Origin of the sequence: Rosenbergiella australiborealis (assembly GCF_018494035.1) — a bacterium.
GTDB lineage: Bacteria > Pseudomonadota > Gammaproteobacteria > Enterobacterales > Enterobacteriaceae > Rosenbergiella > Rosenbergiella australiborealis.
On sequence record NZ_JABBFO010000016.1, the window covers coordinates 1 to 49,005 of the forward strand.

The 49,005-nt window shown below is 47.5% G+C and carries 40 protein-coding genes, 1 tRNA gene and 1 pseudogene; 32 read left to right on the plus strand and 10 right to left on the minus strand.

Annotated features, from left to right (window positions below; translation table 11 throughout):
* From HGT73_RS13275 to HGT73_RS13320, 9 genes and pseudogenes are all read left to right on the plus strand, one after another.
* Positions 1 to 951: VENN motif pre-toxin domain-containing protein (locus HGT73_RS13275; protein ID WP_214215747.1), on the plus strand; the 951-nt coding region annotated here is incomplete at its 5' end.
* Positions 948 to 1,421, plus strand: coding sequence for a hypothetical protein (locus HGT73_RS13280; RefSeq protein WP_338111621.1), 474 nt, complete (start codon positions 948 to 950; stop codon positions 1,419 to 1,421). The genes HGT73_RS13275 and HGT73_RS13280, both read left to right, overlap by 4 nt.
* Before the next feature lie 122 nt (positions 1,422 to 1,543).
* Positions 1,544 to 1,792: a hypothetical protein gene (locus tag HGT73_RS13285; protein ID WP_244968575.1), complete on the plus strand. Its 249-nt coding sequence runs from the start codon at positions 1,544 to 1,546 to the stop codon at positions 1,790 to 1,792.
* 477 nt (positions 1,793 to 2,269) lie between these two features.
* Positions 2,270 to 2,725 (plus strand): adhesin, encoded by a 456-nt coding sequence (locus HGT73_RS13290; RefSeq protein WP_214215748.1) that lies wholly within the window; start codon positions 2,270 to 2,272, stop codon positions 2,723 to 2,725.
* Positions 2,709 to 2,969, plus strand: coding sequence for a hypothetical protein (locus HGT73_RS13295; RefSeq protein ID WP_214215749.1), 261 nt, complete (start codon positions 2,709 to 2,711; stop codon positions 2,967 to 2,969). The genes HGT73_RS13290 and HGT73_RS13295 overlap by 17 nt, the downstream gene beginning before the upstream one ends.
* 248 nt (positions 2,970 to 3,217) lie before the next feature.
* A pseudogene (locus tag HGT73_RS14970) lies at positions 3,218 to 3,724 on the plus strand (hypothetical protein); the annotation flags it as partial.
* Entirely contained in the window at positions 3,721 to 3,909 is a 189-nt protein-coding gene (locus HGT73_RS13310) for a CPCC family cysteine-rich protein (RefSeq protein ID WP_214215750.1), read from the plus strand. The pseudogene HGT73_RS14970 and the gene HGT73_RS13310, both read left to right, overlap by 4 nt.
* Before the next feature lie 72 nt (positions 3,910 to 3,981).
* Complete coding sequence (locus HGT73_RS13315) at positions 3,982 to 4,797, plus strand: hypothetical protein (protein ID WP_214215751.1); 816 nt, start codon at positions 3,982 to 3,984, stop codon at positions 4,795 to 4,797.
* Positions 4,794 to 5,258, plus strand: coding sequence for a hypothetical protein (locus tag HGT73_RS13320; protein ID WP_214215752.1), 465 nt, complete (start codon positions 4,794 to 4,796; stop codon positions 5,256 to 5,258). The genes HGT73_RS13315 and HGT73_RS13320 overlap by 4 nt, the downstream gene beginning before the upstream one ends.
* Positions 5,259 to 5,501: 243 nt before the next feature.
* Here the strand turns inward: HGT73_RS13320 and HGT73_RS15020 are convergent, their stop codons facing one another.
* Positions 5,502 to 5,723, minus strand: a complete 222-nt coding sequence (locus HGT73_RS15020) for a SymE family type I addiction module toxin (RefSeq protein WP_338111623.1) — start codon at positions 5,721 to 5,723, stop codon at positions 5,502 to 5,504.
* 92 nt (positions 5,724 to 5,815) lie between these two features.
* On the opposite strand from HGT73_RS15020, the gene HGT73_RS14890 reads away from it, so the two are divergent.
* Entirely contained in the window at positions 5,816 to 6,256 is a 441-nt protein-coding gene (locus HGT73_RS14890) for a hypothetical protein (protein ID WP_338111622.1), read from the plus strand.
* Positions 6,257 to 6,698: 442 nt separating this feature from the next.
* Here the strand turns inward: HGT73_RS14890 and ykgO are convergent, their stop codons facing one another.
* The 3 genes from ykgO to HGT73_RS13345 all read right to left on the minus strand — a co-directional run bounded on the left by ykgO (position 6,699) and on the right by HGT73_RS13345 (position 8,108).
* Complete coding sequence (gene ykgO / locus HGT73_RS13335) at positions 6,699 to 6,839, minus strand: type B 50S ribosomal protein L36 (protein ID WP_048913566.1); 141 nt, start codon at positions 6,837 to 6,839, stop codon at positions 6,699 to 6,701.
* On the minus strand, positions 6,836 to 7,102 hold the full coding sequence (locus tag HGT73_RS13340) for a type B 50S ribosomal protein L31 (RefSeq protein ID WP_214215753.1): 267 nt from the start codon (positions 7,100 to 7,102) through the stop codon (positions 6,836 to 6,838). Before HGT73_RS13340 ends, ykgO begins: the two co-directional genes overlap by 4 nt.
* A gap of 85 nt (positions 7,103 to 7,187) precedes the next feature.
* The gene (locus HGT73_RS13345; protein ID WP_214215754.1) at positions 7,188 to 8,108 is read right to left on the minus strand and encodes a LysR family transcriptional regulator; all 921 of its coding nucleotides are present in this window, start codon (positions 8,106 to 8,108) and stop codon (positions 7,188 to 7,190) included.
* A gap of 109 nt (positions 8,109 to 8,217) precedes the next feature.
* Between HGT73_RS13345 and lysA the strand changes: the two genes are divergently transcribed.
* Positions 8,218 to 9,489, plus strand: a complete 1,272-nt coding sequence (gene lysA, locus HGT73_RS13350; protein ID WP_214215755.1) for a diaminopimelate decarboxylase — start codon at positions 8,218 to 8,220, stop codon at positions 9,487 to 9,489.
* 15 nt (positions 9,490 to 9,504) lie between these two features.
* Here the strand turns inward: lysA and galR are convergent, their stop codons facing one another.
* Positions 9,505 to 10,512 (minus strand): HTH-type transcriptional regulator GalR, encoded by a 1,008-nt coding sequence (gene galR / locus HGT73_RS13355; protein WP_214215756.1) that lies wholly within the window; start codon positions 10,510 to 10,512, stop codon positions 9,505 to 9,507.
* Positions 10,513 to 10,951: 439 nt separating this feature from the next.
* On the opposite strand from galR, the gene HGT73_RS13360 reads away from it, so the two are divergent.
* From HGT73_RS13360 to lplT, 7 genes are all read left to right on the plus strand, one after another.
* Positions 10,952 to 12,703, plus strand: coding sequence for a penicillin-binding transpeptidase domain-containing protein (locus HGT73_RS13360; protein ID WP_214215757.1), 1,752 nt, complete (start codon positions 10,952 to 10,954; stop codon positions 12,701 to 12,703).
* A 215-nt stretch (positions 12,704 to 12,918) separates the two neighbouring features.
* A complete protein-coding gene (locus HGT73_RS13365) occupies positions 12,919 to 14,148 on the plus strand; it encodes an efflux RND transporter periplasmic adaptor subunit (protein WP_214215758.1) in 1,230 nt (409 codons plus the stop codon).
* Positions 14,148 to 17,333: a multidrug efflux RND transporter permease subunit gene (locus HGT73_RS13370; RefSeq protein ID WP_214215759.1), complete on the plus strand. Its 3,186-nt coding sequence runs from the start codon at positions 14,148 to 14,150 to the stop codon at positions 17,331 to 17,333. The genes HGT73_RS13365 and HGT73_RS13370 overlap by 1 nt, the downstream gene beginning before the upstream one ends.
* On the plus strand, positions 17,324 to 20,425 hold the full coding sequence (locus HGT73_RS13375; RefSeq protein ID WP_338111624.1) for an efflux RND transporter permease subunit: 3,102 nt from the start codon (positions 17,324 to 17,326) through the stop codon (positions 20,423 to 20,425). Before HGT73_RS13370 ends, HGT73_RS13375 begins: the two co-directional genes overlap by 10 nt.
* The gene (locus HGT73_RS13380) at positions 20,425 to 21,822 is read left to right on the plus strand and encodes an efflux transporter outer membrane subunit (protein ID WP_214215761.1); all 1,398 of its coding nucleotides are present in this window, start codon (positions 20,425 to 20,427) and stop codon (positions 21,820 to 21,822) included. Before HGT73_RS13375 ends, HGT73_RS13380 begins: the two co-directional genes overlap by 1 nt.
* 122 nt (positions 21,823 to 21,944) lie before the next feature.
* Positions 21,945 to 24,107 (plus strand): bifunctional acyl-ACP--phospholipid O-acyltransferase/long-chain-fatty-acid--ACP ligase, encoded by a 2,163-nt coding sequence (gene aas, locus HGT73_RS13385; protein ID WP_214215762.1) that lies wholly within the window; start codon positions 21,945 to 21,947, stop codon positions 24,105 to 24,107.
* Between the two features lie 2 nt (positions 24,108 to 24,109).
* Complete coding sequence (gene lplT / locus HGT73_RS13390; protein ID WP_214215763.1) at positions 24,110 to 25,303, plus strand: lysophospholipid transporter LplT; 1,194 nt, start codon at positions 24,110 to 24,112, stop codon at positions 25,301 to 25,303.
* 11 nt (positions 25,304 to 25,314) lie between these two features.
* On the opposite strand, the gene HGT73_RS13395 is transcribed toward lplT, so the two are convergent.
* The 3 genes from HGT73_RS13395 to mutH form a co-directional block, all read right to left on the minus strand.
* Positions 25,315 to 26,355, minus strand: a complete 1,041-nt coding sequence (locus tag HGT73_RS13395; RefSeq protein ID WP_214215764.1) for an NADP(H)-dependent aldo-keto reductase — start codon at positions 26,353 to 26,355, stop codon at positions 25,315 to 25,317.
* Between the two features lie 13 nt (positions 26,356 to 26,368).
* Positions 26,369 to 26,587 carry a YgdI/YgdR family lipoprotein gene (locus tag HGT73_RS13400; protein ID WP_407073169.1) on the minus strand — a complete coding sequence of 73 codons (219 nt, stop codon included), beginning with the start codon at positions 26,585 to 26,587 and terminating at the stop codon, positions 26,369 to 26,371.
* 300 nt (positions 26,588 to 26,887) lie between these two features.
* Positions 26,888 to 27,577 carry a DNA mismatch repair endonuclease MutH gene (gene mutH, locus HGT73_RS13405; protein ID WP_214215766.1) on the minus strand — a complete coding sequence of 230 codons (690 nt, stop codon included), beginning with the start codon at positions 27,575 to 27,577 and terminating at the stop codon, positions 26,888 to 26,890.
* Positions 27,578 to 28,255: 678 nt separating this feature from the next.
* Here mutH and rppH point away from each other — a divergent pair.
* From rppH to recD, 12 genes are all read left to right on the plus strand, one after another.
* Positions 28,256 to 28,783, plus strand: a complete 528-nt coding sequence (gene rppH, locus HGT73_RS13410) for an RNA pyrophosphohydrolase (RefSeq protein ID WP_214215767.1) — start codon at positions 28,256 to 28,258, stop codon at positions 28,781 to 28,783.
* A 3-nt stretch (positions 28,784 to 28,786) separates the two neighbouring features.
* Positions 28,787 to 31,042, plus strand: a complete 2,256-nt coding sequence (gene ptsP, locus HGT73_RS13415; RefSeq protein WP_214215768.1) for a phosphoenolpyruvate--protein phosphotransferase — start codon at positions 28,787 to 28,789, stop codon at positions 31,040 to 31,042.
* A gap of 121 nt (positions 31,043 to 31,163) precedes the next feature.
* Positions 31,164 to 32,039 carry a prolipoprotein diacylglyceryl transferase gene (gene lgt / locus HGT73_RS13420; protein WP_214215769.1) on the plus strand — a complete coding sequence of 292 codons (876 nt, stop codon included), beginning with the start codon at positions 31,164 to 31,166 and terminating at the stop codon, positions 32,037 to 32,039.
* A 1-nt stretch (position 32,040) separates the two neighbouring features.
* On the plus strand, positions 32,041 to 32,835 hold the full coding sequence (thyA, locus tag HGT73_RS13425) for a thymidylate synthase (protein ID WP_214215770.1): 795 nt from the start codon (positions 32,041 to 32,043) through the stop codon (positions 32,833 to 32,835).
* A 293-nt stretch (positions 32,836 to 33,128) separates the two neighbouring features.
* On the plus strand, positions 33,129 to 33,299 hold the full coding sequence (locus HGT73_RS13430) for a hypothetical protein (protein ID WP_214215771.1): 171 nt from the start codon (positions 33,129 to 33,131) through the stop codon (positions 33,297 to 33,299).
* Between the two features lie 18 nt (positions 33,300 to 33,317).
* The gene (locus tag HGT73_RS13435) at positions 33,318 to 33,794 is read left to right on the plus strand and encodes a prepilin-type N-terminal cleavage/methylation domain-containing protein (RefSeq protein WP_214215772.1); all 477 of its coding nucleotides are present in this window, start codon (positions 33,318 to 33,320) and stop codon (positions 33,792 to 33,794) included.
* Positions 33,791 to 34,342 carry a prepilin peptidase-dependent protein gene (locus HGT73_RS13440; RefSeq protein ID WP_214215773.1) on the plus strand — a complete coding sequence of 184 codons (552 nt, stop codon included), beginning with the start codon at positions 33,791 to 33,793 and terminating at the stop codon, positions 34,340 to 34,342. The genes HGT73_RS13435 and HGT73_RS13440 overlap by 4 nt, the downstream gene beginning before the upstream one ends.
* Positions 34,342 to 34,788: a DUF2509 family protein gene (locus HGT73_RS13445; protein ID WP_214215774.1), complete on the plus strand. Its 447-nt coding sequence runs from the start codon at positions 34,342 to 34,344 to the stop codon at positions 34,786 to 34,788. The genes HGT73_RS13440 and HGT73_RS13445 overlap by 1 nt, the downstream gene beginning before the upstream one ends.
* Entirely contained in the window at positions 34,766 to 35,074 is a 309-nt protein-coding gene (locus HGT73_RS13450) for a prepilin-type N-terminal cleavage/methylation domain-containing protein (protein ID WP_214215775.1), read from the plus strand. Before HGT73_RS13445 ends, HGT73_RS13450 begins: the two co-directional genes overlap by 23 nt.
* Before the next feature lie 77 nt (positions 35,075 to 35,151).
* Positions 35,152 to 38,580, plus strand: a complete 3,429-nt coding sequence (recC, locus tag HGT73_RS13455; RefSeq protein ID WP_214215776.1) for an exodeoxyribonuclease V subunit gamma — start codon at positions 35,152 to 35,154, stop codon at positions 38,578 to 38,580.
* Positions 38,577 to 42,125, plus strand: a complete 3,549-nt coding sequence (recB, locus tag HGT73_RS13460; RefSeq protein ID WP_214215777.1) for an exodeoxyribonuclease V subunit beta — start codon at positions 38,577 to 38,579, stop codon at positions 42,123 to 42,125. The genes recC and recB overlap by 4 nt, the downstream gene beginning before the upstream one ends.
* Complete coding sequence (recD, locus tag HGT73_RS13465; protein ID WP_214215778.1) at positions 42,112 to 43,950, plus strand: exodeoxyribonuclease V subunit alpha; 1,839 nt, start codon at positions 42,112 to 42,114, stop codon at positions 43,948 to 43,950. The genes recB and recD overlap by 14 nt, the downstream gene beginning before the upstream one ends.
* Before the next feature lie 12 nt (positions 43,951 to 43,962).
* Here recD and argA read toward each other — a convergent pair whose 3' ends face one another.
* A complete protein-coding gene (argA, locus tag HGT73_RS13470; protein ID WP_214215783.1) occupies positions 43,963 to 45,294 on the minus strand; it encodes an amino-acid N-acetyltransferase in 1,332 nt (443 codons plus the stop codon).
* Positions 45,295 to 45,402: 108 nt separating this feature from the next.
* Between argA and HGT73_RS13475 the strand changes: the two genes are divergently transcribed.
* Positions 45,403 to 46,623: an N-acetylmuramoyl-L-alanine amidase gene (locus HGT73_RS13475; RefSeq protein WP_214215779.1), complete on the plus strand. Its 1,221-nt coding sequence runs from the start codon at positions 45,403 to 45,405 to the stop codon at positions 46,621 to 46,623.
* Positions 46,624 to 47,142: 519 nt separating this feature from the next.
* Positions 47,143 to 48,885, plus strand: a complete 1,743-nt coding sequence (argS, locus tag HGT73_RS13480) for an arginine--tRNA ligase (protein WP_214215780.1) — start codon at positions 47,143 to 47,145, stop codon at positions 48,883 to 48,885.
* Positions 48,886 to 48,928: 43 nt separating this feature from the next.
* Here argS and HGT73_RS13485 read toward each other — a convergent pair.
* Positions 48,929 to 49,005 (minus strand) — tRNA-Met (locus HGT73_RS13485).

Below are 49,005 nucleotides of genomic sequence, written 5' to 3' on the forward strand. Positions count from 1 at the left end.
ATGATAGCGGTTGACGCCTATGGCAAAGGGGTTGCGGAGCTAACGGAAAACGAGAAACAGACGGTGAGTGCGCTAGCAACTCTTGCGGCGGGTCTGGCGGGAGGATTGGTGGGGGGCGATACGGCGAGCGCGGTATCAGGGGCGCAAGCAGGGAAGGTGACGGTTGAGAATAACTCGTTAGGTGATATTGCCGAGAATAAAGCCTCGGGAATGTCACAGGAAGAGAAGTACCAGAAAGCACAGGATGCACTGGTAAAAACCACTGACGAGTTTAAAGCACAAAACTGTGCCGGACTCAGTGCCGAAGCCTGTGGTACGAAAATGGAAGCGCATCGTGATGAACTGCTAAAAGGTTTTGCGGATGCGGGTCTGGATTTTGTACCGGTCGTGGGTACGATAAAGACTCTGGCTGAAGCGCAGTCTGCGCTTGATTACCTGACCGCTGCGGCAACTCTGATACCGGGAGAACGTGTCGCATCAGCCATCCTGAGGAATGTGGAAAAGGCGCTGAAGAAAGGTGATGTAGCTGAGGCGTCGAAGCTGATTAACAAAGCCAGTGATGAAATTGCAGGGCATTTACCTGCGCCAGGTAATATTTCTCGACCCAGCTCAGGTATTGGTTCAAATGCAGTATTTTCAGTTAGTAATGCGCAAATCGGTAAAAAATTAGGAAAACATGTAGAGGATTTTGGTGGGAATCCTTCAAATGCAGCTGACAGGCAACGTGTATTAGATATTATCAATAATATAGGTTCAAACCCGGATAAAGTTATTGCCGGGAAATTTGCAGGTCAAGGTGCAGTAGGTGGAGCAAGTCGTGGAGATGTTTTCTTCAGAATTAAAGGTAATGATGTTGTTGTCACTAAACCTGATGGAACTTTTGTGACTGTTCTAAAAGATGGAATTAATAACACATCTGTAAAAAATGCACTAAAAGGAGATCTAAAGTGATTGATTTTTCGAGTGTTTACAAAGAATGGGCGCATGTGGTTACAGGAATGAAATTATTAACTGTAAAGGGGGTAGTCTATGTCTATGAAAGACCAGAACTTGAGCACCCCCAACAATTACAGTTAATTTTTTCCGGGATTTATGATGATTTTACTTTTAAATGTGGGCGCGATGGTTCAAGTCTTGAGATGACAAATAATCCTCTGCAAGCATATGATCTTGGAGAGTATGGGAAGGAGGTTATTATAGATCTGTCATCCCAGCCATTTTTTAAAGTTTATCTTGATAAGAATTTATTAAAATTATTTTCAATATTTTCCTTATTTGAAAATGCTCAAGTGGGAATAAAGTTGGTGTTTGATGGAGGTATTGATTTAATTATTGCTAATATTGGCGATGAAATAAGTTTCTTTACTGAATTGCCATTAGATTATGAGCAAGAAATAGGTATTGAATACCGATTATTGTAAAATATATCCCGGCCATTGCGCCGGGGTTTTTACTTTCCGGCCTCCGCTGAACGGCTTCATGCCCGCCCGGCTCGCATGCGGCGACAACCGGAAAAGGCATTAGTGCATCAGCCGGTATCAATATGGGTGGTGCGGCGATTGGAAGTGCAATTAAGGGAGAAAATCCGATTAATTCTATAGCTGGAGCTGGAGTAGGTACTGTTGCCGGTGGTATCGGTGGTGAAATAATCAAAGGAGCTGCTTCAAAATTTGGGAAAGATACCGTCACTGATTCAACAGGTGCGATTCTTGGTGGATACATCAGCGAAAAAACAGGAAATGCAGTAAAACACACTCTTGATGAAAAGGATAAAGCTAATGCTAAAAAATAACCTTCTTATCTTGATAAAGCTGGTATTTGCTTGCCTAGTTTTATTTCTAACTGCAAATTTAATATCTGAACTTTTGGCATCCTTAATTATTTATTTAAAAAGGGGTTTTTTTCCATTCAGTTGGGAAAGGGTTTTTACATCTTTCTTTACGTCTGGATATGTGGGCGGTCTTATTTTAGGTATTGGCCTCTGGATAAAAATCTGGTTACAAGAAAGGAAAAATAAAGAGTCATCATCTGAGTAAACTTTTGCTCCCAGCTGTTAGCGGCTGGGATTGTTGCTGAGAATAATTGGCTGAGTCTGCCATCGGGAATGGCGGACTATGGTCAGTCAGCCTATTCATTAGCAATGTCTATGGCTCAGTAAGGCGCAACCCCAGATGAAATCAATACGGCGCTAAGTCAGCATGTGAAGGGGAATTTGCCCGAGGGAACGAATATCACGAAAGCCATTGTGGAAGGTTATACAGATGGCTGAATGATAGGAGGCGCAATCTACTTAGGCCCGGCGGCCTCGATAGGGAAAGTTGTGGGGGGAGCAGTCATCGCGGAAATCGCTAATGGTTCTTATCAGTGGTTTGATATAAACAGTGAAAAAAATCAAAGCCAGCCGGAAAACCAGCAAAAGACCTGGGATTACTGGGGAAGTACTTCTGCTGCTGTAACCGGGGCGTTGGCTCCGGGTCGTAGTATCTGGCAGAACGCAGGAATCGCGGTAGGTGGAACGCTATTTACTGATGGCCCTGATAGAGGTGCTCTAATTGGTACAAGAGCTGGCTGGGCATTTGGTACTGCGGCTGGTCTTGTTGTCCCGCCTTTATTTAACCCTGTTTTAGGCTCAAGCTCAGCTCCTATTGGCGATATTATCGGCTCGGTTGGAGGAGAGTTCATTAATAACGCTTTAAAGGATGATATCAATGAAAAGAAAAAATAGTCCTACTATCGGGTTACTGTTTTTGAGCATTGCATATATGGTTTTTTGCTGTTTAATATTTTTTTTTCTGGCTTTGATAACTGTAAAATACCTCATTAACCATAGTGTGTATCTCGAAAAATCAGATATTAAACATATTTTGATTACCAGCACTATAGCAGGAACAGCAACGGCCTTAAGAGCATGGGTCTTTGCCAAGATAGATCAACATAAAGCCCGTAAATCTCGCCCATCCGACCCATAATTAATAACAATCCCAGCGTTATGGCTGGGATTGTTGCTGAGAATAACTCGTTAGGCGATATTACGCAGGCGCAGTCTGAAAGCAAGACGGTGGAGCAGAAGGCGGGTGAGTACATTGAGGCCGAAAACGAGCGATATAAAAAGGCAAACTGTGGTGGAATGAGCGCTGAAGCCTGTTCGGTGAAGACGTACACGGAACGATGTGAAGCACTTAAAGAAATGGCCTCAACAAGTGTGGACTTTGGCAGTACATTCATTCCTATTTACGGTGATATTAAGAGTATTTCGGAAGCACAATCAGCGATTGATTATCTTGCCGCTGTGATCGGTATAATCCCTGGCGCAGGCGATGTGGCAGGGAAAGCGATTAAAGCTGCTGAAACAGCGCTGAAGAAAGGGGATGTGGCTGAAGCGTCTAAGCTGATAAATGAAGGTAGCCAGCAAATATCGGCGAAAGCTAAAGATGTTCAGATTTGGACAGAGACCAAGAAAAAAGAACCTGTTTCAAATGCTTATGGTCACTGGGACAAACATAAAAATGAATTCCCCCAATATCAAAACTCTAAGCAGTATGTAGAAGCAGCGCATTCTTTTGTAACTAAACCGCCTGCTGGTACGTTGATAAAAACTCGCTCTAACGGGGACACTTTGTATTACAATCCTGGCACAAATACGTTTGCATCTAAAGATGCCAGCGGTGTTCCAAGAACAATGTTCAAGCCGGAAAAAGGTATGGAGTACTGGAATAAACAATGACGGAAAATGAACTTTATCCATGCCCCTGTTGTGGTAATACTACAATCGGAGAATTAGGTAATTACGAGATCTGCTCGATTTGTGAATGGGAGGATGATCCTGTTCAGTCCGAAGATCCTGATTTTGCAGGCGGGGCTAATAGACTTAGTTTAAATGAAGCTATGTTACTTTTTTTTAAAAAGTAGAACTAACTATCCCGCCCTAATCCGGCGGGATTTTTTTACTCATTAATTATCCTTCAGCTACCCGAGTGAACGTTGGAGCGAATTGTTGTTGAGAATAATTCATTAGGTCTGGTTATTCAGGGCGGAAAACTGGCTGCTCAGGGCTGCGTCGAGGTAGCCACCTGCCGGAATGCATTGGTTGAGAAAGGTCTGGGTGCTCTGCTAGGTATTGGTGCTGCAAATACTGTGCTAGATAATCTCTCGTCATCTGAACGAGATTATATCTTTAGCGTAGCCATGTCCGGCAAGGCTGATCTGATAGAACAATTAACACCGGAACAACGGGCTGCCTATAATTATATGATAGGGCAGGATCAAAAAGGCTTAATCACTGTCTTCCCGAAACCGGATAGAGAACTAACAGACGGTAAGTTGATTAATCCGGGTCATAGCGACCAGCAAGGGATAGTTAATACGGGTAATAAACAGCCATTAGAGTTAGGTCCAACACATACAGGTAATAGTGACGGTTTAGTAAATACGGGTGGAACGAGTACAGTAACGCCGCTTCCGGATGGGCCAAGTAAAGATGATTTTATTTATATGTCCGATGGGCATATGTTAGGATCAAATGGTGTTAAAGTTCCAAGTAAAACTATATGGAAAGGTGTAGGAAAAGAACGAATCGACGTGGAAAACCCAAATCCTGGACAAAGACCAGGGCAAGTACATTACCAAGATAATAAAAATAACAAATATTATTATGATCCGAGGAATAATAATTTTTATATTTTTGACTCAACAAAGAATAAAGTTCCTGCACCTTCTTCGATCAACAAACTGTTGGATGATCCTAAGTTCAAGCAAGCTATAGACAAAGGTATGAAACAATATTTGGGAGAGAAATGATTTTTTTTAACAAAGAGTTTGAAAGAAATATACTAAGCAAGGTAATTAAATTGCCATCAATTCCTAATGGAATTTCAAAATTGATTGATGATGGTTTTATTATCCACTCAGATGGCTGTATTTTCTTTAAAGGAAAACAACCTATTGATACTGGTAATGATAATGAAATTTTTTTTGATAAAACTGAGCAGGAGTGCTTTTATAATGAGTTAAGAGTTAGTGATTATATTGAGGGCGATATTGTATCTGTAGCCGTTAATGTCTCAGAAATGATAGCTGAAAAGTTACACAAAACTTTACCCTCCAAATCTTTTGAAATAGTCACATCTTTCGACAATTTTGAGGGTGAAATAGATGCAGTAATCAAACTTCATACTCTAAGGGAAGAGGAGGTACCATATATTGACCTACAATCTATTGATGAGTATCAACAGCCAATTTTTATATGTAGGACTGGATAATAAAAATGATTAAAACCCAGCGCCGGTAGCTCGGGATAAACTTTATAATATTGGAGCTTGAAAACCGTGTAGAGGAAAAAATTAGTTACTTCGGTAAATGTAGTAGAAAAACTGATTCTAACGGACGGTGAGCATATGAGAAAATGGTGTAATCTGGTTGAGTGAATGTCGGAGCGAGCTGTTGTTGAGAATATTAGCTTTTAACGATCCCGGCCATCAAGCCGGGATCGTTTTACTGACTAATCACTCCTCAGCCAGCCGTATAATCAGTTCTCCCTGCTGATCACTGACTTCAACCTTCCTGTCCGTCTCAAATTCCAGCGCCTGCATCCAGTGGCCTTTAAGGATAATCGATGGTAAAGACTGATGCTTAATGTGATCACGAACATATTGTTGAGAATAATTGGCTGAGTGGCATCGAAGGATTCGGTATCGGCTTCCTGAATAGTGTTCAAGCTCAGGGATCGCTGATAAATAATACTAATCTTACTGATGAAAATGGCAAAGTACTTAATCCGGTAACACCAGAGCAAATTAAATATGCTTCTGACAAACTTGTGACCGGGGAATTAGCACCCGGACAGAATGCGGCTACAGGGTTAATTACGGCTTGGGGCGCAGGAATGTCAACAGTTGTTGCACCAGTTCTGTTGCCGGCGACAGCGACAGCAGGAAGTGTGATTGGAGCCAGTGTAATCGGCGGCTCGGCAAATATTTTTAATCAGTTGAACAGTGGCGCACCGTTCAATGCCACGGATGTACTTATCGCGATAGGTATCAGCGGACTCACGCAGGGTAAAGGGTTCTGGTTCACTGAAGCAGCAAGTATTGGCGGATCCTATGCGGGGGCTAAGTTGCAGGGGCAGGATACACTTCCGATTGTTGCAGGTGCGGTGATTGTACTGGGATTGGTGCTGGTGGAGGTAAAGCTGTTGAAACTGGGAATAAATATTTCCCGATTGTCTCAGATAAAACCGCTGGTATTGCTGGGGCTATAGGCGGTGCTGTAATTAGCGAAGCTACAGGAAGTCAAGTTGAAGACAAACTAAAAGGTGAGTGAGATAGCAAATGGCACCTAATACTTATAGCTTAAAATCTCTTTTTATTTGACTGATCGTTTTTATCGTTACCATGACTCTTGCTTTTTTGTCAGGTTGCCTATGTGCTGCAATTTTGGTTTATTTTAAAAATGGCTCTTTCATTATTGGCTGGCATGAGGATGTTCTTTTTTCAATTAAAAGAGGTATCGTGGTGGGTATTCCTACAGGTGCAGGTATTTGGCTTCTATCCAAGATGAAACAAAAAGAAGATCCATCCTCAAAGTCATAAAGATCAGACCGCGGCGCAGGCCGAGAGTATTTTACCCGCTGTACAGGTGAACGGATAGATAAGGATAAAAATAAAGCCAGAATTCTGGCTTTAGTCTTTACGATAAAAACGTTAACGTTTTTTCTTCGTTCCCTGTACGGCTTTAAAGCGCGGATTACTTTTACAAATCACAAAAACCCGTCCGTGGCGGCGCACTATTTTACAATCAGGATGCCGTTGCTTGGCAGACTTTAACGAGCTCAATACTTTCATGACTTATCCTTACTCTGATCGAAAAAACGGCCAAAACGTTGCTTAAAGCGCGCAGCACTGCCTTCCTTAGCGAACTCTTTCTGTTTACCGGTGTAAAACGGATGAGAATGAGAGGAGATATCCAAGGTTACATAGGGGTAAATCTGGCCTTGATAGTCGACAGTACGATCGGTACGAATCGTCGAGCCAATCACAAAATAGTGATCGGCGCCGAGATCGTGGAAGACCACTTGACGATAATCGGGATGGATAGCGGGTTTCATTATCGCTCCTAATTGTTATGTTATATTATAACAATAAAGGATTGGCGATTTTTCTGCAAGTCACTTTGTATCGTCTCCCTCATTATTAATCTAATGCTTGCTCAATCTGCTGCAACACTCTCTTGCTGGCGAGGGTCAAGTAATGGCTGAAGGTTGAACGTGCGGCGGAGTCTGGCCGGTGACGTGGCGTGACAAGATTGACGGTAAAAGGCACGGAATAACTTAAGCGGCGCATCACGACATTATGTGGCAGGTAATCGATAGCCGTGAGTGGATTGATAATAGACACCCCGCAGCCCAGACCGACCATCGCACAGACCGATGCCGCACTGTGCGTCTCTAAGGCGAGCCGCCGAGGAATACCTTGCGTGAGAAAAAGCTGGTCGAGTAACTGCCGATAACTATCGGTACGTGAGAGGCTAATAAACGGAAGATCGCGAAAATCTTCGGGGGTGAGAAGGGAGCGTGCAGTCAGTGGATGATGCTTGGGTAAAATACAGACTTCATCGACCGTTAATAGATTCTCTACATCGCAACCCTCGGGAATAGATTGTGTTTCGGTAATGCCTAAATCAAAACGCTGCGCGGTCAGCCACTCTTCCAGTAGCGGCGACTCTTGAGGGGTAATTGTCATATTCGCCGCGGGATAATCACGTAAGTAGGCCGCACAAGCATTGGGCAGTAACGATTGTGAAAATACCGGCAGGCAGGTAATCGCGATCTCTGCATGTTCTAATTGCGCTAAGCCGGCGGCGGTCTCTTGAATACGTTGTCGCCCGTACCAGCTGCGTTGCACCTCTTCAAATAATCGAAACCCTTGTTGCGTCGGGTGTAGACGACCTTGACTGCGACGAAATAAGGGCACCGCCAGTTGCTGTTCCAAGCGAGCCAGCTCTCGACTCAGGGTCGGTTGTGAGGTACGCAAGAGTGTGGCGGCACTGGTTAAGGTGCCTTGGGTCATTACCGCATGGAAAATTTCAATTTGCCGCCAGCTTAATGGGGTCATTAATCGACTCGTATTAGGTATATCAGAAATGAATAGGGTATCGTACAAATGATATTTTTCAATATATAAAATTTATGGCTTACTGGAGCTCTTGCACAAGGAGAATAGAATGCCTACCCTGATTACTGACCCGACCACCGCACTTCATCAAACGCAATTATTAGCACTTGCTAAGCATTATCAAGGCCCGTTTTGGGCATATGATGCACAGATTATTCGTCAACAAGTTGCTAAGTTACGCCAATTTGATGTGATCCGTTTCGCACAAAAATCCTGCTCGAATACCCATATCCTGCGGCTAATGCGTGAAGAAGGGGTGAAGGTGGACTCTGTCTCAGTGGGGGAACTTGAACGTGCCTTACAGGCCGGTTTTAGTCCTGAAAGTGATGATATTGTGTTTACTGCTGACCTGCTAGATACGGAAGGCCTGGCGCGTGTCAGAGAACTTAACGTTGCAGTGAATACCGGTTCCATCGATATGCTTAAGCAACTTGCTGAGGTTTCTCCCGGACATCGCGTTTGGTTACGGATTAATCCCGGTTTCGGTCATGGTCATAGCCAAAAAACAAATACTGGAGGGGAAAATAGTAAGCACGGTATTTGGTATGAACAGTTACCGGATGCACTAGCAGTGATCCACTCTGCTGGCTTGCAGTTGGAAGGGCTGCATATGCACATTGGTTCAGGAGTCGACTATCAACACTTACAACAGGTGTGTGATGCAATGGTTGAACAAGTACTGAGTAGCGGCTGTGACTTGCGGGCGATATCTGCTGGCGGTGGACTATCAACCCCTTATACCTTTGACGACCAAGAAATTGATCCGGCTCACTACTTTTCATTATGGGACCATGCTCGACACCGCATTGCCGAGCACCTTGGCCATGCTATCACCCTAGAAATTGAACCAGGGCGCTTTTTAGTTGCGCAATCAGGGGTATTAGTCAGCCAAGTACGCGGAACTAAGTGGATGGGAAGCCGCCACTTCACCTTGGTTGATGCCGGTTTTAGTGACTTAATGCGTCCTGCGATGTACGGCAGTTATCATCATATCTCTGTGATGGCAGCCGATAGTAGCGACACGACATCTCGTCCTGTCCAAGCAACGTTGGTAGCCGGTCCACTGTGTGAATCGGGAGATGTCTTTACTCAATTAGCCGGTGGAGAGGTTGAGCCCCGTACACTTCCCCTGGCTTATGTTGGAGACTATCTGGTCTTTCATGATACGGGGGCTTATGGGGCGTCGATGTCATCTAATTACAACAGCCGCCCCTTAATTCCAGAGGTGCTGATTGATAACGGTCACCTCACAGAGATTCGCCGTCGACAAACCGTCGCTGAACTTTTAGCGTTGGAAAGCGCTCGCACCTTAACGCTTTAATCTGATAGTGCTCGGCTAGAGCTCTTCTAGCCGAGCGACTGAATGTCGAATGACCAACGTGGGCTGAAATAGGTGGGTTACCGGCGGGAGTGGGAGTCCATGCCCCAATGCGAGAGCCAGACGTGCAGCCTGTTGCGCCATTGCTACGACTGGATAGCGAACGGTCGTAAGACGAGGGCGGACATAACGCGAAACATGCACATCATCAAAACCAATCACCGAAACCTGTTCTGGCACTTTTAAGTTATTATCCGTCAAGGCTGCCAAGACACCGGCCGCCATTGAGTCGTTATAACAGGCGATGGCAGTAAAATGTTTACCTTGGGCCAACAGAGAGATTGTTGCTTGCTCGCCGCCATTTTCATCGGGTTCCCCATAAGCAATACATTCGTCATGAGGCATTAGACCGTGGTCGCGTAGGGCATCCTGATAACCACCCAGACGCTCTTTCGCATCGGAAATGGAGTGGCTTGAACAGACGTAAGCGATATGCTGATGGCCCTGAGCGATAAGATGACGGGTAGCAAGCCAGCTACCATAACGATTATCGAGGGCGATACACCGAGACTCAAATCCGCTCAAAAGACGATTATTAAGTACCATTCCTGGGACTTGTTCCATCATGGTTCTCAGATCGTCATCACTGATCATTTTTGCGTGGATCACCAGACTTTGGCATTGATGGCGAATAAGCTGCTCAATAGCTAATTTTTCCTGCGCTGCGCGATGGTAACCATTGCCAATTAACAGAAAATTACCCGTTTGAATGGCCACTTGGTCGACAGCTTTGACCATCGCGCCGAAAAAGGGATCGGATACATCGTTAACGAGCAGCCCTAAGGTTGCAGTGGATTGTTGAGCGAGCGCACGGGCATTAGCATTGGGAATATAGTTAAGTTGAGCCATTGCCGCATTCACTACGGTGATGGAGTGGGCACTAGCTTTTGGTGAGTGATTGAGAACCCGTGAGACGGTCGCCACAGAAACTCCCGCTAATCGGGCGACGTCCTTGATAGTAGCCATAATAATACCTTCCAGGGTAAACGTTTACACTGCGATTATGTTACGTCAATCGCCGGTCAGCGCAAGCCCGATAAATGCCGCCTAGATCTCAGTTTTTACCTAAAGTGACAGCTAGAAGTACAAAAACATTACGTTAATTATTGTTCGTTACATTTTGCGTGATTCTGTTGCGTTTTAGTAGTGGCTGTTTTTCTCTATCTTTCAGTAAAGTAACACTCCCAGAGGTATTAATCGGTGAACATCTTTCCATGGATTACACCAGCCTGCGCCAATGCGCAGGTTTTTTTTTGCCATTTTTAGCCATTATCCTATTTATAAATACATTAACGCCTTTTTCCTCAGCGAATTACGAACTGAAACACAGTTTTCGGCACCTTCAGTGGCTTTTTCATGTAAACTACCGCTAAATTCATCATTATTTTTAACTTATCGGATCGCTATGCCCCGGATAAAAAAAATCTTAGGAAAAGACCAAATCAAATCGCCGTTTAACTCATTTCGATTTCGTCTTATTTGCCTCGGGGTTATGGGCTGCTTGACGTTGTTATTGGTACGAGTGGGTGATTTACAACTGGTTGATCAACCGATGCTTGAGCACGAGGCCGATCAGCGCTCTTTGCGTACCGTGACATTACCCACTAATCGCGGAACATTGCTTGATCGTAACGGCGAAACCGTTGCTTTAAGTGTGCCGTCACGCGATATCATCGCCGATCCGATGAAAATCCTAGAATCTAACCCAGATTTTTACAGTCCAAAGTGGGCGTATTTGGCCAATGCCTTAGGGATGCGGCCAGAACAGTTGGCGAATCTGCTAACAGCTAACGCAAAAAAGCGTTTCTTATACTTAGATCGCAAAGTTGAACTGGGTATTGCTAAAGATATTAATAGCCTACACTTACCCGGCTTAACCTCGGTCTATGACGATAGTCGTTTTTATCCTATGGCTGAAGCGGCGGCGCCTTTAATTGGGATTGTCGGTGCCGATAATAAAGGGCTAAATGGATTGGAGCATAGCTTCGACACCTTACTGCAAGGGGTGCCGGGAAAAGAGCGCTACCGTCAAGACCGCCACGGCAATATTATTTCGATGCTGAGCTACCAGCCGCCGACACAGCCACCTACGGTACAGTTAAGTATCGATAAGTTTATTCAATATACGATGTACACCAAACTGCGCGACGGTGTCTTATTGAATAAAGCCGATTCAGGTGCTGCGGTTATGGTTCGCGTCGATACCGGTGAAGTGCTAGGAATGGCGTCTTATCCGTCCTACAACCCAAATAACTATGAAGACGCGAACGCGACACAAATGCGTAACGTGGCGATTAACGACAGTTTTGAACCGGGATCAACCGTGAAACCCTTGGTCGTGATGGAGGGATTGCAACGTCACCTCGTGCGTCCTGACTCGGTTATTGATACGACCCCTTATATGGTCAACGGCCATTTAATTCGTGATGTTGGACATTGGCCCCGTTTGACCATGACCGGTATTTTACAAAAATCGAGTGATATTGGCGTCTCGCATATCGCACTGGCGATGCCGGCTGACGTGCTGGTCAACACTTACCGCTCCTTTGGTTTAGGCCGTTCTACCGGATTAGGGCTGACCGGGGAGAGTGTCGGCTATTTTCCGCTACACCGTCAGCGTTGGGCCGATATTGAACGTGCCACGTTCTCCTTTGGTTACGGTCTACGGGTTACCCCGTTACAAATTGCCCGAGAATATGCCACCTTAGGCTCTTTTGGTCTCTATCGTCCGCTCTCTATCACAAAAGTAACCCCCCCGGTTATCGGTACACGGGTGGCCGATGAAGATGTGGTACGTAGTGTGGTTCATATGATGGAAAGTGATGCACTCCCCGGTGGTTCAGGGGTTCGGGCTGCGGTACCCGGTTATCGTTTAGCGATTAAAACCGGTACGGCTGAGAAAATGGGCAGTAATGGTAAATATGATGGTGGTTATATTAACTACACCGCCGGGGTTGCTCCCGCGAGTCATCCGGTGGTGGCATTGGTGATTATGATCAACCACCCTACCGCAGGTGACCACTTCGGGGGCAGTGTGGCCGCACCGGTATTTGGTAATATCATCGGCCCGGTACTTAAGCATATGAACATTGCACCGGATGCGATTTATACACCACAAGATCCCCAAGCCACTCCGACATCACCCACTCAGCCCTAAGTCTGTGAAACCATTTATAGGACGGCAATAAAGTCGTCCTATCCTGCTAATACAGCAATATTTACGCTGCCAGAAATAATTTAACGTCTTCCTTACCAATTTATACTGGCAACTCCCTGCCAGCTTGCTAATAATGAAGGCAATTTATTGTGACCTCACTGTTAGCACCTGCGCGGCAGAAGGTTGTTTGTGTCTCCTGATAACGAAGAAGAACCATGACCAATACTTCTCAGCGACCGGTGCGTCGTACTTGGCTTAAAAAACTGGCTATTTTACTTAGCCTTGTTGTCCTTGCGGTAATTATCTGGCGTCTGTACGCCACGCATTCCTCCTCCTCATCCGGGGGCCCTCCTATGGGGCGGCATGGTATGCGTCCGGGAATGGGGGGGGCGAACATTGTGCATGCAGTCCGTGCTCAACAAGCAGATGTTCCCGTCTATGTTTCGGCACCGGGTACCGTTATTCCAAATGCCAGTGTTACGGTGACTAGCCGTATCACCGGTCAATTAGATAAGGTGTTTTTTACGGAAGGGCAAAAAGTGACAGCAGGGCAATTGCTGGCACAAATTGATGATCGTGATTACCAAGCGACCCTCGCACAGTATCAAGGGGCATTAGCTGAAAACCAGGCATTGCTTAACAATGCTGAGCTGACCTTGGCGCGCTATCGTAAACTTTACGCACAAGACTCCCTTTCAAAACAAGATTTAGAGAGCCAAATTGCCACAGTGGGGCAGTATCGGGGGTCGGTTCAACAAGATCTCGCACAGATTAATAATGCCAAAGTGAGTATCAGTTATGCGCGTATCACGGCACCAGTTTCAGGGCGTGTCGGTCTACGTCTGGTCGATGCCGGAAACTTGGTGCAGAGTGGGGATAGCACGGGCATTGTGACGATTACGCAGATGCAACCGGCCGCCGTGACATTCAGTGTTCCCCAACGTTATGTGGGCGAATTGTCGACCAAATTACACCAAGGGCAAGCATTACCTGCGACAGCCTTTGACCAAGACGGCACCACGGTACTGGCAGAAGGTGAGGTCCGTTTTATCAGTAACACCATTGATACCACCACCGGCAGTATTGCGTTAAAAGCGATGTTTGCGAATGAAAAGGAATCGCTATTTGCTAATCAGTTTGTCAATTTACGGCTACAAATTGATCGTTTGAAACAGGCGACAGTGGTGTCCACGCAAGCGATTCAGTTGAGCAGTGATGGGAGCTTTGTTTTTATTATCCAACCCGATAATACCGTTATACGCCAAGCTGTGAAAACCGGACCGTTATTTGGTGAGGACCAGCAAGTCGTTTTCTCCGGGGTGAAACCGGGCGACAGAGTCGTTTCCGATGGTATCGACCGGCTGGTCACCGGCAGTAAAGTGACAGTCGCGGATGAGACGCCCTCGACAACATCCTCTGAGTCAGCACAGAGCAAGGCTGAGTAATGAATCCTTCTCGTCTCTTTATACAACGACCGGTGGCAACGGTTTTATTAATGGTTGCCGTCTTACTATCCGGTATCTTTGCGTACCGATTTCTCGCGGTCTCCGCGTTACCCCAGGTTGACTACCCAACCATTCAGGTTACCACCCTCTATCCCGGCGCAAGCCCGGATGTGATGTCCACGGCGGTGACCGCACCCTTAGAGCGTAATCTCGGTGAGATGAGTGGCTTAAGTGCGATGACGTCCAGTTCCTCGTCCGGATCGTCGTTGATCACTTTGCGATTTGGGCTGACAACCTCCTTGGATGTCGCGGAGCAAGAGGTGCAAGCCGCGATCAACTCCGCCAATAGTCTATTGCCAAGCGGTTTACCTAATCCGCCTACCTATAAAAAGGTCAATCCCGCTGATACACCGGTGGTGACGCTCGCTGCAACGGCCGACAATCTGCCGTTGACGCGGGTGCAAGATCTCCTTAATACCCGTGTCGCACTGAAGTTGTCGCAGATTTCTGGGGTGGGATTGGTCAGCTTGGAGGGCGGGCATAAACCGGCGATTCGTATTCAGCTTAATCCGACTGCGCTGGCTGCACATAATCTGACCTTAGAAGAGATTAATACGGTAGTCGGTAATAGCAATGTCAATGGCTCAAAGGGGGGCTTTGACGGTAAATACCACTCAGTCACGATTGATGCGAATGACCAACTGCGAACGCCTGATGAGTATGGCAACCTGATTATCACATGGCAAAATGGTGCCGCCCTGCGCCTAAAAGATATAGCCACCATTACTCAAGGCTCTGAAAATACCTTTCAATCCGCGTGGGCCGATAATCAGCCGGCAATCATTATGAATGTACAGCGTCAGCCGGGGGCTAACGTTATTCAAGTGGTTGATGATATTAAGGCACAATTACCACAACTCCAGCAAACACTGCCCGATGGGGTAAAACTCAGTATTGTGGCTGACCGAACGCAAACGATTCGTGCTTCAATCAGTGATGTGCAGTTTGAAATGGTGCTCTCAATTGCGCTGGTGGTGATGGTCACCTTCCTCTTTTTACGCAATATTGCCGCGACCTTAATTCCCAGTGTGGCCGTGCCTTTGTCATTAATTGGTACCTTTGGTGTCATGTACCTGCTGGGATTTAGCTTAAACAACCTTTCATTAATGGCATTAACTATCGCCACTGGCTTTGTGATTGATGATGCGATTGTTGTGGTGGAAAATATTTCGCGGCGTCTCGAAGAGGGAGAGTCACCGATGGAGGCGGCTTTAAGAGGCTCGCAACAGATCGGTTTTACTATTATTTCTCTTACGTTTTCATTAATTGCGGTACTGATCCCACTTCTATTTATGGGCGATGTAGTGGGGCGCTTATTCCGTGAGTTTGCCATTACATTGGCGGTCTCTATTTTGGTATCGATGATCGTCTCCCTGACTTTAACACCGATGCTCTGCGCCTATTTGCTCAAACATACCCCGCCTGATCAGCAATCGCGCTTCGCCCAGCAGGGCGAAATTTGGTTTGAGAAAATAGTACAAGGCTATGACAGGTTACTCAGTAAGGTGCTAAACCATCAGAAACTCACGTTGCTGGTGGCACTTGGTACGTTTGTGATTACAGCCTTACTCTATCTGGTTGTTCCCAAAGGTTTTTTTCCACAGCAAGATACCGGTATGATCCAAGGCATCACTATTGCTTCACAAGATGTCTCGTTCCAAGAGATGGCTAACCGGCAAAAACAGCTGGCGACAATAATCTTGCAGAACAAAAATGTTGAGGCCCTCACTTCAACTATCGGTATTGATGGCACAAATACCAGCCTCAATAGTGGGCATCTGCAAATTACCTTGAAGCCGTTTACAGACCGCCATGAGCGGGCCGATACGGTGATCAATGAACTGAAGCAGGCCGCTCAACAAGTCCCGGGGATTCAGCTCTATTTGCAATCAGCGCAAGATTTAACGGTTAATGATCAAGTTACGCCGAATCAATACCAGTTTACCTTGGCCGATTTAAGCAGTGAAAATTTAGTAAAGTGGACACCGCGACTGGTCGCAGCTCTGGCTAAACGACCAGAATTTAGTGATGTTGTCAGTAACTTACAGGACCAAGGGCGGATTGCGTATCTTGATCTTGATAGAGATAAGGCTTCACGTCTTGGCATCACGGCTTCGGATGTGGATACGGCACTGTATAACGCATTTGGTCAGCGCTTAATTTCCACCATTTTTACGCAATCAAACCAATATCGCGTCGTGTTGGAAGTGGCTCCTCAGTATCAACAGACTCCGGCCTCGTTGGAGGATATTTGGCTCAAATCTTCTGTGACCAGTAACAGTTCCACCTCAAGTAGTACAACATCAACGCTTACCAGTTCGACAACCAGCGATACGACGAAAAGCGGTATGGTCAAACTGACCGCCATCGCTACGGTCCATCAACGCTTAGGTTCTTTGATGAATATGCGTTTGAACCAATATCCGGCGGTGATGGTGTCGTTCAATTTGGCAGAGGGCTACTCGATTGAACAAGGACAGGAAGCGATAAGCGAAGTCAGCCAGCAGCTCGCCTTACCCGAAAGTATTACTTTGCAATACCAAGGCGAAGCATCGTCCTTCCAGAGCGCGACCAGCAATACGCTATGGTTGATTTTGGCAGCGCTACTGACCATGTATTTAGTGTTAGGCATATTGTATGAGAGTTTTATCCATCCGGTGACGATTCTCTCGACGCTACCCTCAGCGGCGATTGGTGCCCTGTTAGCTCTGTTACTCAGTGGGAGCGAATTTAGTTTAATTGCTTTGATAGGGGTGATCTTACTTATCGGTATCGTTAAGAAAAATGCAATTATGATGATCGATTTTGCATTGCAAGCGGAGCATGAGCAAGGTTTGTCGCCGAGAGAGGCCATTCACCAAGCCTGTCTTTTGCGTTTCCGCCCTATCTTAATGACAACCATGGCGGCACTGTTAGGTGCGCTACCACTAATGTTAGCCAGTGGATCGGGAGCCGAGCTCCGTCAACCTTTGGGGTTAGTGATCGTTGGTGGCTTGATTGTGAGCCAAATCCTAACGCTGTTCTCAACGCCGGTTATCTATCTTTGGTTTGATCACTGGTCAGAGCGTGGACGTCGTTTTGTTGCCCGCAAACAACAAGCGCGTAGGGATAGACAATCACTATGACGCGCCTTTTTATTTTCCGCCCGGTTGCGACCTTATTATTAACGGCAGCCTTAGTGCTGCTTGGGCTTTTGGGGTATCGGCTACTGCCGGTCGCCCCTTTGCCGCAAATTGATTTTCCGACGATTATGGTCTCGGCAAGTTTACCCGGTGCCAGTCCTGAAACGATGGCCGCGACAGTCGCTACACCGCTTGAGCGTGCGCTGGGACAAATTGCCGGAGTCACGGAAATGACCTCAAGCAGTTCGCAAAGCTCAACGCGCATCGTGCTGCAATTTGATTTGGATCGTGATATTAACGGTGCCGCGCGGGATGTACAAGCGGCGATCAATGCCTCACGCAGCTTGCTGCCGAGTAGCATGCCGTCACTGCCAACTTACCGTAAAGCTAACCCTTCGGATGCGCCAATCGTATTACTGGCATTGACCTCAAAAACACGCACGGCGGGGCAGCTTTACGATATCGCCGAAAGTAAAATCGAGCAGGTGATTGCACAGGTCAGTGGCGTTGGGGAAGTCTCGCTAATGGGCAGTGCCTTGCCAGCGGTGCGTATCGACCTTCAACCCAATAAACTGACCCAATATGGTGTGTCACTGGATGAAGTACGAGAAGCGGTGGTTAATAGCACCTCTAATTTACCTAAGGGCATTTTACAGGGCGATCATCTGTCTTGGGCGGTTAACAGTAATGGCCAATTGGATAAGGCGGCGCTTTATCAAGACCTGATTATACGCTACCAAGACGGTAAGGCCTTACGCTTAAAAGATGTGGCTACCGTGTACGATGGGGTGCAGGACAAGTATGTCTCTGGGGCCTTGAATGGTTACCCGGCGGTAATGATCGGGGTAACGCGTCAAGCGGGTGCCAACATGTTGGATACCATTGATGAGATCAAAGCGAAACTCCCGCAACTGAGTGAAGAGCTCCCGGCTGACACCGCTTTACAACTGGTATTAGACCGCTCCCCCAATGTTCGGTCCTCGTTATACGAAACGGAAGAGACACTGCTGGTGGCGATGATGCTGGTCGTCGCGGTCGTCTTTATCTTCCTACGTGACTGGCGGTCAGTACTTATACCGGCCTTAGCCTTACCCGTATCCTTGATCGGTACTTGTATCTTCATGTATTTGCTGGGCTATAGCCTTGATAATCTTTCTCTGATGGCGCTTATTGTTGCCACCGGCTTTGTGGTCGATGATGCGATAGTGGTCTTAGAGAATATTATTCGCCATATCGAAGAGGGACTCAGCCCATTGCGCGCTGCGATACGCGGGGCGAAAGAGGTCAGTTTTACCGTCCTATCGATGACAGCATCACTGATCGCCGTGTTTATTCCTATCCTTTTGATGGGGAGCATTGTCGGGCGTTTGTTTAGAGAGTTCGCGGTAACATTATCGATCTCTTTAGTGATTTCAATGTTGGTCTCACTCAGCCTTACCCCGATGCTTTGCGCCCGTTTACTTAAGCGTCGTCCGCCTGTTACAGAACGGCCGCATCCTTTATTTCAATGGATTGAACGTCAACTGGCCGCATTACTCGCCCTTTATCATCGTGGGCTAAAATGGGTATTGGCCCACCAAAAAATCACGATGGCTACGCTGCTCGCGACCATACTGCTCAATTTTTACCTGTTTAGCGTGGTACAAAAAGGCTTTTTCCCCGATCAAGATACCGGCATGCTAATGGGCATGGTACGGGCTGATCAAAGCACCTCTTTCCAAGCAATGAAGCCGAAAGTTGCGCAGTTCACGCAATTAATTCTCGCCGATCCTGATGTTGATTCTGTGATGTCCTCAAGCGGCGGCGGTATGTTTGGATCTCGCAGCACCGCTTCCTTTTTCGTTAAATTAAAGCCGTTAGACCAGCGTAAAGCTACGGCCACGGAAATCGCGAACCGTTTAAGTATGAAGGGAAATAAGGTCGCCGGTGCTGAAATGTTCTTAATGGCGGCACAAGACTTGCGAGTCGGTGGACGTAGCGCAAATGCCTCTTATCAATACAGTCTGCAAGCCGACGATCTTAAGTTGTTACGAGAATGGACGCCAAAAGTACAACAGGCATTGAGCGCACTCCCTGAATTAACCAGTGTCGATTCAGATTCACAAACCGGTGGACAAGAAGTGATGGTCACCATCGATCGTGATGCTGCGATGCGTTTGGGGGTTAATGTCAAAATGCTCGACACAATGCTTAATAACGCGTTTAGTCAGCGGCAAATTGCGACGATTTATAAAACATTAAACCAATATAAAGTGGTGATGATGTTACAAAGCAACGATACGGCACAGCCCGATGAACTCAACAAGATCTATGTGCTTAATAGCGCTGGTGATCGTATCCCGCTCTCAGCGATTGCCCACTTTAGCGGCGCTAATGCTCCGCTCTCTGTGGCTCACCAAGGCCAGTCGGCCACCACGACTATTGCTTTTAACCTCGCCGATGGCGTGTCACTGGAACAGGCTCAAGCCATTATTAAACAGACGATGGCACAAATCGGGGTTCCAGACACTATTGCGGCCAGTTTCCAAGGCACGGCTAAAGCCTTTAGCCAACTCACCGACACCCTGCCGTGGCTTATTTTGGCCGCTTTAGCGGCGGTATATATCGTATTGGGGATGTTGTATGAGAGCTATATTCATCCATTAACTATTCTCTCAACGTTACCTTCTGCGGGAGTGGGGGCACTGTTACTGTTGATATTGACCAATACCCAGTTAACGGTAATCGCCTTCATCGGCATTATTCTGTTAATCGGTATTGTGAAAAAAAATGCCATTATGCTGATCGATTTTGCCTTGGAAGCGGAACGGCGGGGGATGACCTCTCAGCAAGCGATTACTGAAGCCTGCCTAAAACGTTTTCGACCAATAATGATGACGACATTAGCCGCCTTTTTTGGCGCGTTACCGATGGCTTTAGGCAGTGGTGGTGATGCAGATTTACGAAGCCCACTAGGTATTGCTATTGCCGGTGGCCTTGCACTGAGCCAGCTGTTAACTTTATTTACCACGCCGGTCGTCTATTTGTGGTTAGACCGATTAAGCCAAGCAACTCGACAACGTTGGCACCGTTTTCGTTATTCAGGAAATCAGTGATGAAATTATCGTTAAAAATCTCCACCCTTAGCCTGATGATGGTATTGACCGGTTGTATGGTAGGCCCAGATTATCATCGTCCCAAAGAGACACTGCCTTTGGCGTTTAAAGAAGCGAAAGGTTGGCAACAAGCACAGCCACAGGATGCCGAGCAGAAGGGGGCGTGGTGGCAAGTTTATCAAGATCCGGTGTTAAATCAGTTACTGTCACAGGTCGCGATCTCTAACCAAAATATTGCGATGTATGCCGCCCAGTATCGCCAAGCTTTGGCACTGACGGATCAGGCAACGGCAAATTTTTATCCGACTGTCGACGCGGATATTCAGTCGGCGCGTAATGGTACCCATAGCAATGGCCAACGCAGTACCAGTAATAGTCACTCTGCAAAACTGACGGCCAGTTGGGAGCTAGATTTATGGGGGAAACTACGCCGCCAAGCTGCTGAAGAACGTGCCTCGGCGGAGTCAAGCCAAGCGGATTTAGCAAATGCCACACTAAGTGCCCAATCGCAACTAGCACAAAACTATTTCCAACTGCGAATCATGGACCAGCGTATCGCGCTATATCAAAAGAGTATCGCGGCTTATCAAGGCTATTTGCGCGTGGTTAATAATAAATATCAAGCTGGCAACGAAAATCGCGCCGCTGTCGCGCAGGCACAAATGCAGCTTCAGGGGACTCGCTCAACACTTTTAGGTCTTACTTGGCAACGGGCACAACTTGAGCATGCGATTGCCTTATTAATTGGAAAAACACCGGCTGAATTTTCGTTACCTGCTGCACCGTTAACCGCGAAATTACCGACTATTCCAGTGATGGTCCCGTCACTGTTATTACAACGTCGTCCAGATATTGCTGTGGCAGAACGCTCAATGGCGGCGGCAAACGAAGCGGTGGGGGTTGCGATTGCAGGCTACTTCCCCGATCTGACACTCAGTGCATCAGGGGGAACCAGTGCGAGTGCCTTACATAACCTCTTTTCTCTACCGTCGCGTGTCTGGTCGTTAGGCCCAGAATTAAGTGGAACGGTATTAGATTTTGGTGCGACTCGTGCCTCGGTCGCTCAAGCGCGCGCCGCCTATGACGCTAAAGTCGCCAATTACCGACAAACGGTGTTAACCGCGATGCAAGATGTTGAAGACAGCTTAGTGGAGTTAAACACGTTAGGCGATGAGATTGCCGCACAACAAGCCTCAGCTCAAGCGGCAATGGTTTCAGCGCAAGTCACCCGTAACCAATATGATGCTGGAATGATCGATTATCTCGATGTGGCGACCACCGAGAACAGTAGCCTAAGTGAACAGCAGTCGTTGTTACAATTACAGAGCCAACAATGGGTCAACAGTGTAGCGTTAATTGCGGCACTCGGCGGGGGATGGCATGCCCCCAATCAATAGTAATACGCATCACTCTGTGTGCGATTTAACCTAATTTTAATGACAGTATTTGTCAGAAGGCGTCTAAACGTGTTTAATCAAGGGTATCGAGCTTTGATACCTTTGATTTTAACAGGGAAAACATGTTACTGAAATTTCTGCGCTGGGTGTGCCAAGTTCTATGGCGAGTTGACGTGCAAGGAGAGACTTCCAGCTTTTCCTCCCAAAAAGTGATTATTACGCCAAACCACGTTTCGTTTATCGATGGTATCCTTCTCGCGCTATTTTTACCGGTCAAACCTGTATTTGCCGTTACCGCCACTTATGCCCATCATTGGTCGTTACGTTTGGTCAAGCGTTGGGCGGAGGTGGTGGCGTTAGATCCTGCCAAGCCGATGACCATGAAGCGGCTAATTAAAGAAGTTAATGCTGGTCGCCCCGTCGTTATTTTTCCAGAAGGGCGCATTACGGTAACTGGCTCTTTAATGAAGATCTACAGCGGGGCTGGGTTTATCGCGGCGAAAACAGCGGCAACGATCATCCCGGTGCGTATTGAAGGGGCTGAATATACCCTATTTAGTCGTTTACCGGCTAAACGACGTCTTTTCCCTAAAATTCGCCTTTTTATCTTACCGGCAACCCATATTCCGATGCCGCATGCGGCCAAAGCGCGTCAGCGACGTTTGCTCGCGGGAGAACATCTAAGCCATATTATGCAAGAGGCACGAATGGCCGTTCGTCCGCGCGAGACCTTGTATGAAGCCTTTATTCATGCCGCTCAGCGTTACGGGTGGTCACATGGGTGTGTTGACGATATTAATTTTTCAGTGAATAGCTATCGTCAACTGTTAAAAAAAGTATTAGGTGTTGCCACCATTCTCGAAAAACATACCCAACCGGGGCAAAATATTGGGTTGCTGTTACCGAATAGTGTTGTCAGTGTCGCCACCTTACTGGCCGCGACAGCGCGAGGCCGTGTTCCCGCTATGCTTAATTACTCTGCGGGAAGAAAGGGGTTAGATGCAGCCATTACCGCGGCGCAAATTACGACCATCATCACGTCTCATCAGTTCTTAGCAAAAGGTAAACTTTACGATCTGGTTGAAAGCGCCCCGCAGATTCGCTGGTTGTATCTTGAAGAGTTAAAAGAGACGATCACGCGCCAGGACAAATGGTGGGTAGCAAAACATCTCTTTTTCCCGAAAACCGCGCAGCTGGCACAACAGCCGGAAGATGCCGCGGTCATTCTTTTTACGTCGGGATCTGAAGGTTTGCCAAAAGGTGTGGTGCATAGCCATAAAAGTTTACTGGCTAATGTTGAACAAATTCGCACGGTGGCTGACTTTTTGCCGCGTGACTGTTTTCTTTCGGCGATGCCATTATTTCATGCTTTTGGCCTGACAGTCGGGTTACTGCTACCGCTGTCGACCGGTGCGAAAGCCTTTCTCTACCCAAGTCCCCTGCATTATCGCATTATCCCAGAGCTGGTTTACGACCAAGATTGTACGGTACTGTTCGGCACCTCTACCTTCTTAAACTACTATGCGCGTTTTGCGGACGGCTATGATTTTGCCCGGTTACGTTATGTCGTGGCAGGAGCCGAAAAGTTACAAGAGAAAGTCAGACTACTCTATGCCGAAAAGTTTGGTATTCGTATTTTAGAAGGTTATGGCGCAACAGAATGCGCCCCAGTCTTATCGATTAATCTCCCCTTGGCCGCTAAGATTAATACCGTCGGTCGTCTATTACCGGCAATGGATTTCCGGTTAATCGCCGTGCCGGGTATCGAACAGGGCGGGCGTTTGCAAGTGAGTGGCCCCAATATTATGAAGGGCTACTTACGGGTTGAAAAACCCGGTGAGTTAGAACCGCCCGCGGCGGACAATGGCGAAGGCCAGCCTGATGCTGGCTGGTACGACACTGGGGATATTGTCGATTTTGATGAAGACGGTTTCTGTCGTATCCAAGGACGGGTCAAACGTTTTGCAAAACTTGCTGGAGAAATGGTGTCGCTAGAGTCTGTTGAATCATTAGCCATCACACTTTCACCGGAAAAAAGTCATGCAGCCTCCGTTAAGCAGGATTCGCAAAAAGGTGAAGCTCTGGTGTTGTTTACGACGGACCCACAGTTGACGCGCGAGCAATTGCTTAATGAGGCGAGAAAGCGCGGAAGTGGCGAACTGCTCGTGCCGAGAGATATTCGCTACCTTGCGATTTTGCCAGTATTGGGCAGTGGTAAACCCGATTATGTGACGTTAAAAGCAATGGCAGCAGAGCCTCTACGTAAAGATTCTTACAGTGGGTAATCATGAAATTAGCGATAGATTCACCGCTTCACGTACCAGGGTTACGCCCGGTATTGTTAGCGCAGTTTTTCTCTGCATTTGCGGATAATGCATTATTATTTGCCACCTTGGCACTATTAAAAAATGCGGCTTATCCGGAGTGGAGCCAACCCATTTTGCAGATGGTGTTCGTACTTGCCTATATTCTCTTAGCACCTTTTGTCGGGCATATCGCCGATCGTTTCTCAAAAGGGCGGGTGATGATGGTTGCCAACGGTATTAAGCTGATTGGTGTAATTGCCATAGGGGTCAATATTAGCCCTTTCCTTGGTTATAGCTTGGTCGGTATCGGTGCGGCGGCGTATTCCCCCGCTAAATACGGTATTTTAGGTGAGTTATTGCCGCTTGAGCAGCTGGTCAAGGGGAATGGCTTGATGGAAGGTTCTACCATCGCGGCCATTCTCCTAGGATCAGTCAGTGGAGGGGTTCTCGCCGATTGGCATGTCTCCACCGCATTGCTAGTGTGTGCGATTATCTATGCGTTGGCGGTAATGGCGAACGTGATGATCCCTAAATTGGCGGCGGCACGTCCACATGCCAATAATCATCCTAAGCAACTTTTACAGCACTTTATCCATGCCTCACAGACCCTTTGGCAAGATAAACAGTGTCGTTTTTCACTGATCGGTACCAGTATGTTCTGGGGCGCGGGCGTGACGCTACGCTTTTTATTAGTGATTTGGGTGCCGATCGCTCTCGGTATTCAAGATAACACGACGCCGACGACCCTCAATGCAATGGTCGCGCTGGGGATTGTTGTCGGGGCGTTTATTGCCGCGAAATGGGTTTCTATACAGCATGCAGGAAGAGCCTTACCGGCGGGGATCGCCGTCGGCCTATTGGTCACCGTCTTTGCGTTAGAAACCCATCTTCTACCTGCTTATGGGCTACTGGTTTTGGTTGGCGTATGCGGGGGGTTCTTTGTTGTGCCGCTTAATGCTTTATTACAAGAACGCGGGCAGAAAACGGTCGGGACAGGTAGCGCAATTGCCGTACAGAACTTAGCAGAAAATGGGATGATGCTGTCCATGCTGGTGCTCTATAGTGCTGCGATTTGGTTAGGTGCATCGGCAGTTATAACAGGCGTAGCCTTCGGCATTTTATTTGCCTTAGCTATCACCTGTTTATGGATATGGCAATTACAACGTAAAGTGTAAGCCGCTAAGTATTAGGGCGCAGGATTCGGAAAACGGCGATGGATCGCCTCAATCCCCGCTAACACCTCTTCACTCAATGTCAGCTCAAAACTATCAATATTCTGTTGTAACTGTTCCAGCGTCGTCGCACCCAATAACGTACTAGCAACAAAGGGTTGCTGGCGGACATAGGCCAGTGCCATCTGTGCGGGATCCAGTTGATGGGCTTGTGCTAATTCCACATACTGCGCGATGGCTTGTTCGGTGTATTCACCGTTATAACGCGTAAAACGACTAAATAGCGTGTTACGTGCTTTTTCTGGGCGCTTGCCTTGAAGGTATTTGCCACTTAGCGTACCAAACGCTAACGAAGAGTAGGCGAGTAACTCCACTCCTTCAAACTGACTCACTTCCGCTAAACCAATTTCAAAACTACGATTGACCAAACTGTAGGGGTTTTGAATCGAGACAATACGCGGCAGATCGTGCTTTTCCGCAAGGTGGAGATAACGCATTACACCCCAAGGGGTTTCATTGGAGACACCAATATAGCGAATCTTTCCTGCCCTAACATGTTCGGACAAGGCTTCTAGAGTATCGAGAAGTGTCACCGGGACATTTTCTTCACTGTATTGATAGCCTAATCGACCAAAACAGTTAGTGGGGCGTTGGGGCCAGTGAAGTTGATACAGGTCGAGATAATCGGTATTGAGACGTTTTAGGCTGGCTTCGAGGGCGATGCGAATATTCTTACGGTCTAAGGCTTGTTGAGGGCGTATTGAGGCATCATTTCCTCTAACTGGGCCGGCAATTTTGCTCGCCAGCACAATTTTGTCACGCTGCCCGCTTTTTTTTAACCAGCTACCGATATAGCTTTCAGTCAACCCTTGGGTTTCTGGGCGCGGGGGGACCGGATACATTTCTGCGGTATCAATCAGCGTAATTCCCCGCTCGCGTGCATAATCGAGTTGTTGGTGGGCGTCCGCCTCGCTATTTTGCTCACCGAAAGTCATGGTACCTAAGCCTAATTGGCTAATTTCTAGATTACTATGGGGAATACGGTGATAGTTCATGCTGTAATCCTTATTATTTTTTAATAATACTCGAGATGTCATCACTATTAATTTGCGCGGTATGGCCTTGCTGATCCGTATATTTAATTAATCCGGTATCTTTATCGATCACCGGTTTTCCTTCAGTGACCAGCATTTTGCCTTCTTTGGTCGCCATAACATAATCGCTAGAACAACTGCAGAGTAACAGGCTACAGGTTACGCCGACTATTAATGGAAAAACTCTACTCATCTCTCTCATATCCTCTTTTTCGTTAGCGCAACAGTAAAACGATGATAATGATTAACATAAACGGGAATCATCTGGATTCTTTTTCACTACGGAATAACCGTTTATGACCAGTTTCGATACGGAAGCTGGTTAATCGATTGAAAAATAATATTAAAAATTCAACTTTACGGAAGATAAGTCAGTCAATAAAAACGTAAAAAAGTATGTACTATTTGGTTTCATTTCGCCAGACAGGAACTTTTTCTCTTGCTTCGTTGTTAAGCTAAAACGGAATATTCTTTTTATCAAGCGCTCACGGAATTATTCATTTTTTAATGCAAAGTGTTGAGCCAGTAACGGTGCAGTAAAGCGCTTCTTTAAATAGAAACCGCGAGGCAGCGTTAAAATTTTATTTCCCGATTTACCGATAGCTTCCGTTAATGCTCGATTATTCGCAGCTTTTGGACGAATCTGTAAATATTCGCCATGACGGGCGGTTATTTCTTCAACATGACCCAGCGCAATCATCTCCATTAATTCCTCCCAATCAGCATGAAGTTGTTGCTCTTCTTGTGCAGAGGGTTCCCAGAGTAGCGGGTTGCCAACTCGACGCTCGCCGAGCGGAATTTGCCGTTCTCCCTCGATGGGTATCCATAACACCTTGGCCAGTTTTTGGCGTACATGACTTTCTTGCCATGTTACGCCGATATTGCCGGTGAGCGGCACGACGCAGACAAAGGTGGTTTCCAGCGGGACGCCTTGGGCATTGATAGGGATAGTTTTAAGTTCAATGCCAAGATGGGCGAAGTCTTGCTCGGCTTTGCTGCCGGCTTGCGCACCCAAGGACAATTCAATTAAATTTCCTACCCAGCCTTTATTACGTTGCAACGAGGCAGGTAGCGCAATGTGTCGCTCACTCGCCAATTCTGCGAAGGTTTTCCCGGCCAGATGCTGGGCTCGCGTGAAGAGCTCAGTTTCTGATTGAGGTGGAGTCAGTAGTGGGAGCGGCATTATTAACCCCTGTATAAAAAATAACCAGTGAAACTTATCCCTGAATGATCCGAGGCGATGCGCCAAGGGGAAGAAAATAATAGCATGAAAAATCATGCTTTTTTACTCTAAAACGGAGGATAACGCGCTTGGCCGCTGAAGGTTATCCCACTTTTAAAGTAGTCATAAACAGGTTTGTTACCCTAGTTATCCACAGAAAAATTGGATAACTTAATAAGTTCCCCTGTGCTATTTCTAATTATTGTCTTGACAGGGGTTTTTGATTAGTTTTTTTACGACTTATGCGTAACATTCAAACGTGTTCTGTGGATAATTATAAAATAGAGTGTTTTTTAACCACCTTGTTAAGTGTTGACTGATTAGCCGTTGAGAAATCGGAGAAAAGGGTGTTTATAAAACCCATAACTTTATGTAATTTAAAGGTTTTATATTTTACTGTTGCGAGGGGTACCGCGGGTTTTCGACACGATTATTCATGCGAATCCCATCTTTTTCACAAAGCTATCCACAGAAAAGGTGAATAAGATCGGCTAACTCAGGGGTTATTTGTTTATAACTTTACTTTTACCCCGGACTTATCCCATTTAAGCCGATACAATTCCCCTGCAGGCAATGGTTTACCGCCCGTGTGGAGTATGAAACAATTGGGTTATCTAAAAAGAATATCGAGGTAGTCTAGTGATCGACGATGATGGCTACCGCCCTAACGTGGGTATCGTAATTTGTAATCGTCAAGGGCAGGTGCTTTGGGCTCGACGATTTGGTCAGCACTCTTGGCAATTTCCACAAGGTGGAATCAATGCTGGTGAGACCGCAGAGCAGGCGATGTACCGTGAATTATTTGAAGAAGTCGGTTTGCATCGAAAAGATGTGCGTATTTTGGCTTCGACGCGTAATTGGTTACGCTACAAATTACCGAAACGTTTGGTGCGATGGGATACACGGCCAGTCTGTATTGGCCAAAAGCAGAAGTGGTTTCTTTTACAACTTCAATGCCAAGATGCAGCCGTCAATGTCCAACGGAGTAGCACCCCTGAATTTGATGGTTGGCGTTGGGTCAGTTTTTGGTATCCGGTTCGTCAAGTCGTCTCTTTTAAACGAGATGTCTACCGACGGGTAATGAAGGAATTTGCAACATCGTTGATGGCTCAACCCGACGGGGGTGGGCAGCGTTCAAATTATACGGGACGGCGAAAAAGAGGATGATCAATGGCACTGAAGCTCAAACAGTTACGAGATATTGTTGAAAAAGTGGCGAGTGCGCCGCGACTTAACGACGCACTCGATATCCTCGTTAACGAGATCTGCGATACGATGGAAACAGAGGTTTGTTCCCTCTATTTGGCAGATCATGAGCGCGGTTGCTATTACCTGATGGCAACGCGTGGTCTTAAAAAACCACGCGGTGAAAAGGTGACGCTGGCCTTAGATGAAGGGATTGTGGGGTTGGTTGGCCGCTTGGCCGAACCCATCAACTTGGCTGATGCCCCCTCGCACCCGAGTTTCAAATTTATTCCTTCGGTTAATGAAGAACATTATCGTGCATTTTTGGGTGCCCCGATTGTCTCGCGTCGCACCGTACTGGGTGTGTTAGTGGTACAGCAGCGTGACACACGACAGTATGATGAGAGTGAAGAGTCATTTTTGGTGACGCTGGCGACACAAGTCGCGACGTTGCTCTCTCCCTCACAACTCCGCCAACTATTTGGTCTTTATCGCCAAAGCCGTATACAAGGGATTGCCGCTTCTCCAGGGGTGGCGATTGCCCCCGGCTGGGTCGATCAGGTGCAACCGTTACTGGAGCAGGTGACTCGCGCTTCAGTACTGGATATTGAACAGGAACAAGAGCGTCTGTTAGTGGCAATGTCTGAAGCGGGAGAAGAGTTTCGACGTTACAGCAAACGTTTTTCAGGCAGCGCACAAAAAGAGAGCGCAGAGATTTTTAATCTCTATTCCCACCTGTTAAGCGAGCCACGGCTGAAAAAAAGTCTGATTGCGGAGATAGAGCAGGGCATTGTCGCGGAATGGGCCGTTAAGGTCGTTATTGAAAAATTCGCTGCCCAATTTGCCGAGCTTAAAGATAACTACTTGCGTGATCGGGCTAATGATTTACGTGAAGTCGGTCAACGCTTATTGTTCCACCTCGATGACTCACTACAAGGAAGCAATAGCTGGCCGGAGCATTTCGTCTTAGTGGCCGATGAGCTGACCGCTACCTCTTTGGCTGAAATCCCACAAGATCGTTTAGCCGGCATTATCGTTCGCGATGGTGCCGCCAACTCCCATGCGGCTATTCTTACCCGCGCTATGGGAATTCCCACGGTGATGGGGCTGGATATTCGTCCTGAGCAGTTGAACAAACGACAGCTGATTGTTGATGGCTATCGCGGTGAAGTTCTCGTCGAACCTGAGCCGATTCTGATCAAAGAGTACCAGCGTCTTCTTAAAGAAGAACATGCGCTGAGTAAAACCGCAGAAACCGCCGCCGAGTTACCCGGTGCATTAAAAAGTGGCGAGCATATTTCGATCATGCTCAATGCGGGGCTCAGTGCTGAGCTTGAAATCGATCACGATAAATGGGTTGAAGGGATTGGTTTATACCGCACGGAAGTGCCTTTTATGCTGCAAAGTGGCTTTCCGTCTGAAGAGGAACAAGTCGCGCAGTATCAGGGCATGCTACAACTCTTTCATAATAAGCCTGTGACGTTACGAACCTTGGATATTGGGGCAGATAAACAACTGCCTTATATGCCGATCAGTGAGGAAAATCCCGCGCTCGGTTGGCGAGGGATCCGCCTGACCTTAGATCAACCGGAGATCTTCTTAGTTCAGGTTCGAGCCATGTTACGTGCGAATGCCGCGTCCGGTAATTTACGTATTTTACTGCCGATGATCACCAGTATTGATGAAATTGATGACGCTCGTCACCTCATCGATCGCGCTATTCATGAAGTTGAAGAGCTATTGGGGTATGAGATCCCTAGACCGCAAGTGGGGATTATGCTGGAAGTGCCATCAATGGTTTTCTTGATCCCGCAATTGGCGCGAAAGGTGGATTTTGTGTCGGTAGGCACAAACGATTTAACGCAATATTTGTTGGCAGTAGACCGTAACAATACGCGAGTGGCAAACCTCTATAGCGCGCTACACCCCGCAGTGTTACAAGCACTGTATCGTATTATGACCTTAGCGAAACGTGTCGATTTACCGGTATGCCTTTGTGGCGAAATGGCGGGAGACCCGACCTGTATTCCACTCTTGGTCGGAATGGGCTACCGTCACTTAAGTATGAACGGTAAGAATATTCCACGGGTTAAATACCTGCTGCGCCATCTAGAGTGTAATGAAACAGAACAGCTAGCCGCTCAAGTTCTTCAATCGAGCACGACCAGCGAAGTGCGCTACCAAATCTCAGTCTTTATGGAAAGACGTGGGCTGGGTGGATTAATCCGCGGCGGTCGTTAATACTCCGCTACATTTACTCGCCCGCAATGTTGCGGGCTTGTGCTATGATTTCACACAACTTATTTTTCGACGCCACCAATCACGCGGTGCGAATGTTTGATTTAACAATTTATGGTGCAAGATGACTGCGAGCTATCTTAAATTCCCACAATTTGATCCGGTAATTTTCTCTATCGGCCCGATCTCCCTTCACTGGTATGGTTTAATGTATTTGGTTGGCTTTATTTTTGCCATGTGGCTAGCGACCCGTCGGGCGAACCAACCAGGCAGCGGCTGGACAAAAACCGAAGTGGAAAACTTACTTTATGCGGGATTTCTCGGCGTATTTTTAGGTGGGCGCATTGGCTATGTTTTATTTTATAACTTACCGCTATTTTTAGAAAATCCCCTTTATCTATTCAAGGTGTGGGACGGCGGCATGTCGTTTCACGGTGGCCTGATTGGGGTGATAGTCGTGATGCTGGTTTTTGCACGGAAAACCAAACGCAATTTCTTCCAAGTTTCTGATTTTATTGCCCCCTTAATTCCTTTCGGCTTAGGTGCTGGGCGTTTAGGCAACTTTATTAATGGTGAGTTATGGGGGCGTGTCGATCCGAACTGTCCTTGGGCGATGCTATTTCCCGGTTCACGTGATGAAGACTTAGCTTTAATTCCTACTCACCCACAATGGCAGTCACTACTCGATACCTATGGCGTGTTGCCACGTCATCCTTCGCAGCTCTATGAGTTGGCATTAGAAGGGGTCTTGCTGTTTATTATCCTTAATCTGTTTATCCGTAAATCTCGACCTATGGGCAGTGTTTCAGGTCTATTTCTGATAGGCTATGGCGCTTTCCGGATTATCGTCGAGTTTTTCCGTCAGCCTGATGCGCAATTAGGCCTATTTGGCGGAGTGATCAGCATGGGACAGATTCTGTCTATTCCAATGATTGTCGCTGGACTGATAATGATGATTTGGGCTTATAAACGCCAGCCGACCCCGCAACGAGTGAAGTAAAATGAATCAATATCTACAACTGATGCAGAAAGTTTTATCAGAAGGCGCGGTCAAAGATGACCGTACCGGGACGGGAACCTTGTCAATTTTCGGTCACCAAATGCGCTTCGATCTGCAACAGGGTTTTCCCCTCGTCACGACCAAAAAATGTCACTTACGCTCAATTATTCATGAGCTGCTCTGGTTCTTGAAAGGGGAGACTAACATTGCTTATCTTAAAGAAAATAACGTCACTATTTGGGATGAGTGGGCAGATGAGCAAGGTAATTTAGGGCCAGTGTATGGTCAGCAATGGCGTAGTTGGCCTACCGCTGACGGTCGCTATATTGACCAAATTAGTGAAGTTATCCGCCAAATTAAGCAGGATCCTGATTCGCGCCGCATTATCGTGTCGGCGTGGAACGTTGGCGAGTTGGATAAGATGGCATTAGCCCCTTGCCACGCATTTTTCCAGTTTTATGTGGTTAATGGCAAGCTGAGTTGCCAGCTTTACCAACGTTCATGTGATGTATTCTTAGGTCTGCCTTTTAATATTGCCAGCTATGCATTACTGGTGCATATGGTAGCGCAACAGTGCGACCTTGAAGTCGGCGATTTTGTTTGGACAGGTGGCGATACTCACCTTTATTCCAACCATTTAGAACAGGCTAATTTGCAGTTAACTCGCGAACCACGTCCGCTGCCGACTTTAGTGATCAAGCGTAAACCCGATTCTCTCTTTGATTACCGTTTTGATGATTTTGAGATTGAAGGTTACGACCCACATCCTGCCATTAAAGCACCGGTAGCCATTTAACGTAGCCGTTTAATTTTGAAACAAGCCGTCATGATAGCAATCATTACGGCTTTTTTTATGCCAGTGACTCAAAGAGAAGCCGAAACATCTAGTTATTGCTAGTGGTGATTATTCTCTTATCGACTGACCATAATAATATCCATTCATTGTTTACAGCCCTTACTGCATTAGCCCTGCCTCATTTATTAATTACGCCTTGGTTCGAGGGTAACAGTAATAAAATTTCACTGATTAAGTGAGAGTATCAATCCCCTAGTCCATCGCCGAGCAGGCCGCGACGAGTCATCTATCCGTTGTCACTGAAACAGCTAATCAATCATGACACCCTTCTGGGGCAAGCCTATTATTTTATTGCTACTAAGTATGGCCGTGCTTCCAACATTACTGATAGCGATGGAACGCTCACCCAAAAGTTGGAAGTCGTTGCGAGTGTTATTGATCTGGCTAATGTTTACCACGGTTAGCCGGTATAACCTCGATTTATGCCACCTACTTCTCGCTCGTCTTATTCTGGGTTTACCCTGATCGAAATACTGATTGTTATGCTGATTATCAGTCTGCTTGCTGGGGTAGGGAGTCGCGCTTTGTCTCAGTGGCAGCAGCGTCAGCAGGTGAAGGCCAATGCCAGTGACTTAGCTTACTTTCTGAATCGGCTACGTCAGCAAGCGACTTGGTATCATACCACTATTGCGCTAGCCGCCGAGACCCAAGGGGAGGTGACTTATCTCGTGGCAAAGAGCGAGTCGCGTACAGGCTTCGTGCAGCGTTGGGTATGGAAACCGCTTTCCCCCAACGTCAGGATTATCGCGATACAGGGGGAACCCTCTTTTTATGGTAAACGGGGGACAGCTTGGCCAGGGAGTATTGAGGTGGGAAATCAGCTCGTACAATGGCGGATTATTGTCTCGGCACAAGGGCGTATTCGTTACTGTCAGCGACAAGAGGAGGAGTGTGGATGAGGCGAGCGTATTCTGCGCAAGCGGGCTTTAGTATGATTGAAATGGTGATTGCCCTGAGTATCGGGGCGATAGTGTTACTCAGCGCCGCGCGGCTATTACCGCAGTTATCCGTGCAGCTGCGTGCCTTAGAGCAACGTCAATTACTGCGACAGGAGGTCCATCGGTTGATACTTTTACTCGAAAAAGCGATCCGGCGGGCGGGATTTTGTTATGGTGACGGTTGCCAAGGATTAAGCCTTGAAATCAAAGAGAATGGTAAGTGTTTACTCACTCGTTGGGACGATAATGCTAAGGGGCGTTGGAATGAACCTACACATCAATACAGTGACTATTTTGGTTACCGACATCGTGGTGTGGCGCTAGAGTCCGCGCGCGGCGTCACCCAGTGCTCTACCGGTCAATGGTCACGGCTCACCCAGCCTTCACAAGTCGAAATCCTTGCGCTACATATAGAGGCCAAGACAAAGCATATCGTGATCCACTTAACTGGACGAGCAGGTAAGTACACACTTAACCAAACCCATTTTGTTAACCGAGAGAACGATTAATGTGGCGGCCTCTCTCCTCTTTTGAACGCTTTACCCAGCAGGGAAATACGACGCTACTCTGTGTATTGATGGTGATGACGCTTGCTAGCAGTTTACTGCGCCTAAAGAGTTCTTCGATTCATTACGGCACACAACAGGTTAATGATGAAAAAAAGTATCTCACCGCCTTTTATCAAGCTCAGTCAGCATTGGCATGGGGAGGTAGCTACGAGTGGTCAATGCACCTCGGTTGGCAATGCCCAGCCTCTCCCTCTTCTTCTTTCTCTGTCTGTTTATGGCGTGCGACACCGACGGAGGGTTGGTTACGTGGTAGTTCAGAAAAAAGTGAGTGGTTACTATGGCAGCGGGTTATCTTTCCTAAGACATCGCCATCACGCAGTCAACGTCATCGACGAGGGTGGATCGACGACTGTCCCTTGTCGGTTGAACAGTGTCTGGAGCGGTGAAAGGGGCTTTAGCTTACTTGAGGTAGTCGTTGCCTTAACGCTGTTATCAGTCAGCACTCTACTGATATTTCAGTATAGCGAAGCGCTTCAATTGAGTGAGCAGCAACAATGGCAACGTCGCGAAGCGTGGCGTCAGCTGGCACAGCGGCTTGAGGGGGCTGAAATCGCGGCACCGGCTCTTTATGAGTACACGATTGCCGCTGATAATGGATGCTTTTGGCAGAAGGTGGAATGGCGAGTGGCAGATCACTCGCCATTACGACTTGAACGTTTACACTGTCCTTAGCAATTAACCGCTGTCGGTCGTGATAATGAATAGAGCAAGGTATACTGCTTGTTAAGCAGCAGAACCAAGAGGTTATTATGTTTCGTGTTTGGCATTCAAATCGTCTGGATTTACTTAAAGACTTGGTCACCTCCATTATGGAAAATGATCCACTCCCCGACCCATTAGCTCAAGAGGTGGTGCTGGTACAAAGTCCGGGGATGGCGCAATGGTTACAGATGGCGTTAGCTCAAGGGTTTCAATCACGGATCGCTGCTAATATTCTCTTTCCTTTACCGGCCACCTTTATTTGGCAGATGTTTGTGGCGGTACTCCCCGGTATTCCTGCTGAAAGTGCTTTTACTAAAAGCGCGATGAGTTGGAAACTGATGCATCTTCTGCCATTGCTGCGCGACAATCCTGAATTTGAGGTACTGAGCGATTATCTTTCCCAGGACAGTGATCAGCGTAAGCTATATCAGTTAAGTGCCCAAGTTGCTGACCTGTTTGACCACTACTTGGTCTATCGGCCCGAGTGGTTAGCACTGTGGCAGCGGGGAGAACTTATCCCAGAGCTCGGGAGTGCCCAAATATGGCAAGCTCCGCTTTGGCAAGCATTGGTCCGCTATACGGCTGAGATTGGCCAGCCAGAATGGCACCGTGCTAATCTCTATCAACGTTTTATTCAACGTCTAGCCGATGAAGACTTACAGGCAACGTTACCTCGTCGGGTCTTTATTTGTGGCATTTCGTCGCTACCGCCTATCTATTTGCAGGCATTAGAAGCGCTGGGACGGCATATTGATATTCATCTCCTCTTTACCAATCCTTGTCAGGAGTATTGGGGCGATATTCAAGACCGTGCCTTTCTTGCTCGATTATTAACGCGTCGTCGTAAAGTGTATGCCCTGAATCAACGGCGGTGGCAAGAAACAGGCGAGCAACGTGGGTTATTTAAAACCCCGGATCTTGTCGAGACGCTGTTTTCTGCTGAGGGTGAACAAGCATTACCCAATCCACTTTTGGCCTCTTGGGGGCGGCAGGGGCGCGATAATCTCTATCTCTTAGCGCAGATGGAAAGCGTGAATGATGAAGTTCACGCATTTGTTGAAAGTGAACCGACAAACTTACTGTCACAACTACAACACGATATTTTGACACTGGAAGACTACTCGGTGGTTGGGTTGAACACACAACAGTTTGCGACGAGCCATACTAAACGTCAGCTAGCGGTTGATGATCACTCTATTACCATTAATAGTTGCCATAATGCACAACGTGAAGTGGAAGTGTTACGTGACTATCTGCTGACATTGCTTGATAACGATCCTGACCTCAGCCCGCGCGATATTATCGTAATGGTGGCGGATATCGACATCTACGCGCCCTATATTCAAGCGGTATTTTCACGGGTCAGCAATCACGACTCGCTGCCTTTTTCTATCTCAGATCGCAGCGCCAGCCATGCACATCCGGTTATTCATGCTTTTATCCAATTATTACTCTTACCAGACAGCCGTTTTACCTCTGAACAAGTGCTGGCCTTACTCGAAGTTCCGGCCTTAGCTGAACGTTTTGCCATCAGTGAAACACAACTACAACGCTTGCGTCTTTGGGTCGAAGAGTCAGGAATTCGCTGGGGATTGGACGACGAAAGTGCTGCGACCTTAGCGTTACCGGTGACTGGCCAACATACTTGGCAATTTGGTATTCAGCGAATGCTACTGGGTTATGCGATGGATAGCACCGCGGGTGATTGGCAAGGTATCCTGCCTTATGATGAAAGTGCAGGATTGATGGGCGAGCTCGCCGGGCAGCTTGCCGAGTTTTTATCGGCTTTAACTGAATGGCGTGAGCGACTTACACAGTCCTATACCTTGGAGGAGTGGCTCCCTTACTGTCGACAATTAACGGAGCGCTTTTTTATTGGTGATGCTGAAAGCCAAGCGGCGTTAGAGGTGATCCACGAACAGTGGCGCAAGATGATACAAGAAGGCATTGACTCACGTTATACGCAAGCTATCCCGATGACGCTTTTACGCGATGAGTTACGTGGACGACTTGAGCAACAGCGTATTAGTCAGCGCTTTCTTGCCGGGCAGGTCAATTTCTGTACATTAATGCCGATGCGTTCAATCCCGTTCAAAGTGGTTTGTCTTCTCGGAATGAATGATGGTGTGTACCCACGCACCTTGCAGCCTTCGGGCTTTGATTTAATGCCCAAACAACCGAGAAAAGGTGACAGAAATCGCCGAGATGATGACCGTTATCTCTTTTTGGAAGCCTTAGTCTCCGCACAGCACTATTTCTATATCAGTTATGTCGGGTGTTCGATCCAAGATAATCAGCCGCGTTTGGCTTCGGTGTTAGTCACTGAGTTGCTGGAATATATTGGGCAGAGCTTCTGTTTGCCCGGCGATGAGGCCTGCAATGTTGATGAGAGTGCGCAACATGTTCAGCAGCACTTGGTGAGGCAGCAACCTCGTACCCCTTTTGCGGTAGAGAATTTTACCGACGACAATCCGTGGCACTCATTTTCTCAACAATGGGTCGCAGCAGCTAATCGAGCCGGAACACCGCCCCTTGATTTTGCTCAAACACTCTCAGCTTATACACCTGATGAAGTCTCCATTAATACTTTAGCAAGTTTCTGGCGTCATCCAATACGTGCGTGGTTTACGCGACGCTTAGGCATCTACTTTCAACGGGAAGCCGTCGGTTTACCGGAAAGTGAACCGTTTGTGCAAGATAACTTGACGCGCTATCAGCTTAATCAGCGACTCCTCAATTGTCTGATTGAACAACAGTCCCCGGAACAGCTCTATCGCCATTTTCGTTTAGCGGGTCAGTTACCTTATGGGGCTTATGGTCGGTTGATTTGGCAGCGCCAATGTACGGAGATGGAGAGCGTGGCTCAGTCAGTGGTGGCTCAACGCCAAACCACACAGAGTATGGAAATCGACCTACAGTTAGTGCATACCCGAGTGGTGGGGTGGCTCCCGCAAGTGCAGCCGGATGGATTACTCCGCTGGCGTCCGGGTAAACTTAATCTCACCGATGGTTTATTGCTCTGGATTGAGCACCTACTCTACTGTGCAATGGGAGGAAAAGGGATCAGTCGGATGTATGGGCGTGATGAAACCTGCTGGCGTTTTTTACCCGTGCCGATTGACGATGCGATAACGCAGCTAGAGAGAATGATACAGGGCTACTACCAAGGGATGATGGCACCGTTGTGGCTATTAAAAGAGAGCGGCGGAAGTTGGTTACAGGCATCGATGATGAAAAATAGTCATCCACCGATGATCGATTGGCAGGAAACGACGCAAAATATGGCACAACAACGCCTGCATAATGCTTGGCATGAAGGGTATCTTATGGCTGGCGAAGGACGTGATCCTTATCTGCAACGCTTAGCGCCGCAACTGACGCCTGAGCTTATTAGTGAGATTTGTCAGCAAGCCGAAAACTGGTACCTTCCTGTGTTACAAGCGCATACCCCTGAAACTGTGGAGAGTGAATCATGAGTCCATCTTCAACCGTGATCGCTCTTGATCCTTATACGCTCCCTTTGCAAGGTCAGCGACTGATTGAAGCCTCAGCAGGAACCGGAAAAACCTTTACGCTCGCAATACTCTATTTACGACTACTTTTAGGGTTGGGTGGAGATAAGGCTTGGTCCCGATTACTTTCCGTTGAGGAGATTCTGGTGGTGACCTTTACCGAGGCTGCAACAGAAGAGCTGCGTGGACGTATTCGTGACAATATTCACCAACTGCGGCTTGCTTGCTTACGCGGTCACTCTGATCATCCAGTATTCAGTCGACTGCTGTTAGAGATAGAGGATACGTCACAGGCGGCAGCGATCTTATTGCTGGCTGAGCGGCAAATGGACGAATCCGCCATCTACACCATCCACGGTTTTTGTCAGCGAATGCTGAATCTTAATGCCTTTGAATCAGGGATGCTCTTCCAACAGCAGCTGTTGGACGATGAGCAACAGCTATTACGCCAAGCGACGGAGGATTTTTGGCGTCGCTACTGCTATCCGTTGGAGGATGAGATAGCGCAAGAAGTCGTGGCACTATTTAGCGGGCCGGAGCACCTTTTGCACTCAGTCAAGGGGTGGTTACAAGGTGAATTACCACAACTTAAACACCCGATAGTGACCCAAGATTTGAACGAGTGCCATCAACAGAACTGCCAGCGTATTACGCAGATGAAACAGAGGTGGCGAGAGGTGGCGAGTGAAGTAGCGGCGTTGATTTTAGCCTCCGATGTCGATAAACGCAGTTATTCTAAACAGCATGTACCGAACTGGATTACTACACTCACGCTGTGGGCTGAGAGTGAGGATACCAGCTACCAAATTCCGCAAAAAGAGCTCGAAAAATTCAGCCAATCGCAACTGATAGCCAAAACAAAAAAAGGCCAACCCCCGCAACATGCGGTGTTTGAAGCTATTGATCTATTTTTATCAACGCCGATATCGTTGTATGAACCGCTTGTGGCGTTAGCGCTGCAAGATATTCGGGCGCATTTACGACAAGAAAAAGCGCGGCAGGCTTTACTCAGTTTCGATGATCTATTAGCTAAGTTGGATCAGGGACTGCAACAGCCGCAAGGTGAAGCGTTAGCTCAGGCAATTCGCGAACGCTATCCAGTAGCGATGGTGGATGAATTTCAGGATACCGATCCGACGCAGTATCGTATCTTTAGCCGTATTTACGCCCAGCCCTCAGATACCGCTCTGTTATTAATTGGTGATCCTAAGCAAGCGATCTACGCGTTTCGCGGGGCAGATATTTTCACCTATATCAAAGCGCGTGATGAAGTGACCGATCACTATTCACTCCACACTAACTGGCGATCCTCCCCGGGGATGGTGGCCAGTGTTAACCAGCTTTTTCAACGAGTCGAACATCCTTTTCTCTTTGCTGATATTCCTTTTTTGGCGGTTGAGTCAGCGCCCAGTAACCAGGCATTAAGTTTGTGGCGTGACGGGGTGCAACAGCCAGCGATGCGCTGGTGGCTAAAGGAGGGAGAAGGGTGCAACGTCACTGACTATCAACAGACGATGGCACAATATTGTGCTAATGATATTGCACAATGGTTAATTGCCGGTCAGCAGCAGCAGGCTTGGTTGGTGAAAGGAGAAACACGTCGCGCAGTAACCGCTGCCGATATTACTGTACTGGTACGTAGCCGCCGTGAAGCTAATTTAATTCGCGATGCGCTTCAGCAACAGGGTATTGCCTCTGTTTACCTCTCAAGTCGCGACAGTGTTTACCAAACCGTCGAAGCACAGGAACTGTTGTGGGTACTGCAAGCTATTTTGCAACCTCAACAGGAGTCCTTATTACGAACGGCTCTAGCCACCCGCTTATTGGGGTATTCAGCTACGCATATCGAGGCGTTAAGCCTTGATAGTCGCGGTTGGGATACGCTGACGGATCAGTTTATGGCTTGGCAGCAATTATGGCGTGGAGAGGGTTTTCTTCCGATGTTTCGGCAGTTGATGCACCAACTCGGGCTGGCGGAAAACGTATTATCCAGTGAACGTGGGGAACGTCGACTTACCGATTTAATGCATGTCAGCGAACTATTACAGTCTGCCTCAGCCGACCACGATACTCCCCATGCATTGCTGCGCTTTTTTGCTCAACAGATCGATCAGCCTGATGATAACGCGCGTAGTCAGCAATTACGGCTTGAGAGCGATCGTGATCTCGTACAAATAGTCACTATTCATAAATCCAAAGGACTTGAGTATCCGCTGGTTTGGCTCCCATTTATCGCCGGGTATCGAGAAACCAAACAACCGCTCTACCATGACCGCCAACATTTTTCGGCAGTGCTCGATCTGCATGAAGATGAAGAGAGCTTAGCACTCGCCGAAGAAGAGCGACTTGCTGAAGATCTTCGCTTACTCTACGTCGCGTTAACCCGCTCTATTTGGCACTGTAGCCTGGGAATTGCGCCACTTTTTTACCGTAAACGTAAATACCAAGGGCCGAGCGAGCTTGAACACAGTGCGGTGGGGTACTTAGTACAGCAAGGTCAAGCCGCGACCGCAGAAGAACTGGCCACAGCATTGTCGCAGATGAGCAATACCCAATGTGATGTGGTAATAGCCAGTGATCAGCCGCTTAATGCATATCAGCCGACACCAGTGACACCGCCTCACGTCACGGCGAATGTTTTACAACGTACCTTACAGGACCACTGGCGAGTCACCAGCTATTCTGCATTGACCTATCATGCCAGTCACCATCAGCTGTTTGTACCCGGTTTTGATAGCGAAGTCGTGGCTGAGCGTGAGGATGAAGGCCCGTATCTTCCTACCGTACATCAATTTCCGAAAGGCGCTGGTCCGGGAACGTTTTTACACCACCTTTTTGAAAATCTTGATTTTACAGCGCCCCCTGAAGAGCAATGGGTCGCAGAACAGTTACTTGCGTGGGGGTATGACAGCGAATGGACGACGGTTGTGCATACGTGGATCCATCGTGTTTTAGCACAATCATTACCCCAAGCAGTCACCTCGCTTGCCCAGATCCCTCAGAGCGATCGCTTGATTGAAATGGAGTTTTGGATCCCGATTGAACAACCGTTGAACGCGATGGCGTTAGACCGCTGTATAAAGCAGCATGATCCACTATCCGCCCATGCCGCCTCGCTCTCTTTTTCACAGGTGCAAGGGATGTTAAAAGGCTTTATCGATCTCGTCTTTCGCTGGCAAGGTAAATATTACATTGCGGACTATAAGTCGAATTGGTTAGGTCTGGACAGTCAGGCCTATACGCAGGACGCTATGCAAACGGCCATGATCGAACATCGGTATGATTTTCAATACCAGTTATATACTTTGGCGCTGCATCGTTATTTACGGCATCGCTTGCCTGATTACGACTATGAACAGCACTTTGGCGGGGTCTACTACCTTTTCTTACGCGGGATGGCCGATAACCTTCCCGGTAATGGGATCTTTTTTACTCGGCCTTCACTGGCACTGATCGCGCAAATGGATCGTTTCTTTAGTCAGCAGGAGGACAACAATGAGCCATCTTGAATCGTTACTGAGTGATGTCCAAGCCACGCAATTATTTCGACCGGTGGACTTACAATTTGCCCGACTACTTTGTGCCGGGCGTGGTGACTATTTTCTGGCAGCTGCCTGCTTAAGTGCCCGGGCAGGGGAAGGGGATGTCTGCCTTGCCCTTGAATCCTTAACGCCTAACGCCCTATGGAATGGCGCGCAGCGTAGCGTAGCCGAGCAATTATGGCAGTATTGCCAAGCACCACACAACGCGACTGAGTGGCAACAAGCCTTGGCGAGCTGGCCAGCTCTTTCAACGACGACGCATATCGGTCCTATTTGTTTAGAGGGAGAGCTGCTTTATTTGCAGCGGGCTTGGCATAATGAACAACAGGTTGCGACGTTTTTTAATTCACTCCCCGCGCAGGGTATTGATAATGAGTCACAAGCACGACAGATTTTAGATCAACTGTTTGGTGATGCGCCGCATAATGACCAAAAAGTGGCGGCCGCTGTGGCACTGACTGCACGTCATGCCATTATCTCTGGGGGGCCAGGCACCGGTAAAACGACAACGGTGGCTAAACTGTTGGCAGCGATGATCCAACTGAGCCCAAACAAATTGCGTATTCAGATGGCAGCCCCCACCGGCAAAGCTGCTGCCCGGTTAACGGAATCACTCGGCAAGGCGCTACTGGCTTTAACGGTCGATGCCACGATTCACCAACGTTTTCCTCGTGAAGCCACAACACTACACCGCTTATTGGGGGCTCAGGCTACCTCGCGACAGCTACGTTACCATGCTCATAATCCATTGCACCTCGATATTCTCGTGGTTGACGAAGCCTCGATGGTCGATTTAACCATGATGGCTAATTTGATTGCCGCATTGCCTATGCATGCACGAGTAATTTTTTTGGGGGATCGCGATCAGTTAGCGTCAGTGGAAGCTGGGGCTGTATTAGGGGACATTTGTCGTAGCGCAGAGTACGGTTATAGCCCAGCGCGTGCCGCACAGTTGTCACGTTTGACCGGTTGTGATGTCGAGGGGCATGATCAGCCTAATGCACCGCGATTGCGAGATAATATCTGTCTTCTAAAGCACAGTTATCGTTTTGACGATAAATCGGGAATTGGTCAGCTGGCTCGTGCGGTCAACCAAGGTAATACTCAGCAAGCCCAAGCCTTATTAACCGGAGAAAGCCAAGATATTCACTGGCAAAGCCTCACCGACGAAGCCGAATGGCGAACCATGCTCAATGATATTTGTCTCGGTTATCAGTCTTTTATTACCTCGATTACCGACGGTGAGACGCCGGCACAGATTGTCGCTAATTTTGCTCACTACCAACTGCTTTGTGCTTTGCGTGAAGGGGCTTACGGTGTGAAAGGGCTGAATCAGAGTATTGAAGGCGCATTACGGCAACGAGGATGGATCTCCGCTTTGTCGAGTTCACAACAGTGGTATGTAGGGCGACCCATTATGATTACGCGTAATGACAGTGGGCTCGGACTCTTTAATGGCGATGTGGGGATTACTTTGCAGGATAGCGATCAGCAACTAAAAGTCTATTTTCAATTGCCTGATCGCACATTACGCGCAGTACAGCCATCACGATTACCTGAACATGAAACCGCTTGGGCGATGACGGTCCATAAATCACAAGGCTCAGAATTCACCCATACTGCATTAGTTTTGCCACGCCAGTTTAGTCCGGTCTTGTCACGAGAGCTTATCTATACGGCGATTACTCGAGCAAAGACGCAGCTGACGCTCTATAGCGATGCGGCTATCCTCAGTCGGGCGATACTGAATAAAACATCACGCCGCAGCGGACTCGCCGCGGCATTGAATTAAGTGGCGCTATAATCAGTCTAAGTTGAGCATTAATATTTTTGAACGGCGTTGATAGTTATAGAGTTTCTTCTTACTTTCCGGCAGAAACTCTATATCGACGGGCTGAAAGCCCCGCTCTTGGAACCAATGGATGCTGCGTGTCGTTAACACGAAAAGTTTTTCTAACCCAGCTTGCTTGGCTTGCTGCCTGACTTGCTGCAGTAATACATCACCGCGAGAGGAGCTACGGTAATCAGGATGTACCGCAACACACGCCATTTCACCGATCTTATCTTCATTAAAGGGATAGAGGGCCGCACAGGCTATGGTCAGTTGATCACGCACCACGACGGTAAATTTATCAATCTCCATCTCCAATTGCTCACGGGAACGTCTTACTAAGATCCCTTGTTGTTCGAGTGGACGGATAAGATCTAAAATACCGCCAATATCATCGATCGTCGCTTTACGCACTTGCTCGGCAGAAGCCATCACGACTTGCGTACCAATTCCTTCTCGAGAGAAGATTTCTTGCAGTAACGCCCCATCCTCTAAATAGCTGATGAGATGACTGCCTGGTACACCGCTTTTACAGGCTTGTACTGCACCGCGTAAAAAACGAACGGTGCCTGAAAGGTAATCTCCAGCGGCTTCATACTGTTCAATGCGTTGCTGGGCTTCGTCAGGGAACATCTCAGAAATAATTTTCCCGTTTTCATCGGGAACCCCTTGTTCTGAGCAAAATCCAATCATTTTCGCGGCATTAAGTTTTATCGCGACTTGTGTGGCGATCTCTTCCGAGGTGAGGTTAAAGCTCTCGCCGGTGACTGACACGGCAACTGGACCGATGAGCACAATCGCCCCGGTATCGAGTTGCTGATTAATGGCTTGATAGTCAATACGGCGAATACGTCCTGAATGGCAATAATCAACCCCGTCATCGACACCTAGAGGTTGGGCAATAATAAAGTTACCACTGACTACATTAATATGCGCATTTTGAAGCGGGGTATTCCCTAAACTCATGGATAGGCGTGCAGTAATATCTAATTGCAGTCTACCTGCCGCTTGTTTGACTAACTCCAAAGATTGCGCGTCAGTAACCCGAGTATATTTATGGTACGTCGGCTCAATATGATGCTCGAGTAAATTAGCGTCGATTTGTGGACGCGCCCCATATACGACGACAAGACGAATCCCTAAACTGTGTAAGAGTCCAATGTCGCTGACAATGCTCAGGAAGTTTTCATGGCAGATAGCCTCACCGCCAAGCATAATAACAAAGGTTTTATTACGATGGGTATTGATGTAGGGCGCGGTATGTCTAAAACCTCTAACCAGTTCAGTGCTACGTTCTGTCACGATAACTCCAAGTGAATTTTTATTCGTTATATTTGTATTTTTATGCTTAATAGGCATAAATTGCAAGTTGTGATTGTGATAAATCACAAACTTATCTTTAGGGACAAGGATATGCAGTTTCAAATAAGGACATTGTATTGCCGGCAATGGCGATGCCGTCTTACGGCGATAGCTTGGCTAATGACTTTCCTCTCAAATGCTCACGCGACCGCCGATGTGCAATTTATTGCGGCACGCGTATGGCCCTCCACTTTGTATACGCGATTGACCTTAGAGTCAGAAGCCGCGCCGACCTATCGTTATTTTTTACTGCATCATCCAGAACGATTGGTCATTGACGTTGACGGGGGGGAGTTAACGCCTGCACTGCGTCAATTAAGTCGTCATATCAGTGCGAAAGATCCCTTTATCGCTGGGGTCCGCGTGGCAAAATTTGATCCTAAAACATTACGTATTGTGATTGATCTTAAGCAAGCCATCCGTGCCGATATTTTTAGCTTAAAACCAGTTGCGAACTTTCAGCGGCGATTAGTGATCGACTTTTATCCTAAATTAAAAGGCGATAAAGATCCGTTAGGCGACTTTATTACCGATAAACAGGTCTTAGCTGCCCCTAAAAATGCCCCTCCTTTAGCGCAAAAATCATCTTCTTTTGTCGTGGTCATTGACGCGGGGCATGGCGGCGAGGATCCCGGCGCTCATGGCCTACGTAAGACGTTAGAAAAAGAAGTGGTATTACAGATAGCGAAGCGGTTAAAGCAATTGATTGATCAGCAACCGACAATGACTGCAGTGATGACGCGAAGTGATGACTACTTTGTTCCCTTAGCCGCCCGTGTCGCCAAGGCACAACAGCACAGTGCGGCCGTTTTTGTCTCTATTCATGCGGATGCCTATGCCAATCGGCATGCGCGTGGCTCGTCAGTGTTTATGCTATCGACGCGCGGTGCCACTTCTGCCGCGGCACGTTTCCTCGCACAATCCCAAAACCAATCAGATTTAATCGGTGGGGTGAGTCGCAGTGGTGACAATTACTTGGATACGACCTTACTGGAATTAATACAACGTAAAACACTACAAGATAGTGCATTACTTGGAAAGGATGTGCTGGAACAATTGCAAAAAATCAATCCGCTGCATAAATCACGGGTAGAGCGTGCGGGGTTTGCTGTACTAAAAGCACCGGATATTCCATCTATTTTGGTCGAAACGGCATTTATCAGCCATCCGGAGGAAGAGCGTAAGTTACGAACGGCAAGGTACCAACAACAGGTGGCGGAGGCCATTTTAAATGGGATCAAGCGTTATCAACGTCAGCGGCATGAGCAGTAAGTTATTGTGATTTTCCCCGCGATGCAGGGAAGAAGAGATACTCATGTCGCCAGTTATCGGCAATAAAGCGATAACTGGCTTGATAAATATCAATAAAGTCAACGGTAGACCTAGGGTAACTCTCATCATATTGTTACCCTTTTTTATTGGATGTTTTTTGATCAAAATGTACTGCAATCGCACAGCATAGCGTGACTCGCCGTTTTAGTGAGTGTCAGGGATATTCAATCGAATCATGATCGTAAAGGTGGGGGATTTAGTCGGACTGGACGGCGTCAATAATCACATAAAGCGTGATGGAACGCGGTGCCGGTTCATCACATCCATACCTTACTGCCACATTTAATTCGTCTTCCTGTGTTCTCAGAATGCCTACCGGCTCAAGGCGACTTAATCATTTTCAAAGGGTGTGAGTGAGCAAAATGTGTCTGGCCTATCGAGGAGCGTAAAGAGACCAGCGCAGTGCTACAAAACGGAACGTCTGTGGATAACCAATAGATAACTACTATAGAGGGAACTATGAATATAGCGGAAATACTTTCATCTTATGCGCAGTGTGCATTACAAGATTTAGGGGTGTCATCGACGATAACCGTGAGCGCAAAACCCTCATTACGTGAAGCGTTAGGGGATTATCAAATTGACGCTATTATTCCTATTGCCAAACAGCTTCGTTTACCTCCCCGTCAATTAGCAGAACATGTGGTTGAGCAGATGCAAACATCAGAAGCTGTTAGCCAGATGGTGGATGAATTTTCGGTGGCGGGGGCAGGATTTATCAATATCCGGTTACGTACTGCATGGCTGGCGAATGCCGTATCCGCCCTCGCCAATGATCCGCGTCTAGGGGTAGCGATTCAGCCTGCCACCCATATCGTTATTGATTATTCATCGCCGAATGTCGCCAAAGAGATGCATGTCGGTCATTTACGCTCAACGATCATCGGCGATGCCAGTGTTCGCACCTTAACGTTTCTAGGTCATAAGGTGACCAGGGTTAACCATATTGGCGATTGGGGAACGCAGTTCGGTATGCTTATTGCCCACCTTGAAGAGGTGGATCGTAAAGATCTTCTGTCACTGTCTGATCTGGAAGGTTTTTATCGCGATGCTAAAAAACGCTACGATCAAGATCCGATATTCTCGCGCCAAGCAAGAAATTATGTAGTGAAACTACAACAGGGTGATGATTACTGTCGAAAAATGTGGCGTCAATTAGTTGATATCTCCATGCAACAGAATCAACAAAATTATGATCGACTCGGGGTCTCCTTAACCCCCGCGGATATTCGCGGTGAGAGTGCTTATAACGCGATGCTTCCTGTCATTGTTGACGATCTTTTAGAACGCCATATAGCTCAAGAAGAGCAGGGCGCCGTGGTCGTTTATCTCGACGACTATAAAAATAAGCAGGGTGAAGCAATGGGCGTGCTGATCCGTAAACAGGATGGCGGCTACCTCTATACGACGACCGATATTGCCTGCGCGAAATACCGCTATCAGACACTTCATGCCGATCGTATTTTGTACTACGTCGATGCACGTCAGCATCAACATTTAATGATGGCATGGGCGATTGTTCGCAAAGCGGGATATGTACCGGAACGAGTCTCCTTAGAGCATCATAAGTTTGGCATGATGCTGGATAAACAGGGGCAACCTTTTAAAACCCGTGAAGGGGGAACCATTAAGTTGTCTGAACTTCTGACCGAAGCGGTCAGCCGTGCGACACGGTTAATCGAGCAGAAATCACCGCAAATCACTGGGCCGGAATTGACAGAATTAGCGACAATTATCGGTATTGGTGCGGTAAAGTATGCCGATCTTTCAAAGAATCGAACCACCGATTATATTTTTGACTGGGACAGTATGCTGAGCTTTGAAGGCAATACCGCCCCTTATATTCAATATGCCGGTGCGCGGATCCGTTCTTTGTTAGACAAAGCCCATCAGCAAGGATTGGAGTGGCAAGGTGGGGAGGGGCTCTGTTTCACTACGGGGGAAGAGCGTGCACTGGTTATAGCTATTTTACAGTTGGAAGAGCGCTTAACCTTAGTTGCCCGGGATGGCATGCCAAACATCATGTGCCAATATCTTTACGACTTGGCGTCACTCTTTTCGCGCTTTTATGCCCATTTACCGATATTGGTGCACAGCGATGTCGACCAACGCAAAAGTCGGCTTTATCTTGCAGACATTACCGGACGAGTATTGGCGTTGGGGTTATCAACGTTAGGAATTGGTCTTCCTGAGCGGATGTAACGAAAAAAAGCTTATCAATATGCATTGATAAGCTTTCTTAAAGTGGTTGCGGGGGCCGGATTTGAACCGACGACCTTCGGGTTATGAGCCCGACGAGCTACCAGGCTGCTCCACCCCGCG

What these genes read in the sequence shown, in the direction of transcription:
- HGT73_RS13285 (WP_244968575.1), top strand. Translation starts at nt 1,544, where the DNA reads ATGGGTGGTGCGGCGATTGGAAGTGCAATTAAGGGAGAAAATCCGATT.
- HGT73_RS13290 (WP_214215748.1), top strand. Translation starts at nt 2,270, where the DNA reads ATGATAGGAGGCGCAATCTACTTAGGCCCGGCGGCCTCGATAGGGAAA.
- HGT73_RS13295 (WP_214215749.1), top strand. Translation starts at nt 2,709, where the DNA reads ATGAAAAGAAAAAATAGTCCTACTATCGGGTTACTGTTTTTGAGCATT.
- HGT73_RS13310 (WP_214215750.1), top strand. Translation starts at nt 3,721, where the DNA reads ATGACGGAAAATGAACTTTATCCATGCCCCTGTTGTGGTAATACTACA.
- HGT73_RS13320 (WP_214215752.1), top strand. Translation starts at nt 4,794, where the DNA reads ATGATTTTTTTTAACAAAGAGTTTGAAAGAAATATACTAAGCAAGGTA.
- ykgO (WP_048913566.1), bottom strand. Translation starts at nt 6,839, where the DNA reads ATGAAAGTATTGAGCTCGTTAAAGTCTGCCAAGCAACGGCATCCTGAT.
- HGT73_RS13340 (WP_214215753.1), bottom strand. Translation starts at nt 7,102, where the DNA reads ATGAAACCCGCTATCCATCCCGATTATCGTCAAGTGGTCTTCCACGAT.
- HGT73_RS13345 (WP_214215754.1), bottom strand. Translation starts at nt 8,108, where the DNA reads ATGACCCCATTAAGCTGGCGGCAAATTGAAATTTTCCATGCGGTAATG.
- lysA (WP_214215755.1), top strand. Translation starts at nt 8,218, where the DNA reads ATGCCTACCCTGATTACTGACCCGACCACCGCACTTCATCAAACGCAA.
- galR (WP_214215756.1), bottom strand. Translation starts at nt 10,512, where the DNA reads ATGGCTACTATCAAGGACGTCGCCCGATTAGCGGGAGTTTCTGTGGCG.
- HGT73_RS13360 (WP_214215757.1), top strand. Translation starts at nt 10,952, where the DNA reads ATGCCCCGGATAAAAAAAATCTTAGGAAAAGACCAAATCAAATCGCCG.
- HGT73_RS13365 (WP_214215758.1), top strand. Translation starts at nt 12,919, where the DNA reads ATGACCAATACTTCTCAGCGACCGGTGCGTCGTACTTGGCTTAAAAAA.
- HGT73_RS13370 (WP_214215759.1), top strand. Translation starts at nt 14,148, where the DNA reads ATGAATCCTTCTCGTCTCTTTATACAACGACCGGTGGCAACGGTTTTA.
- HGT73_RS13380 (WP_214215761.1), top strand. Translation starts at nt 20,425, where the DNA reads ATGAAATTATCGTTAAAAATCTCCACCCTTAGCCTGATGATGGTATTG.
- aas (WP_214215762.1), top strand. Translation starts at nt 21,945, where the DNA reads ATGTTACTGAAATTTCTGCGCTGGGTGTGCCAAGTTCTATGGCGAGTT.
- lplT (WP_214215763.1), top strand. Translation starts at nt 24,110, where the DNA reads ATGAAATTAGCGATAGATTCACCGCTTCACGTACCAGGGTTACGCCCG.
- HGT73_RS13395 (WP_214215764.1), bottom strand. Translation starts at nt 26,355, where the DNA reads ATGAACTATCACCGTATTCCCCATAGTAATCTAGAAATTAGCCAATTA.
- HGT73_RS13400 (WP_407073169.1), bottom strand. Translation starts at nt 26,587, where the DNA reads ATGAGTAGAGTTTTTCCATTAATAGTCGGCGTAACCTGTAGCCTGTTA.
- mutH (WP_214215766.1), bottom strand. Translation starts at nt 27,577, where the DNA reads ATGCCGCTCCCACTACTGACTCCACCTCAATCAGAAACTGAGCTCTTC.
- ptsP (WP_214215768.1), top strand. Translation starts at nt 28,787, where the DNA reads ATGGCACTGAAGCTCAAACAGTTACGAGATATTGTTGAAAAAGTGGCG.
- lgt (WP_214215769.1), top strand. Translation starts at nt 31,164, where the DNA reads ATGACTGCGAGCTATCTTAAATTCCCACAATTTGATCCGGTAATTTTC.
- thyA (WP_214215770.1), top strand. Translation starts at nt 32,041, where the DNA reads ATGAATCAATATCTACAACTGATGCAGAAAGTTTTATCAGAAGGCGCG.
- HGT73_RS13435 (WP_214215772.1), top strand. Translation starts at nt 33,318, where the DNA reads ATGCCACCTACTTCTCGCTCGTCTTATTCTGGGTTTACCCTGATCGAA.
- HGT73_RS13440 (WP_214215773.1), top strand. Translation starts at nt 33,791, where the DNA reads ATGAGGCGAGCGTATTCTGCGCAAGCGGGCTTTAGTATGATTGAAATG.
- HGT73_RS13445 (WP_214215774.1), top strand. Translation starts at nt 34,342, where the DNA reads ATGTGGCGGCCTCTCTCCTCTTTTGAACGCTTTACCCAGCAGGGAAAT.
- recC (WP_214215776.1), top strand. Translation starts at nt 35,152, where the DNA reads ATGTTTCGTGTTTGGCATTCAAATCGTCTGGATTTACTTAAAGACTTG.
- recB (WP_214215777.1), top strand. Translation starts at nt 38,577, where the DNA reads ATGAGTCCATCTTCAACCGTGATCGCTCTTGATCCTTATACGCTCCCT.
- recD (WP_214215778.1), top strand. Translation starts at nt 42,112, where the DNA reads ATGAGCCATCTTGAATCGTTACTGAGTGATGTCCAAGCCACGCAATTA.
- HGT73_RS13475 (WP_214215779.1), top strand. Translation starts at nt 45,403, where the DNA reads ATGCAGTTTCAAATAAGGACATTGTATTGCCGGCAATGGCGATGCCGT.
- argS (WP_214215780.1), top strand. Translation starts at nt 47,143, where the DNA reads ATGAATATAGCGGAAATACTTTCATCTTATGCGCAGTGTGCATTACAA.